The 57,671-nt window shown below is 39.4% G+C and carries 45 protein-coding genes (2 of these 45 only partly in view); 17 read left to right on the top strand and 28 right to left on the bottom strand.

The window, feature by feature from the left end; all coding sequences use genetic code 11:
- From DVR12_RS14890 to DVR12_RS14840, 11 genes are all read right to left on the bottom strand, one after another.
- Positions 1-277, bottom strand: partial view of a hypothetical protein gene (locus DVR12_RS14890; RefSeq protein WP_116976586.1) — the beginning only. The gene continues 353 nt to the left of window position 1, outside the view; the window shows 277 of its 630 coding nt (coding positions 1-277); the start codon lies at positions 275-277; its stop codon lies off the left edge, out of view.
- Between the two features lie 100 nt (positions 278-377).
- Positions 378-563, bottom strand: coding sequence for a hypothetical protein (locus tag DVR12_RS14885; protein ID WP_116976585.1), 186 nt, complete (start codon positions 561-563; stop codon positions 378-380).
- A gap of 117 nt (positions 564-680) precedes the next feature.
- Positions 681-2,813: a ligand-binding sensor domain-containing protein gene (locus DVR12_RS14880; RefSeq protein WP_116976584.1), complete on the bottom strand. Its 2,133-nt coding sequence runs from the start codon at positions 2,811-2,813 to the stop codon at positions 681-683.
- A gap of 10 nt (positions 2,814-2,823) precedes the next feature.
- Positions 2,824-5,058, bottom strand: a complete 2,235-nt coding sequence (locus tag DVR12_RS14875; protein WP_116976583.1) for a beta-N-acetylhexosaminidase family protein — start codon at positions 5,056-5,058, stop codon at positions 2,824-2,826.
- Positions 5,059-5,100: 42 nt separating this feature from the next.
- A complete protein-coding gene (locus tag DVR12_RS14870) occupies positions 5,101-6,321 on the bottom strand; it encodes a purple acid phosphatase family protein (RefSeq protein WP_116976582.1) in 1,221 nt (406 codons plus the stop codon).
- A 7-nt stretch (positions 6,322-6,328) separates the two neighbouring features.
- Entirely contained in the window at positions 6,329-7,813 is a 1,485-nt protein-coding gene (locus tag DVR12_RS14865) for a SusD/RagB family nutrient-binding outer membrane lipoprotein (protein ID WP_116976581.1), read from the bottom strand.
- A 20-nt stretch (positions 7,814-7,833) separates the two neighbouring features.
- Positions 7,834-11,292 (bottom strand): SusC/RagA family TonB-linked outer membrane protein, encoded by a 3,459-nt coding sequence (locus DVR12_RS14860; protein WP_116976580.1) that lies wholly within the window; start codon positions 11,290-11,292, stop codon positions 7,834-7,836.
- Between the two features lie 20 nt (positions 11,293-11,312).
- Positions 11,313-12,302, bottom strand: coding sequence for a FecR family protein (locus DVR12_RS14855; protein WP_116976579.1), 990 nt, complete (start codon positions 12,300-12,302; stop codon positions 11,313-11,315).
- Between the two features lie 77 nt (positions 12,303-12,379).
- Entirely contained in the window at positions 12,380-12,976 is a 597-nt protein-coding gene (locus DVR12_RS14850; RefSeq protein ID WP_116976578.1) for an RNA polymerase sigma factor, read from the bottom strand.
- 89 nt (positions 12,977-13,065) lie between these two features.
- Entirely contained in the window at positions 13,066-14,010 is a 945-nt protein-coding gene (locus DVR12_RS14845) for a dihydrodipicolinate synthase family protein (RefSeq protein ID WP_116976577.1), read from the bottom strand.
- Positions 14,011-14,027: 17 nt separating this feature from the next.
- Positions 14,028-15,554: a sodium:solute symporter gene (locus tag DVR12_RS14840; protein WP_116976576.1), complete on the bottom strand. Its 1,527-nt coding sequence runs from the start codon at positions 15,552-15,554 to the stop codon at positions 14,028-14,030.
- Between the two features lie 142 nt (positions 15,555-15,696).
- Here DVR12_RS14840 and DVR12_RS14835 point away from each other — a divergent pair, with 142 nt between their 5' ends.
- Positions 15,697-16,569 (top strand): AraC family transcriptional regulator, encoded by an 873-nt coding sequence (locus DVR12_RS14835; RefSeq protein ID WP_116976575.1) that lies wholly within the window; start codon positions 15,697-15,699, stop codon positions 16,567-16,569.
- A gap of 50 nt (positions 16,570-16,619) precedes the next feature.
- Positions 16,620-17,417 (top strand): glycerophosphodiester phosphodiesterase family protein, encoded by a 798-nt coding sequence (locus DVR12_RS14830; protein ID WP_116976574.1) that lies wholly within the window; start codon positions 16,620-16,622, stop codon positions 17,415-17,417.
- Between the two features lie 19 nt (positions 17,418-17,436).
- Here DVR12_RS14830 and DVR12_RS14825 read toward each other — a convergent pair whose 3' ends face one another.
- Positions 17,437-18,330 carry a hypothetical protein gene (locus DVR12_RS14825; RefSeq protein WP_116976573.1) on the bottom strand — a complete coding sequence of 298 codons (894 nt, stop codon included), beginning with the start codon at positions 18,328-18,330 and terminating at the stop codon, positions 17,437-17,439.
- A gap of 195 nt (positions 18,331-18,525) precedes the next feature.
- Here DVR12_RS14825 and DVR12_RS14820 point away from each other — a divergent pair, with 195 nt between their 5' ends.
- Positions 18,526-19,125, top strand: coding sequence for a TetR/AcrR family transcriptional regulator (locus tag DVR12_RS14820; RefSeq protein WP_116976572.1), 600 nt, complete (start codon positions 18,526-18,528; stop codon positions 19,123-19,125).
- Positions 19,126-19,127: 2 nt separating this feature from the next.
- Entirely contained in the window at positions 19,128-20,267 is a 1,140-nt protein-coding gene (locus DVR12_RS14815; RefSeq protein ID WP_116976571.1) for an FAD-dependent oxidoreductase, read from the top strand.
- A gap of 53 nt (positions 20,268-20,320) precedes the next feature.
- Here DVR12_RS14815 and DVR12_RS14810 read toward each other — a convergent pair whose 3' ends face one another.
- Positions 20,321-21,229, bottom strand: coding sequence for an NAD(P)/FAD-dependent oxidoreductase (locus DVR12_RS14810; protein WP_116976570.1), 909 nt, complete (start codon positions 21,227-21,229; stop codon positions 20,321-20,323).
- 175 nt (positions 21,230-21,404) lie between these two features.
- Here DVR12_RS14810 and DVR12_RS14805 point away from each other — a divergent pair, with 175 nt between their 5' ends.
- The gene (locus DVR12_RS14805) at positions 21,405-22,379 is read left to right on the top strand and encodes a YjgN family protein (RefSeq protein ID WP_116976714.1); all 975 of its coding nucleotides are present in this window, start codon (positions 21,405-21,407) and stop codon (positions 22,377-22,379) included.
- A gap of 11 nt (positions 22,380-22,390) precedes the next feature.
- Complete coding sequence (locus DVR12_RS14800; RefSeq protein WP_116976569.1) at positions 22,391-23,455, top strand: M48 family metallopeptidase; 1,065 nt, start codon at positions 22,391-22,393, stop codon at positions 23,453-23,455.
- Here DVR12_RS14800 and DVR12_RS14795 read toward each other — a convergent pair.
- Positions 23,452-24,726 carry a cation:dicarboxylate symporter family transporter gene (locus DVR12_RS14795; protein WP_116976568.1) on the bottom strand — a complete coding sequence of 425 codons (1,275 nt, stop codon included), beginning with the start codon at positions 24,724-24,726 and terminating at the stop codon, positions 23,452-23,454. The two genes, DVR12_RS14800 and DVR12_RS14795, sit on opposite strands and share 4 nt — an antisense overlap.
- A gap of 132 nt (positions 24,727-24,858) precedes the next feature.
- On the opposite strand from DVR12_RS14795, the gene DVR12_RS14790 reads away from it, so the two are divergent.
- Positions 24,859-25,416, top strand: coding sequence for a GNAT family N-acetyltransferase (locus DVR12_RS14790; protein WP_116976567.1), 558 nt, complete (start codon positions 24,859-24,861; stop codon positions 25,414-25,416).
- An 83-nt stretch (positions 25,417-25,499) separates the two neighbouring features.
- Positions 25,500-25,943, top strand: a complete 444-nt coding sequence (locus DVR12_RS14785) for a DUF1569 domain-containing protein (RefSeq protein ID WP_116976566.1) — start codon at positions 25,500-25,502, stop codon at positions 25,941-25,943.
- Between the two features lie 135 nt (positions 25,944-26,078).
- Here the strand turns inward: DVR12_RS14785 and DVR12_RS14780 are convergent, their stop codons facing one another.
- Both DVR12_RS14780 and DVR12_RS14775 read right to left on the bottom strand, forming a co-directional pair.
- On the bottom strand, positions 26,079-27,848 hold the full coding sequence (locus tag DVR12_RS14780; protein ID WP_116976565.1) for an oleate hydratase: 1,770 nt from the start codon (positions 27,846-27,848) through the stop codon (positions 26,079-26,081).
- A gap of 141 nt (positions 27,849-27,989) precedes the next feature.
- Positions 27,990-28,643 carry a hypothetical protein gene (locus DVR12_RS14775; protein WP_233522393.1) on the bottom strand — a complete coding sequence of 218 codons (654 nt, stop codon included), beginning with the start codon at positions 28,641-28,643 and terminating at the stop codon, positions 27,990-27,992.
- 357 nt (positions 28,644-29,000) lie between these two features.
- On the opposite strand from DVR12_RS14775, the gene DVR12_RS14770 reads away from it, so the two are divergent.
- On the top strand, positions 29,001-30,614 hold the full coding sequence (locus DVR12_RS14770) for an SHOCT domain-containing protein (RefSeq protein WP_116976564.1): 1,614 nt from the start codon (positions 29,001-29,003) through the stop codon (positions 30,612-30,614).
- A gap of 30 nt (positions 30,615-30,644) precedes the next feature.
- On the opposite strand, the gene DVR12_RS14765 is transcribed toward DVR12_RS14770, so the two are convergent.
- The 7 genes from DVR12_RS14765 to DVR12_RS14735 form a co-directional block, all read right to left on the bottom strand.
- Positions 30,645-31,199 (bottom strand): GNAT family N-acetyltransferase, encoded by a 555-nt coding sequence (locus DVR12_RS14765; protein ID WP_116976563.1) that lies wholly within the window; start codon positions 31,197-31,199, stop codon positions 30,645-30,647.
- 15 nt (positions 31,200-31,214) lie between these two features.
- Positions 31,215-32,204 (bottom strand): class 1 isoprenoid biosynthesis enzyme, encoded by a 990-nt coding sequence (locus DVR12_RS14760; protein WP_116976562.1) that lies wholly within the window; start codon positions 32,202-32,204, stop codon positions 31,215-31,217.
- Between the two features lie 4 nt (positions 32,205-32,208).
- On the bottom strand, positions 32,209-33,165 hold the full coding sequence (locus tag DVR12_RS14755; protein WP_116976561.1) for a geranylgeranylglycerol-phosphate geranylgeranyltransferase: 957 nt from the start codon (positions 33,163-33,165) through the stop codon (positions 32,209-32,211).
- 239 nt (positions 33,166-33,404) lie between these two features.
- Positions 33,405-34,652 carry an MFS transporter gene (locus tag DVR12_RS14750; protein ID WP_116976560.1) on the bottom strand — a complete coding sequence of 416 codons (1,248 nt, stop codon included), beginning with the start codon at positions 34,650-34,652 and terminating at the stop codon, positions 33,405-33,407.
- A 160-nt stretch (positions 34,653-34,812) separates the two neighbouring features.
- A complete protein-coding gene (locus DVR12_RS14745; RefSeq protein ID WP_116976559.1) occupies positions 34,813-35,481 on the bottom strand; it encodes an ArsR/SmtB family transcription factor in 669 nt (222 codons plus the stop codon).
- A gap of 2 nt (positions 35,482-35,483) precedes the next feature.
- On the bottom strand, positions 35,484-35,990 hold the full coding sequence (locus tag DVR12_RS14740) for a TlpA family protein disulfide reductase (protein ID WP_116976558.1): 507 nt from the start codon (positions 35,988-35,990) through the stop codon (positions 35,484-35,486).
- Position 35,991: 1 nt separating this feature from the next.
- Positions 35,992-36,426, bottom strand: coding sequence for a rhodanese-like domain-containing protein (locus DVR12_RS14735; protein ID WP_116976557.1), 435 nt, complete (start codon positions 36,424-36,426; stop codon positions 35,992-35,994).
- A 261-nt stretch (positions 36,427-36,687) separates the two neighbouring features.
- Between DVR12_RS14735 and DVR12_RS14730 the strand changes: the two genes are divergently transcribed.
- From DVR12_RS14730 to DVR12_RS14710, 5 genes are all read left to right on the top strand, one after another.
- Positions 36,688-37,278, top strand: a complete 591-nt coding sequence (locus DVR12_RS14730) for an RNA polymerase sigma-70 factor (protein ID WP_116976556.1) — start codon at positions 36,688-36,690, stop codon at positions 37,276-37,278.
- A gap of 97 nt (positions 37,279-37,375) precedes the next feature.
- Positions 37,376-38,533: a FecR family protein gene (locus tag DVR12_RS14725; RefSeq protein WP_116976555.1), complete on the top strand. Its 1,158-nt coding sequence runs from the start codon at positions 37,376-37,378 to the stop codon at positions 38,531-38,533.
- A gap of 78 nt (positions 38,534-38,611) precedes the next feature.
- Positions 38,612-42,022 carry a SusC/RagA family TonB-linked outer membrane protein gene (locus DVR12_RS14720; protein WP_158563279.1) on the top strand — a complete coding sequence of 1,137 codons (3,411 nt, stop codon included), beginning with the start codon at positions 38,612-38,614 and terminating at the stop codon, positions 42,020-42,022.
- Between the two features lie 11 nt (positions 42,023-42,033).
- A complete protein-coding gene (locus DVR12_RS14715) occupies positions 42,034-43,425 on the top strand; it encodes a RagB/SusD family nutrient uptake outer membrane protein (RefSeq protein WP_116976553.1) in 1,392 nt (463 codons plus the stop codon).
- Between the two features lie 70 nt (positions 43,426-43,495).
- Positions 43,496-44,896: a TlpA family protein disulfide reductase gene (locus DVR12_RS14710; RefSeq protein ID WP_158563278.1), complete on the top strand. Its 1,401-nt coding sequence runs from the start codon at positions 43,496-43,498 to the stop codon at positions 44,894-44,896.
- A gap of 41 nt (positions 44,897-44,937) precedes the next feature.
- On the opposite strand, the gene DVR12_RS14705 is transcribed toward DVR12_RS14710, so the two are convergent.
- Positions 44,938-45,357 (bottom strand): DoxX family protein, encoded by a 420-nt coding sequence (locus DVR12_RS14705; RefSeq protein ID WP_116976551.1) that lies wholly within the window; start codon positions 45,355-45,357, stop codon positions 44,938-44,940.
- A 104-nt stretch (positions 45,358-45,461) separates the two neighbouring features.
- Between DVR12_RS14705 and DVR12_RS14700 the strand changes: the two genes are divergently transcribed.
- The gene (locus tag DVR12_RS14700; RefSeq protein ID WP_147323464.1) at positions 45,462-46,319 is read left to right on the top strand and encodes a winged helix-turn-helix domain-containing protein; all 858 of its coding nucleotides are present in this window, start codon (positions 45,462-45,464) and stop codon (positions 46,317-46,319) included.
- A 2-nt stretch (positions 46,320-46,321) separates the two neighbouring features.
- Here DVR12_RS14700 and DVR12_RS14695 read toward each other — a convergent pair whose 3' ends face one another.
- Both DVR12_RS14695 and DVR12_RS14690 read right to left on the bottom strand, forming a co-directional pair.
- Positions 46,322-46,720: a hypothetical protein gene (locus tag DVR12_RS14695; RefSeq protein WP_116976547.1), complete on the bottom strand. Its 399-nt coding sequence runs from the start codon at positions 46,718-46,720 to the stop codon at positions 46,322-46,324.
- Between the two features lie 114 nt (positions 46,721-46,834).
- Positions 46,835-47,959 carry a hypothetical protein gene (locus DVR12_RS14690; protein ID WP_116976546.1) on the bottom strand — a complete coding sequence of 375 codons (1,125 nt, stop codon included), beginning with the start codon at positions 47,957-47,959 and terminating at the stop codon, positions 46,835-46,837.
- A 450-nt stretch (positions 47,960-48,409) separates the two neighbouring features.
- On the opposite strand from DVR12_RS14690, the gene DVR12_RS14685 reads away from it, so the two are divergent.
- Positions 48,410-55,438, top strand: coding sequence for an MBG domain-containing protein (locus tag DVR12_RS14685; RefSeq protein WP_116976544.1), 7,029 nt, complete (start codon positions 48,410-48,412; stop codon positions 55,436-55,438).
- Positions 55,439-55,526: 88 nt separating this feature from the next.
- Here DVR12_RS14685 and DVR12_RS14680 read toward each other — a convergent pair whose 3' ends face one another.
- Entirely contained in the window at positions 55,527-56,078 is a 552-nt protein-coding gene (locus DVR12_RS14680) for a hypothetical protein (RefSeq protein ID WP_147323463.1), read from the bottom strand.
- 261 nt (positions 56,079-56,339) lie between these two features.
- On the opposite strand from DVR12_RS14680, the gene DVR12_RS14670 reads away from it, so the two are divergent.
- On the top strand, positions 56,340-57,479 hold the full coding sequence (locus DVR12_RS14670) for a glycoside hydrolase family 43 protein (protein WP_116976538.1): 1,140 nt from the start codon (positions 56,340-56,342) through the stop codon (positions 57,477-57,479).
- 132 nt (positions 57,480-57,611) lie between these two features.
- Here DVR12_RS14670 and DVR12_RS14665 read toward each other — a convergent pair whose 3' ends face one another.
- Positions 57,612-57,671, bottom strand: the 3' portion of a protein-coding gene (locus tag DVR12_RS14665) for an aminotransferase class V-fold PLP-dependent enzyme (protein WP_116976536.1). The gene runs 975 nt beyond the window's last position; only the last 60 of its 1,035 coding nucleotides appear in the window; the start codon falls outside the window, past its right edge — the gene reads right to left on this strand; its stop codon occupies positions 57,612-57,614.

Genomic DNA, 57,671 nt, shown 5'->3' with positions numbered 1-57,671 from the left:
CTGCCAATTCATATCTAAATACACTGGTTCCGGTAAAATCCTTTATGAGATCTGTTCTCACATTATTATCATCCATCAGATATACACGCTCATCGGTAACCGTGGTTAGATTGAATTGGATAGAGCTTTCACCGCTGGTAAGGTCAGAGAAAAACATTCTATCGGCATATGCACCTTCAAGAGTTGATTCATCCAAAGAATAAGTAAGCTCCTCAGTCTGCAGTTGCCTGTTGATAACATTCTTATTTAAAAATGTAAGTACATCCTGTAAAAGCATAAAATAGTTTATGCAGAGATAACAGCACTTTTTATGAATTGTTGTTGGAAAAGTGAGGGGAAAAATCAACAATCAGAAAGATGGGATAAACTACATTTATCTAGGGCGTGTCGCTTGTTGTTTTCAGCAATGCGATTCCTGATCCAAAAAATACAATAGAAATAGAAGCTACTACCAGCAATTCTCTCCACTCCAGCGTTTGCTTTACAAATCCGTATCCGGCATAAATAAGCCCAACAGTACCAAGCAAAGTGAGCAGTATTCCAAAGAATTTCTTTGCATCCATACTTAAGCGTTTACTAAGGATGGCTCCAATATTTGTGCCGGTACAGGGATGGCATAAAATGACAAAGTTTTTCGAAGATTGCTCTCCAAAAAACTCTGTCTGCCTGTCTCAAAAATGTTAGTCAATAATTTTCAGGTATCTGGCCATCCAGTATGGCAACAGAAACTCATCTCCTGCTAACTCAGATTCTCCGCTTCTGCCACCATCCAGTGTAAATGCATTGGCATTGTGACGGTGTACCGGTTGCTCATCTAATGGTAACAGTACTTCAGTAGTCTGATGTCGGAAATTGGCCGGTAATAAAGTGATATCATGACGATTAGAGTTCTTAATCTGCCAGGTAATCAGATCCATAGGGAAAGTTTTCAGCCACCACATAGTTGCATCGGCATCATAATCTCCGGCCGTTGCAAGAGTAATCAGGTTCCAAACAGCATTCTTTTCAGGACGTTCTATTTCCCAGTGATTACTGATAGCTTCCTTATACTTTGCTTTTAACTCATCATTGAAAGCATATCTGTATAATACCCAGTAAGTCAGGAAAGCCATTTCATCATCTGAGTGGTTCCAGCTATCACTACCCATATCAATCCCTTCATGTAAATAACCTGGAGTAGATTTGATAGTGCGGTAGTCGATTGTGATATTTTTCAGATAACCATGCTTGTTAATGAGTTTGAATGCTTCTGTTTTATATTTTTCCTTACCGGTGAGTTTATAAGCCAGCTGCAAGCCAGCCATGATGGTAGTACTACCTAAACGGCGATCTCCAATGGTGGTCGGATACCAGTTGATATACTCAGGATTCCATCTGGCCCAGAGAGTAGGTTTATTGTCTATATCCACCATAGTGTACTTATGATCGATAATATGTGTCATAATTTTATCTACCCAATCGGCTACTCTTTTCTTTTCTTCCGGTGTTTCAGCAACCATTTCGTAAGTAACAGCTGCGCTCCAGATATGTCCTACAAACTCGTCGCTGCTTGTATGTCCTTTCCACTCCCATTCAGAATCCGGGGAATCTCTCCATCTTTCAGGGTCGGAGTTTTTATATCCTTTTCTTTCGAAGGTTCTTGAAGGGAATCCTTTAATTTGATTAATAGACAGAATTCTTTCGAATGCTTCCCAGGTTTCCCAGGCATATCTTTTAGCAATAGGATCGTGAGTGGTAGCATAACGGAAAGCCTGGCTACCCAAGTAAAAGCTGCTCCATAATCCATCGTTATCTGTATCCGCCATTTCTGAAGAACCAACGTCTCCAGAGGGATCTAATTGGAGATTAGCGATGAATCCATAACGAATATGTCTTTCTCTGATTTTACGATCGAAGAAGGCAGCTTTATCAGCCAATGTTTGTTTTGGAAATGCAATTTTGTTAAGTCCGGTAGGCGTAAGAATATATACATCACCATTACTTACGGTAGCCATACTGGTTACCTCATCCTGGTTAAGCCATCTTTTGGAAGCGTAGTAGCGGTAGCCTTTATCTGCTTCAGCAAAGGCACCCTGAGTGGTACCAGCCCAGATGTGGTTATTTACAACCAACAGATTTCGTATATCCTGCACAGGAACTCTCGATTGAAGGGATAAGCTGGTATCTCCTGAATTACCTATGGCATAATAACCACCGGGAGTACTCAGTACAATATCATTTCCTTTAAAAGCAAAATCCGTAACACCTTTAGTCTGATGCACAGCAACAAACTGAGAACCGTTATAGCGGTATAATGCTTTATTTGAGAGAATGTAAAAAGTGCCTTTATTAACTTCCATCCTGATGATACCATCAATAGGAGTAAGTTCCTGTATTTGTTTATCTGTTGCAATTGCAAGCGCATTATTACCAGCCAGTAACATACGGCCTTTTGCATCAACTACTACTTTATTATATTTCCCTGTTGGTAGGTTAATATACGGAATACCGGCGTAACCATTGGTAAGGCATTTATCAGGATACAGATAATACAAATGACCACTTTCTTCCTGAGTGGTTACATCAACCGGAATTTTTTGTGCCAGAGGTCTGAATCTGAGATCTCGAACCAATTCGGTACCACTTACACGATAGAAACCCTGAGCGGTAAGCACATGCACATTATCGTTGTAATCAGTAATTACCTTTATCATTTTCAGCCCCGCGGGAACGGTATACTTTACCGAAACCGCTTGTGTAAAAGGTAAATCTGGTGTGGCATAGGCAGCACACGAGAGCAGCAGACCTGCTGCCAAAAAACTAAATTTTCTCATGCCAGTAAGTTTATAGTTTAATAAGCCACACTTCGGTGACTCTTGAATGTTGTCGCCAGTTTAAATGTTCTTCATCTATAGCATCCCAGGTAAGTACTAATGAACCAGTTTGAGATAATGAAACAGGAACCGGAAATTCTTTGAGTTCGCCTATTCCTTTATTGTATAAGGTTGGTTGCAGCCTAACCCCGTTTGCTCTTAAAAGTGATTCTCCGTTTCCGGTAACTCTGATAACATATTTCGCTTTAGGATCGAGATGTTCGTATTTCATGGCAGGAGGCCAGCGCATACTTACCATCCAGGATAAGCGTCGGCGGCTCATTCCTCCATCCCACCAGTCGAACCCGGGGATATCACCGTGTTGCATCAGCGGATCGGTATGCCAGTCTTCAGGTCTTAATACGTGGTTAGATTTTGAAACGTTACCTACATCATCATAAAAGCTGCCCGGGCCCGGATTTTCCCAGTAAGCAATAGTATCTAATGATTTACGCTGTTCTGATACTGGCAGGGTTCTGATGTATTTAAACTTATCTTCCATCCACCAGCGGTTATTGAGTGGTCTGTCGAGAAAGTCCAGTACCGCACCTCTTTCGGGGCCGGAGGCCTGGTATTTTTTAACGCTGGTTTGTAATGCCACTGAGCGGAACAGGCTATCACATAATTCAATAATACGATCTCTCCATTGCGGCTGAACAGGGATATCTGCCTGTTTCAAAATCCTTTCGGCTTCATTCATCGGATCATTAGCAGTGAGCAAAGCCTTGTTTGCAGCAATTTCGAGATCGGCCTCTCTGATTGCACGTTCACGGGTATACGCATCATAATAGGCACGCAACAGCATCATTTGCCAGCGCCAGTTTGAGGCGAGGCCGGGATGGGTTTGTTCTAACTGTTGCCACAATTGCAGGGTTGCTCTGATACCACCATTTGCAGCGATAGCCCCTTCCCAATTTCTTTCAAGAGCCAATATTCCATCGCCTGCTGTTTCCTTAGCATCTGAAGCAAAGAAGTAATTGGCATATTGTTGCACCATAGTACGCTCATTCATCTGACTATCCCAACCGAGGAGACTCCACACAACTTTATTAAGATCGTCGTGTGCCCCGTCGGAATAACTGATAAATCCGTCCATATATGGAGCAATGTATCGATAGATATTAGAGTAGTAGACAGGTTGAGGATTTACTGCTTCTCTTCCCAGTGTGAAGGCAAAAGCAGGATCAAACCAGATGACAGGATAGTCGCAACGGACAGAGTGGGTAATATCCGGATAATGCCTGATCTTATACTTAGCAGGCAAATCACTTCTTGTACTTTCCAGCGATGGGCTGGAAGGGCCGACTACAATGCCCCCCAGCCATGCTGGTGTTGATTGACGTATATAGGAATAAACGAACGCACACTTGGCAGAATCGTAACCTTGTAAAGACAGCCAGATCTTCGCATTTGGATGATAGCGTTTTAAAGGTTTGGAAAGTTCTTCCAGCAAAGGAATCACCAGCTGAGGTGCATTATCGCCGGGATCACCACCCGGGAAGAATACAGCATCCAAACGAACGGACGACCTGAATAAAGTATCGAATTGCCTTAGGAAATAGCTACGTTTAGCAGTATCACCCAGGTCGAAGGAGGCTGGAGTCCATACAGAAAAATCCAGATCATACTTTTTACAGAAGCTACTGATCTTTGCCGTCATTTCGTTAGATGATATTTTGAAATGCGGAGAAGCTGGCATAAAAGGAATAGCTTCAATGCTATTGGTACCAAAAACAGCCAGATCTCTGATATATTGTTCGTATTGTTCTGCCGACCAGCCATCGTAGGAATTAGCGAGGTTACGATACCCGATTTGGTGACCTCTTACAGCTTTTTCAGGAACTGAGGTAATATCGAGGTTGTCTGGTAGCCCTACTTCCTGATTTCTGTATTCCATGATGCGTAGCAGGTAGCCTGCACCAAATAACTGGCCGCGGGGGTCAGCTGCTTCGATGGTTGTTATCCCATTCTTAGTGAAAACATGATAGGATTCGGGCTGGCCTTTTACAGTATTAAAAACTATTGTATTTCCGGCGGAAGGAGGACGGGAGGTGATAGTCCATTTCAGACCAGTACGTTTAAAGACCTCCTCTTTTAATACTTGTGCAGCAACATTATTTTCCTTTGCAACGATAGTTACCTGCTTTACCTGGAAGGCAAAGCTGTAAACGGGTATGCAGAGTAATAGTAAGAGGAATCTTTTCATGTCATACTGAAATTTTGGTTAATCCGGCTACATCCGGCACAATTACATTTTGCTTTTCAGGAGGTTTTCGCCACCTGCTTTCTTTTCCAGGTCGAAGGCATCGAACAATTCGCCGGTGGCTGTATAGGAGCGGTAGGCGATTTTCTGCGGATGCACGGTAATGATTTGGAAAAGTTGATTATAGGAGCCAGTTTTCACCATCCAGGGTTGAGGATCGATGTCCGACATTTTAGGGCCGCTTACAGATACAACGTAAACGGGGCCCTTATTTCCGTCTCTCCCTCTTGCATAGGTATGATCGTGGCCCTGGAGGATAAGATCTACTTTATACTTTTCGAACAGCGGTTTAAAATCTTCGCGCAGGCGTTGATTATCGCGTGTCTTTTTAGTAGAGAGAACGGGATGATGGAAGGTGATACAGGTCCATTTATTTGGATTATGCTTTAGCACATTTTCGAGCCAGGCTTTCTGGCTTGCAAATGCAGCATCAGAGATTTCTATTTCATTTGAATTAAGAGAGATGAAACGCATGCCCTGTACATCGGAATAGTAGCAGGTTTCTTCAAGTCCTTCCGGACCATTTTCCGGTAAAGTGAACTGAGGTCGCCAAAAGGCAGAAACCACATCCACACCTTGTGCATTTTCATAAAACTCGTGATTACCGGTGGTCATTAATCCGGGAATCACGCTATGAATAAAGCCACCGGCTTCAAACCATTGTTGCCATTCATTATTGTTATTACCTCTGTTTACGAGGTCGCCCGCATGAATGATTAAACGGGCATCGGGAGCCATAGTATAAGCTTTGCGGATGGTTTGAGACCAGCTGCTTAAAATATTGGCCTGAGCATCACCTAAATAAATAAATGAAAACGGATCGTTGGTGGCAGCAGCGGTTCTGAACTGAAACCACTCGCTCCATTGGTTATCCTGCCCAACACGATAGGCGTACAACGTATTAGGTTGTAGGTCTTTAAAAATATAGCTATGATATCTTATTGGCAGAGAATCGGCGAAAGGTTCGGTAGTTGCGGCCGTAAAGCGTGTAGCCTTTACAGTGGTTCTCGGATCGGCAGATGCAGGCATCAGTTCCGCATAGCTAACAGTAACAGTTTTTTCGGTACGCCAGGTAATAGCAGTAGAATGAGAAGGATCAGCAGTAACGTTCATTACGATTCTGTCGGGTCTCAGACTTTGAGCATGGCTAAGTTGGAAGGTAAAGCAGGTGGCGATTAGCCACCCGCTTATTAAGGATTGATTCATTAGACACTTATTTCAGGTACCACATGAGGGTGAACTGGTCGTCTTTTCCGAATACAGATACCGCTTTATTATATTGGTCAGCATTATTCGACAGCTCAGATAGTGGATACATATATCTTTTAGGAATTACTTTGAAAGCTGAAACTGGTCCTAATACAAATGCAGGGTAGCCTGTACGACGATGGTCGAACCAACCTTCTGAACCTTTAAGGAAGTTGGATATCCATTTTTGTCCGATCAATTGCTCCAGAGTACCATTGTATATTACAGAAGCCTGTTTGAAGTAATCAGCATTAATAGCAGCCTGTTCTACACCATAGAATCTCATACTTGACTTAATACCTTCTAAGTACAGATCTTCAGCTGTTTTATTAGGAACAGTGACTTTACCAGCCTGTACTACTTCAGCGAGAATAAAGCATACTTCAGAGTAAGTCATCATAGATGCTTTCACAAGAGGACTCTTATCTAGGCTGTATGTGGGATTCAGACGGCTCATAAAACCATTGCCACCATTATAAAGATAAGGCTCCGTAACTGCATTCGGCACTCCTACATAAAGTTTATTATCAACAGTTCTACCATTAAAAGCTGGTTGAGCACTATCTCTTGGAGCAATCCAAACTTGTAAACGTGGGTCGTTACGTTGTAATAAGAAATCTACCACCTCTTTACTTGGCTTACGTTTATCAAATTCAGAATAAGCACCATTTAATGGTCCACCAGGCCAGGAGTTATCTTTAATTGCTCCATAGTAAGGTAATTCTGCATTATCATTATTAGAAATAAAGATTGGATACTTTTGAGGATCATTGATAATCTCCTGCATTTCAGTAAATGCATTGGGATAGTTTTTGGAGATACGTAACAACATCCTCAGTCGCAGAGAGTTTGCAAACTTACGCCATTGAGTATAGTTACCGTTATACATTGGATCATAACTCTTAACCATTTCAATTTTTGTATTGGCTAATTCATCGTTGGCATCTTTCAACTCTTTTAAGAGGGCAGGATATATATCTTTCTGCTGATCATATTTAGGATGCGAATTTCTAGTTTCCTTTAGCTGTAAGGCCTCAGTGTAAGGAATATCGCCATACAGATCTGTAAGGTAAGCGAAATTAAATGCATCAAAAATTTTACCAATAGTTACATATTGAAGCTGCCCCTGCTTGGTAGCCACTTTCATCATTTCATGGTTGGTAGAAAGTCTGGAGAATGTACTACCCCAATCTACTCCTCCCCAGTTGAATTTATCATTCCCTTCATTGAGCACCATTGTAATATATCTGCCGGCAGATGCAGGTTTATCGAAATAGGCATCCTGTTGATAGCCATATGCCGTACCGCTCATGACAGTTGACAGTAAATACTCAGGTTGGGTATTTGTTGATTCGTTCGGGTTAACGTTCATCTGCTCCATCCCCTTGGTACAAGAAGCGAGAACAGCGCCGAACAAAAATAATTTATATAAAATAGGCCTGCGTTGCATAACCGTATAATTAATTTAGTTTAGAAATTGAACCCTAGCTTAAAACCGTAGGAACGTGTATAAGGTAATCCCCAACTCGTAACACCCTGGCTGAGCGCACCATTTGCGACGGAAAATGAGGTTTCCGGATCATATCCAGCATCAGCTGCAGTCCAAGAGAAAAGGTTACGCGCTATAAAAGAAACCGATAAGTTACTTACAGGGAGCTTACCTAATGTTTTCTTTGAGAAGTTATAGGTTAATGATACCTCTCGTAACTTCACATAAGTAGCATCAAAGGTTGAACGTTCTAGAAAATCCCAATAATAATTACCATAGTAGGCTTCTGGGTCTATAACTTCTGTATTCTTTACATATTTTCCAGGACTTTCTTCAACATAACCAGGCATAATTAAACCATCATTGCGACCATTTCCCCAAGGAAGGCCACCGGTTTGAGCATCACGACCAGGAAGAGTTATGGTAGTACGACCATCGCTCAATAAGTTTTTAGCTACATAAGAGAAGAACTGACCGCCCTGGCGCCAGTCTATCAGCATGTTCAGTGCAAAATTCTTATATGTAAACGTATTGCTGAAACCTACCATGAAATCTGGGTTATAGTTACCTATTTTCTTCAAGGCATTCACTTTATTATATTCTCCATTTCCATTTACAATGGCTTCTCCTTTATGTTCTCCTTCTGCAATAGTTTCCCAGGTTTGGGCGTACATATCTCCCATTTGGCCACCTTCCTCTACTCTCATAGAAACACCTTCAACCTTACTAAATTCGAGAGATGGTATTCCTTCAGCCAATTTCAGTACTTTATTACGGTTACGTGTATAGTTTACTGTAGCGTCCCAACGAAATTTGCCCATAACAGGCGTAGCATTCAAGGCGATTTCAAAACCTTTATTCTGAATTTTACCAGCATTCATAACCATATCGCTATAACCAGATGCCATTGTTGTTTTAACATTGATAATCTGGTTTTTATTGATGGTATTATAATAGGTAACATCAAAACCTAAACGGTTCTGGAAGAATCTCACGTCTGCACCAAATTCATAAGAAGTACCTATCAATGGTTTCAGTACATTATTCTTCAGAGTACCACTTATTATTCCACGTTTTATAGTATTCCAATCTTGTCCAAATCCGAAAGTGTTTTCCAATGAATATGGATCAGTATCACCTCCAACCTGAGCGAAATTTCCACGTACTTTAGCAAAAGATAAAGTATTAGACTTCACATTAAACATATCTGATAGAATCAGACTAAGAGAAGCTGAAGGATAGAAATATGAATTACTTCCTATTGGCAAAGTGCTTGACCAATCATTTCTGGCTGTCAGATCCAGGAATGCATAATTACGATAAGCAATCTGTCCCATTCCATAAACACTATTAATACGTTTCTGGAAAATGCTTGATGCGTTTTGGATTGTTCCAGGTACAGCGTTAACGATATTATACAATCCTCTGGTCACAAGATTATCTGATGCTTGTGAAGTACTTCTTCCATATTGATTCATTCTGTTTGCACCAGCTGAAACTGAAACAAACCAATCAGGATCTACATTCTTCTTGTAGCTGATGAGGAAGTCGGTGTTTTGTTCACGGAACATTTCTGTTTCAATACTATATCCGCCAGTTTTATAATTAATTGCACCAAACGGACGTTTACCTTCTCTTAATTCTGAATAATAATCCATACCGGTACGTCCCATGATCGAGAGATCTTTGGTAATCTGATAATCGAGCATTACATTACCGTTCAGACGATCACGATTGTAAGCGTTGGTAAATTCATAAGCTACGAAATATGGGTTATCAGTTTTACTGTTTTGCTGATATTGTTTAATTCCTTCATAACCCGGCATCCAATAGTTTCTCAGCTTTCTCACATCCACATTTGGTGTAATCGTGTAAATGATATTGCTGGCACTGTTTCTGTTGAAAGTAGGTCTGTTATCACTTGAGTTTTTAGCATAACCAACATTGGTACTCACTTTCACCTGAGGATGTAATTGATAGCTCGCAGATAAATTCAGCGTATTTCTTTTCAGGTTTGTATTTGGTACAATACCTTCATTACCGAGATTAGTATAAGAAAGTCTGAAGCTTCCATCTTTATTATTTCCGGTAACAGCTACGTTATTGATGAGTGTAGAACCAGTACGATAAAAATCTTTATATCTGTTTGGATAGGCTACCCAATCAGTAGCAATTTTGTTTCCATTTGCATCAACAGGACTATCCCATTGAACCAGTTTTCTTCCCGTGTTTAAACGAGGTCCCCAAGATGCCTGAGAATCTGTATCATCAGAGCCTTCACTGTCACCAGAACCAAAATCATTCTGGAATTGAGGGAACAAAGCAGCCTTATCAAACATTGCACTACTGTTAACACTTACGCCTAAACCTTTTTTAGCACCAGAACCAGATTTAGTAGTAATGAGAATTACACCATTTAATGCGCGGCTACCATATAAGGCAGATGCACTTGCACCTTTTAATACAGAAACGCTGGCAATATCATCTGGATTAATATCACTGAGTGTACTACCATAATCAACAATAGCATCCTTCTTACCAATGTTTTGTTTAGGCGAACGGTTACCTGAAGAAATAGGCACTCCATCTACTACATAGAGTGGCTGATTCTGAGAAGAAAGAGAGCTTTGGCCTCGGATCGTAACTAAAATACTACCTCCAGGGTCTGAGCTGGCGCTTCTTACGTTTACACCAGCAACCTTACCAGATAAAGCACTTACAACGTTTACTTCTTTAACAGTACTTACTGCATCACCTTTCAGTGTAGCAATAGAATAACCTAAAGCTTTTTCTGAACGTTTGATACCTAATGCAGTTACAACCACCCCATCCAGACTACGAACATCGGAAGTAAGTTTTATCTGCAGGCTACTGCTATTAGCAGTTACTTCCTTAGATTGATATCCTACAGAACGGAATACCAGAACAGATTTGTTAGTGGCAACGTTGATAGAAAAATGTCCATCAGCATCAGTGGCAGTACCGTTTGTAGTACCTTTTTCGTTAACGCTTACACCTGGTAGAGGGGCGTTATTTTCATCAGTGACAATACCTTTTACAATAACAGCAACTGTAGTTGCTTCTTTTACAATAGTGGTAACAGGGCGAATAGCGAAATCGTGATCACTGAGTTTAACAGCAGATAAACCCAGAGGAGATAATATTTTGTTTAGTTGTGGCTCGAGTTTTCCTTCTGCAACTCGTAATGATTTAGCGGATACTAATTTGTCGGCGATCTGTGAAGAGGCATAGTTGAAGCTGACATGGTAGTTAGCTTCCAGATCGGAAAGCAATTGTTGAAGTGGAATACTGCCGGTTTCGCGAGGAGCCTCTCCCCCTCTTACCATTGCTTGCTGTGCCGAGAGTTGGTTGGTGGACAGCAACAGCAATAACAGCGCAGCTCTCCATGGAGCGTAAAGCTTCGTAAAGCTCATTTGCATAACTGTAAATTTTAAAAAATTTATTCAAACAGGATCATTAAGTCATTCTTTTTCATCTTCAGCTGATGTACTGTAGCAATGGCCGATAATAACAGCATTGGATCGTCAGTTGAACAAGAGCCGGTAAACAGCAGACCTTCTAATTTTTTGTTTCCGAACTTAATCTGATAACCGTATATATCTTTTAAGTCTTGTGCGATCTTACTCAGCGCAAGATCTGTATATACTAATCGATGTTCTTTCCAGGCAGTTAGTTGCATAGGATTTTCGTGTATGCGTTGGTGTTGCCCGTTTGCTATTCTCATCATATCGCCTGGTTGCATATCCAGGCTATCATTCAATACAATTTTCCCTTCTTCCAATAATACTTTTACTTCTTCATGCCTGTTATAGACATTGAATGCTGTGCCTTTTACTTCTATAGTCGCCTGTGGCATTTGAACGCGGAATTTAGGATGCAATTGAGCGGGTGATTTGGTTACATTAAAGTAGGCCTCTCCATCCAGCATTACTGTTCTTACATTTTCCCTTGTCCATTTTTTAGGATAGGATAATGAAGAATTAGCATTTAATTGCACCGTAGAGCCATCAGGCAGTTTTACGATTTTGGTTTCTCCGAATTTTGTTTGAACTATTGCTATCTCTATGGCCTGAGTGGATTGTTTTCGGAAATACCATCCACCTGCCAGTATTAATAATGCAGTTGAAGCTGCAGCGGCATAGAACCATCTGCTCCTTAAATATCCACTATTTTTTTTAGCGACATTCTCGTTGAGCAGCTGATCAATTTGAAATTTTATAATGGCCATTTCTTCTACAGTGGCCTCATTGGTTTGAAATTGCAATGCTTGCACCAATGCTCTGGCTTCCATCACTATTCCTTCTTTATCAGGATTAGCAGCGAGCCAGTTCTCCCAAAACCTTGCTACAACCGATCTATCTTCCAGAACCCAGGCACGAAAGGAGGCATCCGCAGCAAAATCTGCTGCGTCGTAATCACCATAGTTCATAATTAGTTCTTATACCTATAAGAGACTAACGACTATACAAATGCCCTCAGGAAATTGAAACTTTTTTTAACTTTTTTTTAGCGAAACAATAAAACTGCTTCATCCTGCATTAATAACTCTTTAAGTTCGGCCAGCGCTCTATATATTAAAGTACGTGCATACTTTACTTCTTTCATTTCCATAATACCCGCAATATCATCATAGGTAAGATTTTCATAAAACCTGAGATAAATTGCTTCTTTCTGTCTTGGTGTTAAGGAATCGATTCGTTGCTGCAACAATTTCGATGTTTGTTCGGCATGTTGGCGATTGATTAATGCATGCTCGGGAGATAATTCCAGCGTAAATAAAGAAGCGGCACTTTCATCTATTTTAGTGGGTAATAGTGCCGCTTTATCTAAATATCGGAATAGTTTTCTCCTTGCGGAAACTATCAGGTAGCTTTTAAGATTTGAGGGGAGCGACAATCCTTCACGTTGCAGAAATAATTGTGAAAAGAAATCCTGCAGCATATCCTTCACCAGACCACGATCAGCTGTAAAGCGAATACAGTAACGAAACAACATTGGAAAATAACGCCTGTAGATTTCTCCAAAGGCTTCCCTGTCCCCCTGACAAAGTTTTGTCCAGAGTTCCTGATCATTCTGTCCTGCATAATATAGGCTGGTCGTCATCTATAATGTGAATTAGGAATAAGGATTGTTCTCTAAACTACACATTGCCGGGCTCCCAACATCACGTCTTTCTAAAAAATAACAGCGAATTAATGTTGCGGCAAAGCAGCTCCTTGTACAGGCTGTATTTGCAACTTATCACACCAACCCAGGAAATCGCGATGGATTTGCTGTAAAGTTTGTTTCTGCTCGGGCGTCAATTCCAGTGCGTGCGCACGGCTAATAGTGCGTACGGGGAAGCCTCTTAATTGAAGAAAATACTTTGCACTCATAGGGTATGCCACGTGAATAAGTGGATCAACTCTTCTGAGTTCTGATTGAATCCAATTAACTTCCTCTTGTTTATTTACATCTAATACATTTTTACATAGCCATACAAGTATTTCAGGATAAAAATTTCCTGAAATAGAGGACATACCTGCCGCTCCCATTTGCATAGAAGGAACTGCATTAGGCGTATGAGCATCATAAAACTCCAGTCGGCTTCCGGCTACTACATCCAATTTTGCTTTTACCTGATCTACATTGCAGGAAGTGTCTTTATGGTAGATAAGACGATTGGTTGATAATAACGTTTTTAAGATTGCTGGTGTAATTACACGCTTATAAGGCGCAGGACATTCATAAAGTCCTAAAGGGATATTTCCCGTCTGCGAAAATAACTGATCAAATCTTTCTAACAAAATATCATCTGACTCATCAACATTTGCAAAATGTCCTGTAATCATAATTACACTGTCAACACCTGTATCATATATCTTTTTTGTAAAAATGGATTTATCATTAATAGTAAGACCAAATGAACCAGTAGCTACAACAGGAACCCGGCCGTTTACATAGCGTACTACATGTTGTGTTAGTTCCAGACGTTCATCTTCGCTGATGCTATACATTTCAGATGATAAACAATTAGCAAAGAATCCCTCTACTCCAGCTTCCAGGTAAAAATCCACCAACGCCTCCACCGCGCCAAGATCTATCTGCGCTTTCAGATTAAAAGGGGTGATCATCACCGGAACAAATTTCTTTTGCATAAACAACGGGTTTAATTTCAAGAAGTTTTTAGACGTTGCATGCGTGCAAGCAGCATACCCGTCAGAAATATAGATAGTGTACCAATTACAATAATCATGTTCACGTGCAACGGATTTCTGAGTCGCTCTAAATTTGCTGGTAAATATTTCGATAATGACATCCACAAAATCACCAGCATCCCAATCATTGTTGCCCCTACAGCCGCCGCATTTCGGGTTTTAGACAGAATTCCCAGCAAGAATAATCCCAGCATCCCTCCTGCAAAAATCCCTGACAATTCCCACCAGATATCCAGGATACTCTTTACGCCGATCATGGCAATACCAAAACCTATTGCTAGTAATCCCACGACCGTTGTACTTATATATAATACCCTCATCTCTTTTTTAGGAGTAACAGCCGGATCTATATATCGTTGATAAATATCTTTCAGAAATACGGTTGCCGCACTATTCATACCACTGCTCACAGTGCTCATGGCGGCCGATAATATTGCGGCCACAATTAAGCCCAGTATTCCTTTCGGCACTTTCATCACCATAAACCAGGGCAATACTTTATCGCCATAATCTGCCGGCAACAGTGTATCGATAGCTACTCCCCGTTCTGTGGCAACCTGTTGTTTTACAGCCATAATTACATCAGGATGCTGTTGCACATAGGCAAATAAAGAAGTACCTATAAAGAAGAAAAGCAAACTAACAGGCACATACCAGTATACACATAACCAGATACTTCTTTTTGCTTCCTTCTCGGATCGGGCGGTATGGTATCTTTGTACATAGTTCTGATCCATCCCGAAATTATTCAGGTTGATAAAGAAACCATATAATAACACCACCCAGAAGGTTGACGAGCCAAAATCAGACAGGCTATAGCTCCCCAAAGAAAACTTTCCTTCCTGCATACCGATTTTGAATATATCAGATACACCATTATCCATCCCCGCTATTACTAACCATAAAATGATGGCAGCACCAATTGTTTTAATAATTCCCTGTAATACTTCCGTCCAAATCACAGCTTCCATTCCACCTAATACAGTATATACTATAATACATATACCTGTTATGAGCATTATAGTACGCATATCGATTCCTGTTAATGCCTCCAGCGCCAATGCTACACCAAAAAACACACTACCCATACGCGCTAACTGAGTCAGGATAAAGCACACCATAGCATAGGTTCTGGCCCAGGGGCCGAATCTGTGTTCGAGATGTGTATAGGCACTTACTTCTCCGCTACTCCTATAAAATGGCACAAAATACTTAGCTGCAAAGAAGGCAGCGGCTGGCATAGACAAACTAAAAACGAAGGAATTCCAGTTAGTACCAAAGGCTTTTCCGGGTACTCCTAAAAAAGTATTACTGCTTAAAAATGTAGCATACAACGAAAGTCCTAACGCCCAACCAGGAATATTTCCAGAAGCTGTTGTAAATTGTGACGCATTCCTTTTCTTCCTTGAAAACCACACACCTACCAGGATCATACAAATCAGGTAAGTGGCAATCACTGCCAGGTCAATTAATGGCAACTGCATATCCGGTTACTATTGGTTGATAAATGATTTCAAAACGTGGGCAGAAATATAAATCTCTGCTACTCTAGTGCGAAGATGGATAAATTCGCCGAGTTAAAAAATGTTGAATGTTATGAAAAGAATGGCATAAATTACTGTAACCATGAGCCAACAAATTAATGCAACAGCTGCCTGGATTCTTCCGGAACATTTAAAACGCAGGCTGGAAAAGCATCCACTAGGGAAAAACTTATTCATTACTGCAATGGGCCTGTATCCGGAACAGGCGCCGCAATCCTTAAATGAGCCAACAGGAATTGCATCCTATACATTATTATATGTAGCACATGGAAAAGGATGGCTCGAATCTGGTAAAAATAAATTAGCCATAAAAGCCAATCAATATGTATTGCTGCCTAATTATATATCCTTTCATGCATGGCCTTCAGTTGAAACACCATGGAGAATTTACGTAGTACAGTTTTCCGGCCTGCTGGCATCAGAGATTTACAATTATCTCGATACCTCACTGAAGCCACATACAATTCCTCCACTGGTAGGCAGAAACGCTCAATTTGATGATATACTTCATCATCTCGATCTGATGAATAACATTGAAAATCTTTTATACGCTAATTTCCGTTTCTATAGCTTTCTTGGAACGTTCAGGCTTACCGTTTTCAATTACATGAAAAAAGGAGCAGATAATATAATAGAACAGTGTATTCAGATCATGAAACAAAAACTTGATCAACATTTAACATTGGCCGATTTATCACAAGCTACCTGCTTATCTGCCTCCTACCTGTCTGCTATTTTTAAAGAGAAAACGAAGTACTCTCCCATCCAGCTATTTACTTCTTTACGTATGCAAAAAGCAAGTCAGTTGCTAAAAAGCACCCGATTATCCGTCAAAGAAATCGGAAGCGAAATGGGGTATCCGGATCAATATACCTTTAGTAGATCTTTTAAACTAGTTATGGGGGTATCTCCTAAAACATTCAGAGAAAAATTAGAGCAAACAGGAAAGCGCTAGTAATTTTATATATCTTTATCGCTCACGCCTATTCCAAAAACTTTATAGCAATGAAGAGAATTGCAATTTCCTGTACCCTTGTATTATTAAGTCTTTCTACTCTTAAAGCACAGCAATTACCAGCAACTAAAAATAAGCTTGTTGTAATTGCACATAGGGGTAATCATGTTACGGTACCAGAAAACACTACTGCAGCAATAGAAGCTACTATTGCCTGCGGTGCAGACTATGCAGAAATTGATTTACGTACAACCAAAGACGGTGAACTTATATTGATGCATGATGCTACAGTTAACAGAACAACAGATGGACAAGGAAAAGTTTCTGATCTTACTTTTGAAGAAATTAAAAAGTTGAATATTAAAAGTAAGGATGGTAAACAATATACAGTACCTACCTTTAAGGAAGTCCTGGCTGCCTGTAAAGGGAGACTGAATATTTATCTTGATTTCAAAGATGCAGATGTAGCCACCACCTGGCAGCAGATCAAAGCTGCAGGTATGGAAAAAAGAGTAGTTGTATATCTTAATGCGCCTGAACAATATGGTGCCTGGAAAAGTGTAGCGCCAAAGGTTCCTCTGATGAGTAGTTTGCCAGATGAAGTTAAAACCGCAGCAGAACTTCAGGATTTTCTTGGTAAATTCCAATTAGCCGTTATCGATAATATTTCAGATCAATCACTGCTGGAAGTAACAAAGAAAAACAAAGTATCTGTTTGGTTAGATGTTCAATCTTCCAAAGAAGGACCTGAATGGTGGGATACAGCATTAAAAACAAAGATTCAGGGATTACAAAGCGATCATCCCGCCCAATTAGTAGAGTACCTTAAACTGAAGCAACGGCGATAAAATGTATTACCAGAGTGGATTACTCTGGCTGATATACTTCCGCAATTATTTTCCAGCCTTCGGGTTCATTTCTCCAGATCTGAACAAAATATCCTTCTTCCGCAGGAACCGCAGAGCGATGATGTACTTTTATTCTACCATAATAGAAGTACATCTCGCCCGAAGGAGCTTTTTTTCCTCCAAGTATTTTATAGTTTACTGAACTGATATCTTCCTTCATAAGATATTTATAAACGCTCTCTTTTTCCCGTAAAAATGGATAGTTAGGCCTTACCAGCAAAACAGTGGCCGATAAATTTAATTGATAGGCAGTCAATGGTACATTATTGATCTTTTTATTAAATAATTCAAATGCCGTTTGTGGTGAAGTATTATTGATGGCAGGTGGATTATTATTTATACTTCTAAACAGATTGGTATCTGCCATTGGCATTCTTAACAACGATGCTGTATCTTTTGTATGCCTTACTCCCCCATCCAGCTGTAGCCTGAATTCTCCTTTCAGGTCTCTCATCCAGATACTGAAGAAATAACCCGTACTTTTTGTGTGGTCTTTTCTCGTGTATTCGTACCAATAAGGCCCACAGGTAAACCCAAGATCTCCGGCAGCAGTAACCCTTGCATATGAAGGATACCAGCTAAGATGCTGTGCGGTATCGACACCCATTTGACGGTATAAGTCAACTCCCTTAACCGGTTGGCCAGCGGAGAAAAGAATAGCTCCTGTATCCATTACACTTAAAAATGCCTGCTTAATATTCGTTTCAGCAGCTTGCCTTGCAAACTGATTTTCTGTTGCAATCAGTTGCTGCAGATGTGAAGACTGTGGATTTTGAAGAACGAAGCATAAGGTCAAAGATGTGATAAAGAGAATTCCGGTATAGGAGATTACCCTAACTAAAGTGGGCTTCATTTTTTTAATATCAATTTGCCTTATAAAAATGAATTCTTCAAACTATAAAGACGAACAACATAGTAATGGCGACAGAAGGCATCCCGCGCTTATTCTTCAAAAGAAATATTCAAAATAAATTAATAATCAATCAATTATAAAAATATTTTGTAAGTAAATAAACATTTACTTACTTTGTATCTATAATATAAATGCATGAGACCTAAGAATCTGGAAAAAGAACAGGCGATTAAGTCGGTGGCCTTACAATTAATTGCGGAAGAAGGATTGGAAAACCTCAGTATGCAAAAGTTGGCAAAAGCGGCTAACATATCTCCCCGCACTATTTATCTGAAATATGCAGATAAAGATGATTTGCTGATTAAGCTTTATATAGAAGAAGTATTAGGAGCATATGAAGCGGCAATTACTGAAGGTTTGCATGATAACATGACTTTTGAAGAAGGTGTAAAACATATTTGGATGAAGAGTTTTGAATATTATAAGACCAATCAGCCTGCCTTTGCACTGATGCTATATGGAAAGTCTTCTCCCCTGCTAAACAAAGCCTTTCAGGAAATGAATATTAAAGAAGGGCAATACTTTGCACCAATACACCAATTCCTGGAACTGCAAGTAAAGAAAGGAAAGATTAAAGACTTCCCATTTACGGTTCAGAGAGCTTTATTATTTGCGCCACTTACTGATTTAATAAACGAATATTTCGAACACATAAACCGATCCGGTCAACCTGTTACCCCACAGATACTGATGGCAGCCTGCGAAACGGTGATTGACGGACTTTTAAAAAAATAACTATGAAACTTATAACAGATAAAACTATCGCCATTGTTGGCGGAGGACCGGGAGGTCTTACACTTGCCCGATTATTACAAATGAAAGGTGCTAAAGTAAAAGTATTTGAGCGGGATGAGTATAGGCATGTAAGAGTGCAGGGAGCAACGTTAGACCTGCATGAAGAGTCGGGCCTGGCAGCTCTTGAAGCAGCCGGATTAATGAATGCTTTCAAGGAAAACTACAGGCCAGGTGCCGATTACATCAGAATTGCGGATCAGAATGCGACTATAATTTACGATGAGCATCAAACTATAAAAGAAACAGACAGACCGGAAATAGACAGAGGTCCATTAAGAACAATATTGCTGGATTCACTTTCATCGGATTCTGTTGTATGGGATAGTTATCTTATCAATCTGCAACCGCATGGCGAAAGCTGGGAACTTCAGTTTAAAAATGGGAACAAAGAAATTGCGGATATAGTAATTGCGGCAGATGGAGCCAATTCAAAGATCAGACCGGCGATTACTTCCATTACTCCGGTTTATTCGGGTGTTACCATTATAGAAGGAAGCGTTTACAATGCAGCAGATACCATTCCTGAAATTAATGACCTCGTGAAAGGAGGTAAAGTATTTGCGATGGGCAACGAGCAAACACTTATCATTAGCAGTAAAGGAGATGGAAGCCTCACCTACTATATTGGCTTTAATGCCAGGGCCGACTGGCATCTGAAAAGCTGTCCAGATTTATCTGATAATCAGGCTGTAAGTACATGGTTTAAAACACATTTCCCAACCTGGTCTGAATTCTGGCTTCCATTATTTGAACATGCAGCTACACCATTTGTTGTACGGCCATTAATGGGTATGCCAACGGATCAGACATGGGAAACTGCAAATAACCTGACTATGCTGGGCGATGCGGCACATCTCATGCCACCTTATGCAGGAGAGGGAGTGAATATGGCCATGCAGGATGCACTGGAGCTAAGTAACTGCTTAACAAATGATCAGTTTACCAGCGTACATGCTGCATTAAAATATTATGAGGAAAAGATGCTTGAAAGAACAAGAGAAATTGCTCAGATTTCAGTGGATCAAACTATTGCATTGCATTCAAAAGGAGCAATAGAACATATGATGGGTATTATCAGCTAAATTATATTATATGGTTGCCGGGTTCCCTTGCCGGCAACCAAGAAGTATATTACTTAAAAATCCTCCAGCAATAAATCTCTGTTGATGCTTGCTCCGGCTTTAGTTCCTGCACCTACAGCGATGGAAACGGCTCTGAACATATTACTGTTATCCCCTGCCGCATAAATTCCTGGTACCGATGTATGATTGAGTTCATCTACTACTATCAACCCATTCTTACCTATTTCACACCCCAGCGCTTCCGGGATTGAAGAATGTTGTGAAGGCTCAGCTCTGATAAACACAGCGTTTAATGGAATAGTATCTCCGTCTGCCAGTGTTACAGCATTCATGTAACCATCTTTGTGTAAAATCTCTTTAACTGGTGTTTCGAGTACCTTTACCTGATGTCTGGCAATCGCCTTTAATTGTTCTTCAGTTAGCATTGATGGTCCATTAGTTAGCAAAATCAGGTCTTTACTCCAACCCAGGAGCAGCTCTACAAAATGCATAGCCATATCGCCATTTGCTATAATTCCTAAGGGAATATCCCTTACTTCGTAACCGTGGCAATAAGGACAATGGATCAATGAAATACCCCAACATTCCTTAAAACCTGGCAGATCCGGTAATGTATCTTTTATTCCGGTTGTAAACAGTACTTTCCTGGTAGTAATGGTTCCATTGTTTTGAGTTTGAACGTCAAAACGTTTATCTGAAGGAATTACATCAATAGCTAAATCTTCCAATAGTTTCACCGTTTCATATTGCAAAACCTGTTGCAAGGCCTTCTCCTTAATAACTGCCGGTTTTTCACCGTCCTGTGTAATAAAATTGTGCGAATGAGGGGTTTGTTTATTACAAGGCTGATTACTATCTATGATTAATACCCGTTTTCGCGCTCTTCCCAATGCCATGGCGGCAGATAAACCAGCAAAACTTCCACCAACTATAATTGCATCATAAGACTCCTGTACACTCATTGATTACTAATTTAAGAATTACATAAATGATCGGAGCAAATATAGAACTAAAATGCAACAATGTTGCATTTTAAAGTCATTTTTTAAACATTCAATAATAAGGGGCGAATAAAATATTGAGAAAAAATCAATATTATTGTTTTTTGTAACCAAAAAATTAACCTATAACAAACCTATGCAACAAGTCTATTCGGCTACCCCGCCAAAAGATCTGATCAATCAGCCAAAACTGAATTTTATTGGAAGCGGTGGTACTTATTTCGGAATTTTAATTGTGAATGCGCTTTTATGTATGGTCACTCTAGGGCTATACTATCCATGGGCTAAAGCTAAAAAACTGGATTATCTGTACTCTTCCACTGAACTGGAAAAGTCGGGCTTTACCTGGAGCGGTACCGGAAATGAAATGTTTAAAGGCTTTATTAAAGCGATTGGATTAATCATTGCCCTGGTAGTACTCAACATTACACTGGCCAGCCTTGTGCATAAGGCAGTTGGAGCTATCGTTTACTTTGTTGGAATAATGGTAATCATTCCTCTGGCTATTCATGGATCATTGCGTTACCGCTTTTCAAGAACTTCCTGGAGAGGAATCAGATTCGGATACCGTGGTGACAGAAATGTATTCTTCAAAATGTTTTTGAAAGAAATGTTTCTGACCATTATTACTGCTGGAATCTATGGCTCCTGGATGATAATGAAAATTCGTAACTACGTAATTGGCAATCTTAAATTTGGCAGTGCCGAATTTTCATATAAGGGAGATGGATGGGAGTTTTTTGTTTTAAACATTAAAGGATATTTCCTTACTCTCATTACTTTAGGTATCTATGGTTTCTGGTGGCAAGCAGATCTTTTCAAATATTATATCGATAACCTGAAAATGGTACATGGCGATAAAAGCTACAATTTCCGCTCTACTGCCACAGGTGGTAAATTTGCCGGTGTACTCATTCTGAACTTAATCATTATCATTTTTACACTGGGCTTTGGTTTTGCATGGGCGCAGATAAACCTCTTTAAATTCATAGCAGAGAATATAGCAATTGATGGTGATATTCAGCTTGAAGAACTTTCTCAAACTGAAGAAGAGTATAGCAACGCTATGGGTGAGGATTTGGTTGATTTTCTTGACATTAGCATCATCTAAGTAAATTTCAAATGTATCCGGGCAACTACTTCGATAACCAAACTGCTGCACTAACCGCCGTTGATATTCAAATCCATTCTGAACATCTTGATTTTCACTTTCTGGAAGACAATACTCGCAAAATCTCCTGGCTTTATAGTGAAATTAATGCCGAGACGTTTAACAAACGGGTTTTGAAAATTAAGCATCCAACAGAAGGTGGTTTAGAAATAACTGATCCAGAGTGCATTCAGGCATTTACTTCATACTATCCCTTCCGCCAAAAGAAGTCTTTGTACGGCTGGGTAATAAGAAATGGAAATAAAGCTGCCATTAGCCTGGCAGCTTTATTATTAGGCATTTTCCTGATCATTTACTTTTTAGTTCTGCCTTTCCTTGGTGATGTGATTGCCAAACAACTTCCAAAATCTTTTGATCGGGAATTAGGCGATTTGGCCAGATCAACCATCCATGAAAAAATTGATACTACTGGTAGTGATCTGTTAACGCGCTTTGCAAAGCAGATAAACTGGAATTCTAAGGATACTTTTACGTTTGAAGTGGCTAAAAGCTCTGTTATCAATGCTTATGCACTGCCAGGTGGACATATCGTTGTGTATGAAGAGCTACTAAAGAAAATTAATACAAAAGAGGAACTGGCTGCGCTATTGTCGCATGAAGTATCGCATGTCGAGTATCGTCACTCTGTTCGGAAGCTCTGTAAAGACATGAGCACCTCTATAATAGTCTCGGCGTTCTTCAGCAATATAGGCAGTGTAACTTCAACCTTATCATCGCAAGCCAATACATTAAGCTCCCTTACTTATTCCAGGGAATATGAGAAGGAGGCAGATATAGAGGGCCTTGCCATTCTAAGAAAAAATAAGATTGATCAGCAGGGAATGGTTAAACTCCTGGATATACTATCGTCTATCGATCAAAAGATTAAAATACCTACCTTTTTAAGCACTCACCCGTTAACCAAAGACAGGATTAATTACGTAAAGGAGCGGATCAAAGAATCTCCGGCTCCGTACGAGGAGAATCCCGAACTAACGAAAATTTTCAAACAGTTAAAGGAGCTATATCATTCTTAATTAGCCACTGCTGTTTTCCCTATTTCAATAGAGGGCCCAACTGGCTGAAATTCTTTTTCACTCTTAGCTATGACAATAGTAGCTACTCCGTTTCCAATAATATTGGTAATAGCCCTGGCTTCACTCATAAATTTGTCTACGCCCAATAAGAAAGCCAGTCCTTCAACCGGAATTCTGTGCAAGGCTGCCAAAGTAGAAGCCAGAACAATAAATCCGCTACCCGTAACTCCAGCTGCTCCTTTAGAGGTGAGCATAAGAATCCCTATTACTGTAAGCATCTCAAAAATGCTCAGTTTTACATCGTACAACTGGGCAATAAACATTACGGCCATAGATAAATATATAGAAGTACCATCCAGGTTAAATGAGTATCCGGTAGGTACTACTAATCCCACTACCGACTTACTGCAGCCAAGCTTCTCCAGTTTCATCATAATGGAAGGAAGAGCAGATTCTGAGGAAGATGTACCTAAAACTAGCAGAAGTTCTTCTCTGATGTACTTGAGGAATTTCCAGATACTCATTTTGTAATACCTCAAAATTCCACCTAATAACAGAACAATAAACAAAAACATGGTCAAATACATGGTAAGCATCAACTTAGCTAATGGTACCAAAGTATGCAATCCAAATTTCCCAACAGTAAATGCCATTCCCCCGAACGCTCCCAACGGCGCCAGATACATCACATATTTCAAAGCTGTAAATACCCATTTAGAAACCTGACCCAAACGTAGTACGACCGTTTTCCGGTGCCTGGAGAAACTCAGTAAAATGCCTATTACTATGGCTGCTACCAGCACCTGCAAAGTCAGATTACTGGCGAAAAAAGCACCCCAATCAAAGCTCTTACCGGCATTGGAGGTATATTTAGAAGCATTCTGCAAATCGAGCTGCGTCTTATCTATTCTACCGGGTTGTAAAACAAGAGCCATTAATATTCCTATCGCCAGTGATAAGGTAGAAACCACTTCAAAATACAAAAGCGATTTAATACCTATCCGTCCAACCTTTCTGAGGCTATCCATTCCGCTGATTCCCAGTACTATTGTTAAAAAGATGATGGGTGCAATAAATAGCTTTATAATATCTATAAACGTTTTTCCAATCACCTCCATTTTCACAGCAGTAGCTGGTGCATAATACCCAAGCAACACACCTGCTATGATGGCAATAAGTACCCAGAATGTAAGGTTCGTTAATATTTGGCTGGTCCACCTCCGGGTTACTTTGGTTTCCAGTGAAATGGTTGATAATTCTTCTTTTAGCATAGGTTGCTTGTTGTATTAATCCTTTAAATAACAAATTCTTTTGAATTTTATAGTAACCCAAAAGTCAATATTCCGATAAACAGGTTGAAAAACACTAATTTAGTTATGCAAAATGATGAAAAGTAAGAAACTATGCAAGGAACAATCGTTGGTAATGAATCGGAACTTCTACAAATAGCTGCATTATCATCCGCCAATAATATCAAAACCCTGACAGCAGAAGAAAAGGCAAAGGATGGTTTTGTAACCTGGTCGTATGACTTTGAAGTATTACAGCAACTACATCAGATTACACCCAGTATTATAGTAAAAGATGGTGACCTTGTTGTGGGTTATGCCCTTGTGCTACCTCCGGATGCAGCTACAGTATACCCCCCATTAGCCACGATGTTGAATCATGTTGGGTCGTTGGAATATAATAACCGACCTGTGAGCAGTTACAACTATTATGTTATGGGGCAGGTTTGTGTACACCCGGACTACAGGGGAAAAGGAGTTTTTCAATTGTTATATCAACAACATAAAAACATATATTCTCAACAGTATGAGTTATTGGTAACGGAAATTTCCACCTCCAATCACAGATCCCAGCGCGCCCACAGTAAGGTAGGATTTAAATCTATCCATACCTATAAAGACGAGCTTGGGGAATGGGATGTAGTAATCTGGAACTGGGAATTACCGAAATAACCCGTATTTTGTCTGTTTACCCCCCTAAAAATTGCACCATTTTCTGATATCTTTGGTAGATATCTCCGTTAAACAAAACTTCTATGAAAACGATTTTTGATAAAAACACCAGAGATGAAATAATAAGGAGGGTTGTCTTTTTACATGAAAACAGCACTCCTGTTTGGGGTAAAATGACACCCTATCAGATGTTAAAACATTGTTCCTTATGGGAAGAAATGGCCCAGGGGAAAACAACCTACAAACAGGTGCTGATTGGAAAACTGGTTGGCCGATTTGTATTAAAGAGTATTTTAAAAAATGAGGCCCCTCTGAGGCGTAATGCCCCCTCAACTCCCGACCTGGTAATTACCTATGACGGTAATGTAGAATTGCAGAAGAAGATTTGGATCGGATTATTGGAAGAATATGAAAATTTTGTAGAGTTCGATTTTATCCATCCATTTTTTGGTAGAGTAACTACCAGTCAGATTGGTATGTTGGCTTATAAACATGCCGATCACCATCTAAGACAGTTTAACTGCTAATTTTACAAGAGATAGCTTTCATGAATTCCTGATATCAGATTGTTGGATTTATTTCCTTTACCTTAGACCGGGCAGGGGTAAACCCTGCCCCTACAGGATTTCATCGAAATTGGGCTTTCTCCTATCCATTTTTAATTATATTAAGCCAGAATCTTTCAGCATATCATAGATAATAGTGCCTTTACTTTTATCGATAGCTTTCTTTTCTATATATTTCAGGAAGAAAGGTATTTTCATATCCAACAACTTCTTACCATCCATCATTTTTGCAGACGCACTTAATAATGCTCTTATATCATAGGCTGAAGCAAAAACCTCTGGTACTCCCCTATCAATATTCAATAGCCTGTACACCGCTTCCATGGCAGTACGCACCGAATACTCGGTTGTAAACACGGTATCTCTTTCCGTTTCTGCAAAATTACCAATGAAAGCCAGATTAATAGAACCCTGCGGAACAACATGAGGCCTGTCGCCCGCTTTACGTGGCATAAAATAAGACATCACATATGGCATCATACAAGGAATAGTATTAGCCGAATTTTCAGCCATTTCATTAATCTCATTAATAGGCACCCCCATATGGTAGAGCCATTCCTGGGTAATTTCTACCCCGCTACAATCCTTCATGGTTTTCTTTACATAATTTCCCGGTTTATCGGAAAACAGACCATAAATCCATCCAACCAACTGAGTGTCTGGTTGCGCCTTAAAATGTGGTTGGCGGTTAAATGTCCAGCTCAATAACCAATTCGAATCCTTAACGGTCACAATACCTCCGGTTACCACTTTACCGGCGAAGGGATCCCGCTGGCAGATTTTCTCTATATATGGAGGAATTCTTTTGTCGAGGGTTGTTACTGTTGCTGAAACAAAATTTGTTTGGTCGATATGGCCACAAAATTTCTGTGGGTGTCCGAATGCTTTATCCTGGGCAGCCAGATTCATCCAGAGGTTCCAACTACCACCTGGAGAGGAATTCATTACAGCAGCAGTATGTTGGTCTCCATATGTTGAGCTTTCAGTAATACTACCATTAGTAATAAATACCAGATCATTTTCTGTAAGCTCTATTTCCTTTGATTTGCCGCCCTGTTCATAAATCAACTTCCTGGCTACTTTCCTGCCATCCTTAATATCAATTAATACATTCTTTACTTCGGCTTCATATTCGAATTGTACTCCATTATCTTTCAGAAAAGAAATGAGCGGAAGCACCAGTGATTCGTATTGATTATACTTGGTAAATTTCAATGCCGATAAATCTGGTAATCCTCCAATATGATGAATGAATCTCAAAATATACCTGCGCATTTCCATGGCGCTGTGCCAATCTTCAAACGCAAACATAGACCTCCAATATAGCCAGAAGTTTGACTGAAAGAAGTCATCCGAAAAAACATCAGTGATGCGTTTATCAGCTAACTCATTTTCTGAAGTCAGGAATAGCTTGATGATTTCTTCTGTTGCTTTATCTGTAAGTGTAAATTTACCGTCTGTGTGCGCACTCTGCCCTTGATTCATGGTAGCGCGCATATGTGAGAAGTTAGGATCTCTTTTATTCAACCAATAAAATTCATCCAAAACGGAAGCATCCTTAATTTCCAGGGAAGGTACTGAGCGATAGAGATCCCATAGACATTCAAAGTGATTTTCCATTTCTCTGCCACCACGGATAATAAATCCATCTTTAGGTTGAAAGATTCCATCCAGGCTACCCCCAGGAAGTTTCAGTTCTTCGAAGATGTGAATATTTGAGCCTTTCATCTGGGCATCGCGGATCAAAAAAACAGCGGCGGCCATGGATGCCAAACCAGAACCAACAAGGTAGGCCGATTTCTTGTCCACGTTCTCAGGCTTAACAGGTCTGGCAAATGCTTCGTAATTCCCGTTGCTATAATACATAATTTGGGTTTTTAAACAGACTGCATAAAAAGCAGTCGGGTAGAACAAATAAAATGTATAGCAACAACAATGGTTGAGGGGGAAATGTTTGAATCCGGGAAATTACTGCAATGGAATTGTAAGTCTACCACACATCATACATCAATTTACTACTAAAGACTTATCGTACTCATAATAGATCTTCTCAAGTATACCATTTTTAAAATAAAGTGTAAATGTGGATCGTTCTCCATTATTTTCAGAATAAGAAAAATGCCATCTTTCGAAATTATCCATTGCTGTGTCATATGGCTGGTTCAGGGCTTTGGAACCTAATCTGAAAATGTACCCATCCAGCTGATGGTTATTGTGTATTGCCATTAACTTGTCGTAAAAGTTATTGAGATCATCTCCCTTATTAATTACTTCTGCCCCGCTTGCAGGCCATTTTGCAATATCCTCAGGTAGTGCGCTGCCGGCACTGATATCACTCACCTTATTATCACTAAACATTACGATTACACGGGAAGGATAGACCACATCCTTAAGTTCAAATGTAATGGCTGTATAGAGGGTCATTCTTTTACCTATTTCAAGAGGAGTATTATAGGTTGGCTGATCAACAACTGAAAGATCATAAAATCCTTTACTTTCTGCCAGGCGCTGAATACTTGCATATACGCTTGCCGCATTATCGCCGATCTTAATCCCGAACTTCTCTCCTTTTGTAATTGATTCTGTTCTGTGATTTGCATCTTCTTTTCTACAGGCAAAAAGAGTGACTAATGAAATAGCTAACAGTAAGATTTTTTTCATAAATGTGGGTTTTGGCATTACTTGAACGGCTGTGAAGGACAAATTGTTACAATGAATCCAGGGAAGTTTATCATCCTTAATAGCTTTTTCATCGAGTGATATGAAGTTATTTCCTTTAAAAGCATCATATGCTTTACGATCATTAGGATTCTCGCCGCGGCAAGAAATCGATCAGTACATATTTGCCACGCAGGCTAGATAAGGCAACTTCACTACCGTTAACATCGGTTTGCTTAAAATCCGGAGCTACTTTTTCAAATAATTATGCAGACTACTTATCTAGTAATCTTCTCTTCACATAGAAAAATATTATTTTATATATATATTTGTTGGCGAATTCTATGCAAAACCTATCCAATGAATATTAAAAATATTAAGCCCACCTTTTTTCTTTCATTATTCCTGATTGCGTCCTTTTTTCTACCGTGGTTTATTTTTCCGGGAGCCCCCAGCTATACCAGTGGATGGACATTACCTGTGAGAATAGGAAACGGAGGATGGGTAGCTTCCTCTGTAGTAAAGGATTTGAATCTAATCTGGTTTAAGGTATTATATCTTGTTTACCTGGTTCCGATTTTTGCTGCATATAATATTTTTCTGCGCCTCACTAGAAAAAAACCTGCTATCAATGAGTATTTCATAGGATTACTTGGTACCATTCTGATATTTGTAATGATCCGGCTAATAGAGATGAAGTTTAGTAATGCAATGGTAAATCTTACCAACCAGGAATATGATCTGAAGCTGTATACTATGCTGTCTGTAGGTTTTTTTGCCTGTATTTTTATTTGTATTGTTGGTATGTATTTTACTCTTGTCAGAGAGGTTGATGATTATATGAGTTTTGATGAAGAGATGGAACAGGAGTATCCTACAGCCTATGGATCAGCCAATCCGGCAGCCTCAGTGAAAGGAGTTCCTATCGCAAACGGACCAAACAGAACGGAAGTTTATAGTCGGCTGGAACAACTGCATGGCTTATACGAAAAAGGTATCCTGGGTAAAGAACAATACGAACAGGAAAAACAGGAACTTTTACAATTATTACCAAAATCCAACCAGCAGCAGGATACGGCACCAGGTATGACTAAAGCATCAGAACCACTGGTTGAATATAATAATGGTATACCTTCTATCCCGGTTGAGCATTCGGCATACATTCCAATGCCCGAAGAAGCTAAAAGCAATAAAAATAGTATCCTCACAATATTGTTATTGGTATTGGCAGGAGCTGGTATTGGAAGCTATTTTATGTTTTTTAAATCTCCTGCACATGCAGGTATAAAACCAATAAGCGACTTAACAAATGATGATCTTAAGGGTAATGTGAGTGCATATAGTATTTACTCGTACAATGTTTACCTCAGCGATGGAGGCGAGCCAATAAAAGGGGATGTGCAGGATAGTGAAACATTTCCTGCACTCATGCAATTTGAGGCCGATAAGGATGGTTTTTATACCTTATGTGAGAAAGGGTATGCCAACCGAACTTATGATGAGAGCAACAATTTAATGGTAACCCAATGGTTTAAGGATAAAGAGAAAAAACAACTTCAATACACTTACTATTCGAGATATAATAAGAAGGGTAGACCGGAAAAAGATAGTATAGTACTTGGCAATTCTAAATCCATTGTTCGAAAGTCGGAATATACGGCAGATGGACTTTCATGCTCCATGACTGAGACAAATGGAGGAATACTTAATGGAAAAGCTGAATTCAGGTACAACGAAAAAGGGCAATTGATCTGGATGAAAAGCAATAATGAAGAAACTTCTTATGAGTACAATTCGAATGATGAAGTAAGTACTAAAAAGTATTGGGTACTTGATGCAGAGGAAGATGGCTTAACGGAATATGTTTTTCAATATAAATATGACAAGACGGGCAACTGGATTTCCAGAATTGTTTATGTAGATAAAATTCCTAGTGCTTACCAGGAAAGGAAAATAATATATCGCGAACAATAAACTTTTGCATTCAAATATCAAACTATTTTTTTAAGCAGTTTGATATTTGAATTCAGCCTCCAGTATCCCATAAATGTAGGCATCATGCCACCCATCTTCCAAAGGCAGTACTTTGCGTTTAACCCCTTCTCTGGTCATTCCCACCTTTTCCATTATTTTGTAAGATGCAATATTATGAACACTGCAACCACATTCTACCCTATGCAGGTTTAATTGGTAAAAGCCAAAGCTAAGCATATGTATCATTGCCTCGGTAGCAAATCCTTTTCCCCAGAAACCAGGTAATAACTTATACCAGATTTCTCCTTTAGCGTATTTGGAATCTCCTAAGTCGAGAGATATTATCCCAATGAAGCTGTTGCTGGCTCTCTCAATAATAGCAGCAGTATACGCTTCTCTTGTTGCAGAATAACGTTGTTCCGACCAAGTTTTTACCAATTTCCGGGTAGCTTCTTCATTTTCGGGATAGCCGCTGGGGTTATATCTTACAGTTTCCGGCATTAAATAAAGTGAATGCAGAGTGGCCCAGTCTTCATTTAAAAAATCCCGTAGAATCAGGCGGGGGGGTTCGATGTACAATTTCATGGGTTAAAAATTAGTCTATTTACGGCAACGCTGATAGGTAAAACGCATACAATGCCAGATATTCCCGATTTTCTCCATATCAATAATCAATGCCTTACGGGGAAGAGTATTTAATTCCGGCATCTTTCCATGTTCTTGCTGGATGGCTCTGAGTTGCTGAATTGCCATATCGCTGAAAGAGCAGATCGACATCATATTCATCCTAAACTTCCACTTGCGCGAATCAGGTACTGGCAAATTATCAATCAATCCCTCGAGTTTATCTACCATTTCCGTAAATGTAAGATATAATTGGTCTGCATCTTTAGTTCTTACAGGCAAAGTTTGAAATCCATCTCTGACATCTTTCCAAATATCAAACAAATCGTTTGTCAGCTGAATGATTGCACCTAGTTGAAACCAGCACTCCTGCCAGCGATCAGACAACATACCATCTTCCATATAAAAGCTGCACAGCAGAACGGAATATGCCCCTTTCTCAATGGTTATTCTAAATAATTCATCATCTGGTATAGTAGGATCGGTTTGTTTACCAGAATCTACCTGTGCTTGAAATAAAGCATGAGTTGCATGCGAATAACCAGTTTGATCTTTTACAAACTGTTTTAGCTTTACATGGCAATAGAGAAATAACCGTTCCTGAACAGTTTGAGGCTGATAAGCCGAATAACCAAAGGAGATCTCATTTAATTGTTCCTGGGTTAATTCATTATTGTCGGTAAAGTCGTCGAAGGTGGTACTACAAACGAAGTATTGAAGTATTCTTTTTTTCTCGTCCAACGAGGTATGGCGTCCGTCTACCTGCGTAAATGCATCGATAACCATAGGAAGATAGATGCTATAGGCATTCACTATCTTCTTAGCGGTGTCAGTTGGTAAATTGGCATCTGCTTCAGATTCCAGGTTTGCAAGATAAGTTTCTGCCCATCTCTTTTCCTTCTTCCGACTAATCAAAATCCGGCAAACCCTTAGCACCAGACTTGTTCCAAACTTTAACAACTGCATGAACCTAGGCGAATAAATATTGAATCAATGGCATAGATAAGATGCCTGTAAGCATTACTCCTTTAATATAAGTACTTAGCCGATGATAATCTTCCGGAGAATCTGAGCTAAAAACTTTATAAATAATCCATAACAATGGTGAAATGATCAGTAAAACTGAATAGACAATCAATATAATACTCACTGGTTTATCATTCATCCAAAGTTCCGGCAGTATTACAAATAGCATTCCAATAACCCCTAGAAGGCTTACTGAAGCTATTGTATGGGCAACCTTAGTACCAAGTACAATGGGAATTGTGCGTCCACCATACATTATATCTCCCTTTACATCCTCAAGATCCTTTATTAGTTCTCTTGCAAATGAGATTACCACAGCAAAGCAGGTATAGGCAAGCGTTGCATTTACAATAAATTTGAATATTGGAATACTTTGATTACTCAACATCTGTTCAAATGCCGGTTCGGCAAGAATGAGAATGGGTATTGCACTGGCAGTAATAACAGCTACCAATAAATTACCAATCAGAAAACGCTTCTTAAAAATAGCTGAATAACAAAATAATAGTAAGGCGCTTAGTGCGACACAAACGATCAGAGCGGGGCTATGCTGCCGGATACCTGTTACCACAGCCAAAGCTATTGCCATCAGGTTCATTCCCACATAGAGAGATAAAGCACCTTTTTTACTAATTCCATTTCCAATAAATACCTTATCAGGTTTATTAATAACATCTATCGACAAATCGAAATAATCATTAATAATATAGCCTGCAGCAGCTAATAAGAGATAAGTGCAGGTTATCATGGAAAAATCAATAACTCCAAGCTGCGGAGTAATACCTGTTCCCCTTAATGCGGGCAGAATCACGCAATATTCAAAAAGCAGCTGTGTCAGAAAAATAAACAGTAGATTGGGCCATCGTATTATCCTTACGAATGTTAGCCAGTATTGTAGCATAGGTTCAGGATTGCATTCTTGAGGGATCAAGATACAAATTCGGAATTAAATAATAAATCGATTTTTAAGACTGTAACCTGATCTGTAATTTTTAAAGCTCCAACTTATCTACTGTGGATGTTTTTATTCTTTTATTGTATAGCAGGAATATAGATTGATAGTTTAGTTTTTAGTTTAAAATTGCCTTAACATAAACCGCTATCATGAAAAAATATAGTTCAACGGATTTGCATTTTGTTTTATTCATAAGGTTTCTTTTCCTTCATTCGAATCAGTACCAGTAATCCGGATAAAAAGGTGATGATGCCGGCAATATGCACAGCCCAGATAAGTCCGAAGAAGCTAGCTACAATTCCTGCCATCAAAGCACCTACTGAATAACCAATGTCGCGCCAAAACCTGTAAACACCGAGGGAAGAGGCTCTCCAGGAAGGGTGAGCTGTATCGCTGACAGCCGCCAGCAATGCAGGGTAAACCATAGCCGTTCCGATTCCAAGCAATATGGAGCCAATTAATCCGCTCATGAAAGGAGAAAGAAACTCAAGTCCAATCACCACATGGCCTATAGCCTGAACAAACATTCCCCATACGATCAATGGCTTTCTTCCGATTTTGTCGGCCAGCGGACCAGTAATTACCTGGCCAATTCCCCACACAAACGGATATACGGCTTTAATCCAGCCAACACCTTCCAGACTTACACCTGCCGATATAAACAGCAATGGGAATACACCCCATGACATGCCATCATTCAGATTATTTATTAAGCCTGCTTGTGATACGGCAAACAGGTTCTTATTCTTAAACGAGGTTTCTCTGAACACCCATAATAAATCGGGTTTATGAAATTTTTCTTCTGTTATTTGCTGTTGTGCTACCTGTGCCGACTCGAGCCGGGCATAATCGCGGGTATCTCTAATCACCAGTATGGAGAGTATTAATCCGGCAACTGTATAAAAAATACCAATATAGAAAGGTGCTGGCCTCAGGCCATATCTGGAAGCCAGGTAGCCAGTCAGTAAAGCAGTGAACCCCACTGCACCATATCCTGCTGCCTCATTCAATCCCATTGCTAAACCGCGTTTCTTCGGACCAACAAGGTCTATTTTCATGTTCACCGTCATAGACCAGGCAAGACCCTGGCTTATTCCCAGCAGAATATTAGCAATAATAATCCAGTTCCAGCTATTGCCCCATGCAAGCAGGAAAGGTACTGGCAGACCTACCAGCCATCCAAGAATGAGGACCCGTTTTCGGGTGTATTTATCCGCCAGTACACCTGAAACCAGGTTTGTGAATGCTTTAACTACCCCAAAAGCTATGATAAAGGAAAATACAACAATGTCTGATCCAATCTTAAATTCTTCAGTACCAACTAAAGGAACAACTGTTCTTTCAAGCCCCACCATTCCGCCCACCAGCATATTTACCAATACCAACAGGGTGAATTGTTTCCAGTTTTCCTTTAACCCTAATTTTATTTCCATGACCTGATTTATTAAAGGGCACTTCCCTATCTATAATTTTCTATGCGGCAAAGTTAATCATAATTTATCTATTCAATAGAATTATTGAATAGATAAATTATGATTAAATAAAAAAAGAGTGGTAGACCTGCTACCACTCTTTAACCTGATTAAAAACATTTTATTCTGAAACCTCTATCGGAAGGCCTTTCTGCATCCATTCGGGATATCCTTCATCCATTCTCTTTGCGTTGTAGCCTTTATTTTTGAGGAAAGCTACTGCTTCATCTGCGTACACACAAAAAGGTCCGCGGCAATAGGCTACAACCATTTTTTTCTTGGGGAGTTTTTTTAAATATGCATCAAGGTTTTCTATGGGAGCCGAAATTGCTTTATGAATATGCCCACGATTGTATTCTTCTTCTGGCCTTACATCCAGCAATACTATTTCATCTTTCTTGAGCAGCTTTGCCAGTGTTTCTGTATCAATTGCATCCATTCCTCCCCCCTGTCCGTTTCTGAAATCCCGGATTACTTTCTCGACCTGTGCATTGTAGGCAAATCCAAGTTCCCGCAGGCCTGTCCATGCATTAAACACATTTTCTCCGGCCAGCGAATAATTAATAAAATTACCGTCTCTGGAAATCTTCACCAATTTTGCATTCTTAAGCGTTTGTAAATGTTGAGATGCATTGGCGATAGACATACCTGTATAGTTAGCGATCTGCTCTACAGAAAATGGCCCCTGCGCCAGCAAATCAATGATTTCTAACCGGTGGGGATTAGCCATTGCCTTGGCAATTTTCGCCAGCTCCGTATATACATTATCTTTAAATTCCCGCTTGTTCATTTTCACATTTTCTTTAAATAATTGCTGATAAAGGTTTCTAATGCCTTACCATGCAGGTTTATGGCAACAATTTTACCTTTTTCATTTATGATTACATTAAATGGAAGTCCTTCTATGCCATAATCCTTAGCTACCGGGCTTTTCCAGAATTTAAGATCACTGATCTGCGGCCAGGTAATCTGTAATTGATCAATACCTTTCTGCCAGTTATCCTTACTTTTATCGAGCGATACTCCCAATATTTCGAACTTCCCTTCCTTTACTTTATTTCCAAATTTTTCATAAATAGATTTCAATACTGGTTGCTCCTCTACACAGGGTGAACACCAGGTAGCCCAGAAATCAATAAGCACCAGTTTCCCTTTCAATGAAGAAAGAGAAAGCGTGTCACCATTTACAGCAGGTAAAGCAATTGCAGGCGCAGATTCACCAATCTTCAACGGCTTATTCTGTGCTCCGCCTTTCTGTATAGAAAAAACTATAAGCAATATGGAAAACAGTATTCTCATATTAGTCGTTTGACGGATAATTTTTATCTAACCAGTCTACTTTAATATTTTTAGGCAGATCCAGCAACCTTGCATTTCTAAATCCCATTTCATTAAGCACAGTAAAAGCAGGACGCACATTCGGACATTTAGCGAAAGGACAACATCCACAATAAATAACTACTTCTTTATCTTTAGGTACATCTTTAAGATAATCCTTTAGTTTTACCAGATTTTCTGCATCATGTGCAGCCCCAAGATCCACCGACCCTTTAATGACAGCATCTGGTCCAACACATAATATCAGTACATCAGCCGTCTGATTCTTAGTTATTTTATCAGCCAATACCTTTGGAGCCAATAACTGGCTATTTTTCCAGGGTTCCTGCTTCTCCTGAGCACTCAGGCTACCAGAAAAGATAACAAAAGCAGATAGCAATACTATAAGATGCTTCATGGGTCTTATGTTTTTACAAATATATTGAAAGAAAACAACTATTCAATAGATTCATTGAATTCTATCAAAAACAATCATCTTATTAGATTTTTATAATATTCCAATCGATAGTAATTCCACATCACATATTTGTACTAATGTTACAGGTAATAATTTATTAAAATAAAAGAGCTTAATTTGTGGACGAGAATGCTTACAATTTACACCTTCAAATATTAGTGGTTTTATAAACCAAATAAACAACCAGGGTTTCAGGGAATAATGACCAATAAACCATCCATACATGAAATTATAACAGATGTATCCAATGGGGATGTTATGGCATTTCGTGCCCTATTTGATGCATACAGAGATAAACTTTATTTTTTCCTCTTAAGGATAGTAGAAACAAAAGAATCAGCTGAAGATATCGTACAGGACACTTTTTTAAAGGTATGGTTAAACAGAAATGATCTTCAGAATGTGAAAAATTTCAATGCATATCTATATCAGATTGCAAAAAATGCCGCTATAAACGGATTACGCCGCAAAGCCCTGGAAGCTGTAATCCTGGAAAGCAACCAGTTTACTTTAGAAGCAACAGATAATGAGGAACAAATACTCCTAAAAGATCTGCGTATTCAGATTCAAAAAGCTGTAGAAGCACTTCCTGCACAACAAAGGAAAGTATTTACCCTACGCCGCAACGATCATTATAAAATAGAGGAAATAGCCGAACAACTGCAAATTTCTCACCTTACCGTTAAAAGGCATCTGACAGAAGCACTTAAATCTATTCGCCACGCCTTGAAAATCTCCTATAAAGAAGATATAATTATTATTCTTGTTATTCTCCGATTGATAGACCCATAATTTTTTTTATTCCCAACTGCTACCATTGTCTTTTTCATTTGTCTTATATACAGACCAATGTTTTATTTAGATCAAAAGCAGTGGAAAATACCAGAATATGCCAACGGAGAAAATAAATCTGCTGTTGGAAAAATACTATGCCCAAACCGCTACAGCAGCGGAAGAAGCAGAGCTTTTCCAACTGATTGCACTCGAGAAGAAATTGGAAAATATAGATAAAGGACTTGAAAAAGTATGGGAGAATTATTCTCCGGAATCTACTATGCCTGAAGTGCAAAGCAGAAAAATATTTGAGGCTGTTCTTGAACAAGCAGAATACCTAAACAATAGCAAGCAACCAAAAATATTTAGTAGAACTACCATGCTCAAATGGGCAGCAGCAATAGCTTTACTCATAACTACAGGAACGTATATATGGCATAATTATCATATTCCGAAGGTAGATAATAAAGTCGCTACCCTGATGCCGAAAGACATACAACCTGGCAGTAATAAAGCATTCCTTACATTGGAAGATGGCACTATAATTCCTCTGGACAGCAGTAATAAGACTATACATGCAGGGAATACAGCTATTCAGCAACGAAACGGACAGTTACAATATGAGGCTACAGGACAAAAACAAGTGAGTCAAAACATCCTTACATCTCCTCGTGGTGGCCAATTTCAGGTAACTTTATCTGATGGCACAAAAGTATGGTTAAATGCGGACTCCCGACTAACTTACCCTACTGTTTTTGCTGGCAAGGAAAGAGTCGTGAAACTACAGGGAGAAGCTTACTTTGAAGTAGAACAGGACCCTGGAAAACCATTTCGTGTGACCGTTGATGATGTAAATGTAACTGTATTAGGCACGCATTTTAATGTAAATGCCTATCCGGAAGAAAAAGTGATACGCGCCTCCCTTTTGGAAGGAGCCATTGCCGTTAGTAAAGGAATTCTTTCGAAACACTTGAAAATTGGAGAAGAAGCAACAATTAATGAACATTCAATTACTATATCAACAACCAGCCAGGATGCTGCTATTTCCTGGAAAAACGGCTATTTCCATTTCGAGAAAGCCGATATCGCATCTGTAATGCGTCAGATTGCAAGATGGTATAATATTACTATTGTTTACAAAGATGGAATACCAACAAGATTTTTTCAGGGAGAAATACAAAGAGACTTACCACTCTCCAGCGTGATTAAGATACTTGAAAAGAACCAAATTCATTGTCAGCTTACCGGAAATCAGCTGATCGTTTTACAATAATATTTATCCAATATCAGATATATGTCTTTCTGTTTTAATCAAAACAGCCAGACCATACATGCCAACCAAAAAACGTTTATGACTAGAATGATTAAAGTATCTGCACTGGTTTTACTGGCACTTCAGGGTAGTGTCGCTGCATTTGCTCAGAAAATCACTTTCTCAGGCAAACAAGTACCAATGCAAAATGTATTTACAGCTATTAAGCAACAAACTGGGTTTGTCGTGTTTTCCGACTATGCCATAATTCAGTCTGCCCAGCCAGTTACAGTAGCTGTCAAAGAAGCTTCTGTATCTGAATTTTTAAGTGAATGCCTGAAGGGCCAGGAACTCACTTTTTCAATAGAAGATAAAACTATAACTATTGTCAAAAAAGCTACTGCCAGCCAGCAGGAACAAGCTACGATCAGCGGACGAATTACTGATCAACAGGGTAATGCCTTACCAGGTGTAACCATTTTAGTTAAAGGAACCAGCAAGGGTATACAATCCACTGCTGATGGGTCATATACAATTTCCAATATAAACATTCCTGCCACCCTGGTATTCTCTTTCATCGGTTTTGAAACGCAGGAAATAAAAGTTAACAAAAGCACCGTAGAAAATATCAAACTACAAATTTCTACTAATAACCTAAACGCAATTTCTGTAGTTTCCACTGGTTACCAGGAACTACCCAAAGAAAGAGCTACTGGTGCTTTTGCATCGGTTGATGAGAGTAAATTGAAAATTACCAATTTAGGAGCCCTAAATTTTGCCAAAGGTCTGGAAGGAATGGTGCCCGGAGTACTTGTTGGTCCTTCTGGCGCACTACAGGTACGAGGTAAATCTACCATCAACGCCTCCGCTGAAGCATTGATTGTTGTGGATGGTTTTCCTATTGAAGGTGGAAATCTTACCATTAACCCAAATGACATTGAAAGCGTTACCGTCTTGAAAGACGCCGCTGCTGCCTCTATTTGGGGTATCCGTGCTTCTAATGGAGTAATCGTTATCAAAACAAAAAATGGTAAATCTGGTAAAACTAATTTCAACCTAACCACCAATTTGAATATTGATAGTAAACCCGATTTTTCTTATCAACAACTAGCCAGCACCGAAGAGTATATCGATTTTGAAAATGAAATGATGAACAAAGGTATTAGTTGGTTTAATCCGGCTAAAGCCGATGATGGCTACTCCAGGGTTGCAGAGTTATACTATAAAAAATATAAAGGGTTATTAACTGCCGATGAAGTAACAGCAGGACTTTCTGCATTAAAAAAAGCTAATAACCTGTCACAGCAGGACCTATTCTACAGAAATGCCATACAACGCCAGGTAAATCTCTCCCTTAGTGGCGGTGGGAATACCAACAAATATTATGCTTCTGCACTTTATAGCAAAGGACTCGCAACTGCCCGAGGGAATGATAATGAAAACCTGGTCCTTAATCTTAAAAATACCTTACAGGTGCACCCCCGGTTAACTTTAGCACTGGGAGTAAACTCTACTTTTATCAGATCAAATACTCCTAACAACTACGATATTACCAGTGCAAGACCTTATGAGCTGTATAAAAATCCTGATGGTAGCTATGTATCCCAGTATACCAGTATAGCAGAACATCTTAAAGCTGGTTACTACGCCAATGGATATAGTAACTGGGATTTCAATCCGCTTCAAAATATCGAAAACACAAGCAATGTAAATAGCAATTTCGTTGGAAGATTTAATCTGGGAGCCGATTACAAAATAGCGAAGGGTATTGTATTCAGTTCAAAATATTTATATGAATTAGGCTTCTCAAACATTGATGTACTACAAAACCCAAACACCTGGTATGTTAAAAATCTGACTAATAGCTGGAGAGTATTTGATGCCAATAAAAATGCTTATGTAAATAAAATCCCATTCGGATCGATCTTCGACAAAACAAAAAATCGTTTTAACAGCTATACATTCCGTAATACCGTGACATTGGATAAAACGATTTCCCTACACGCTATCAACGCCGTAGCAGGAACTGAGATAAGAAGGATCAGCAATGTGGGTAATGGCGAAAGGTATTATAATTACAATGAGCAAGCCGGCACCTCAGATATCTACGATGCATTAGCCTTGTCGACCTATACTCCAAACTACAAAGGAAGTTATAATTCCTACTCCTGGAGCCCGAACTTCAGTAACAGAGATAACCGCTTCTTTTCGTTGTTTGCAAATGCAGCTTATACTTATGATAACCGCTATACAGTTAGTGGAAGTATGCGTATAGATCAATCAGATCTATTTGGTACCGATCCAAAGTATCGTTATCGTCCTATCTGGAGCAGTGGTTTTAGCTGGAGAATTTCCAGAGAACAATTTATGTCGGAGCTGACATTTATTGATGATCTGAAGCTAAGAGCTACCTATGGTATTACCGGTAATATTGCTGGTTCGAGTCCGTTCCCAATAGCCAGTACAGGTAAGAATTCTTCAACACAGGAAAATCTGCTAACCTTTACCAATCCCGAAAATCAGGCACTTCGCCCTGAAAAAACGGCTACAATTAATTTAGGAACCGATTTCTCATTCTGGCATAATCGGTTTACCGGTTCCATTGATGTATACAGAAAACGAAGCTACGATTTGCTGGGTAGCAGCATCCTCGACCCAACCACTGGTTTTACAAGAGCTCAGGTAAATACAGCTGCGCTGCTCAATAAAGGGATTGATATTAACCTGTCTACCATCGCGATTGACCGTAAAGTACGTTTAGATATTACCGTGAATTTTGGTTGGAATAAAAATGAAGTGACCGCTGTAAATATGCCGAGTAACACGGCTAATGCATATATAACGGGTACATCTCCCGTTTTAGGCAAGCCCCTATCCTATTTGTATAGCTACCAATGGGCCGGACTATCTTCCACCGGAACACCACAGGTTTATGATGCTTCAGGAAAAGTAGTAAAGTATTCTGATGCAGAAATGACCGACCCAAAAGCATTGAAGTATGTAGGTACACTTACTCCACCTGTTTATGGGGGGGTTATGTTCAACCTCAGTTATAAAGGATTCTCTCTGGCACCTCAGTTCACCTTCAAAGCAGGATATGTAATGCGTAAGCCTGCTCCAGGTACTACATTAGGTACTCGCCCGATTACCAATACCATTGCAGACAGATGGCAGAAACCAGGTGATGAGCAGTTTACCGATATACCAAGACTCTTTGATAATAGCACAGTTCCGGCAAAATGGAATAACTACTTCTGGTATTCCAGCGTCTGGGACGACAATGCTTCTTTTGTTCGATTGAGATCATTAACACTTTCTTATAATCTGCCTAAACAATTTCTATCTAAAATATTTACAGGCGCCACTATCATGGCCCAGGGAAACAATTTAGGGTTATGGACAGCCAACAGAGAAAAGATAGATCCGGACTATTACAACCTTGCCAGTGGAGTATTTCCTGCAATGCCTCCGGTAAAAAGTTACGTATTGTCGCTGAACCTTAATTTTTAAATGATATTTACATGAAGTTCTATTCTAAATATAAATTTTATCTGGCTTTTACTGCTATACTACTTGGTTCCTGTAACAAATTTCTGGATGTAAAGCCCAAAGGCCAGGTAATCCCGGAAACATTAAACGATTATTTAGCGCTGATGTCTGACCCATTGAGGGTTACAGCTACAAGTGCTAACCAGTTATATTCCACAGACGAAATATTTCTGCCGGAAGAATTCAGAGCTTCTGCCAATTCCTATCTCGGAAAAGCGGCAGTAAGAGCTTATGATTTCGACATACTTTATGATACCGGAGAAGACGATCCCGATTGGAATAACGCATACAGAACGTTATATGTTTGCAACTCAGTATTAGCCGGTTTATCAACGAATACCGAGAGTGATGTAACTAAACGGCACCAGGTGGAGGGAGAAGCCCGCGTACATCGTGCATATACCTACCTAATGTTGGTGAATGAATATGCAACACATTATAACTCTGCCACTGCAGCCACCGATGCCGGTGTACCATTGCCTGTAAAACCAGATATCAATGCGCTACCTGCCAGAGCTTCAGTAAAGGATGTATATACCCTTATTGAAGAAGATCTTACTCAGGCTACTAATTTGTTGGCAGATAAATCCACCTATACTTATCGCCCCAGTAAAGCTGCTGCCTTTGGAATGCTGGCAAGGATGTATTTATATATGGGAAATTGGCAAAAAGCTTTCGAAGCAGCAGATAAGGCACTACAACTAAACAGCTTTAGTTACGACTATAATACCTTTAGCTGGAGTGTACCCGCTACTAAAAAAGGATTATTAGGTTTTCCAAGTTCATCTGTTGACATAAAAGATATTGTATACCTAAAGTATGGAAGGAATGCCGGCGGTGCGTATCAGTTTAATTTCCTGATAGCCCAATCCCAGGCGGCTCTTTATACAACGGGAGATTTACGTAATGAATTCGGTACTACCACATTAGGTTACTATGGAGAAACTTTACCAATGCCAGGAGTATTGGAAACCGGTGCAATTTATAACTACAACCGTATTGGTATTACAAATGGAGAGCTGCTCCTTACACGTGCAGAAGCACAAGCAAGATTAGGCAATACTCCTGAGGCATTAAATGACCTGAACGCTTTAAGAAAAATGCGGTTTAGAACCGCCGATTATAAAGCATTAACCGCTGAAACTCCGGCACAAGCGCTTGATCTGGTATTGAATGACCGCCGCATAGAACTGGCATTCATTGGCCTGCGCCTGTTCGATATTAAGCGTTTAAATCTCGAAGGACGTAATATCAGTGTACAGCATGGAGATAAGATATTGAAACCAGGAGATCCACGTTTCATATTACCGATTTCACAGAAGGTACTTGATTTAAACCCGAATATCAAACAGAATCCAAGATAATTACCAGCCATTTTAATATTTCATGAAGCCCTGTCGGATTATTGACAGGGCTTCTTTTTAAATGATTTTTATGAAAAGATTTATTTTGTTTTGTTGCCTGTTGGGTTCTTTCTTACAGGTTAATGCTCTTACCACCATAGAAGGTGTCTTTAGAGAAAAAGATAGTACAAAAACAACTATTTTTCTTAAAGAAATGACGATAGCAGGCTTACGGCGAGAACCTGTTTCAATTACAGAAACTATTACCGGGCAATCGACATTCCGGCTAAGTCTGGATCTTAAACGGGCGGCTTTCTTTCAGCTATATATTGTCAGGGGTACCGGAAATGAGAAGTTCTCATTTAGTATTCCATTATATGTATTACCAGATGGCAAAATTCAACTTTCTATTATTTCTAATGGTCCGAGGCGGCTGCGTTGTGATGCTCAATCCGGATTAGACATCAATAATCTTGCGATAATAACGCAACAGGAAAGGTATAATAAACTAATGCTCGATAAATGGGAACACCCACCAACCGATCAGGCATCTGCAATGGCATATTTGCAACAGTTTGATCAGATTGCTGACTCTATCTCCCAATTCCCTGGCCTGGATCCTTTAGTACATAAATTTATCCGTTTCTGGTCTGTAGATGCCTATTCAAGCAGTTTATTCCAATTTTATCCGAGCAAACAAAACTTCCCCGATTCATTTTTCAGTCTTCCGCCGGCTAAAATAAAATATAGCAAAGATCCTTTCATGACCATATTCCCGGGCAATGTTCAGAACATAGTAAACCAACTTAATGTGGCTACAGGACTACATCCCTTCTCGGGTAGAAAAACGCTGGAACAAATAGATAAGCAAATTCATTTATTGAAAAAGCAAATAAAAAGTGTTCAGATTACAGATCCGGTCATCGAGCTGTTACTTAACGCCTACATATCCAGATATAAAGTAGGTGACTCCTTTAACAGCGATCGCATCACCTTTAATAAGCTTACCAGTACTTTAGTTGATAAAGCAAAGCGCAGAATGCTAATGAGTACTTTTAATAATCTCGAGTATACAATTAAAGGAGCCGGACTACCACCAGTCTCCTTTCAGGATGCTACCGGAAGTAAATCATCGCTTGAACAGTTTAAAGGGAAGTATTTACTGCTCGACATCTGGGCATCCTGGTGTGTGCCATGTTGTAAAATGATGCCGGTTTTTCAACAACTGGAACGGGAGTACGAAGGTAAACCAATAACCTTTGTTGGACTATCGGTAGATGGAGATAGCAGTAAATGGGTTACACGAATGAGCGAATTAAATATGCATGGCTACCAACTGTGGGATAATTCGGGCACTTTTATGAAGTATCTAAACATTAATGCAATACCACACTATTTACTGTATAGCCCTGACGGTAAGTTACTCAATTATAATATGGGTTCTCCTGAGTCGCCGGAATTCAAACGAATACTTGATCAGGCGATTCAATAATATCCAATAAGAGCCCACCTTTGATGGGCTCTTAATATTTTTTATTTCGAGGATTTATCCAGTAAAATCTTATCCAGACTGTAATTCCCTCCACCCATAATCAGCAAATAAACAAACAGTATAAGTAACAGGAACGGAGGTTGATCCTCTGTGAATATTTTTCCTGAACCCATGATAAACGTTATAACCGACATATTGATCACCAGTACGGTAGCCGCGAACCTTGTCAATAATCCTAAAATCAGGAGTATTCCTCCAATAAACTCTGACCCTTTTCCTAAATAAGCCATGAAAGTCGGAGCCGGAAAATGCAAGTCGGTAAGCCAGTCAATATTTCCTTTCATATGAATAGGATTAAAAGTTCCCATTCCATGAACCATAATCAGTAATCCGGCAATTATGCGGATAAGTATTAACCAATTTTCTGCATTAACCTTTGCTGTCAGCATTTTTCTAATCATAAAAATTAAGTTTAATAAATTTTCAACCGAAGGTAAAGGAGCAAGTATGCAGGGGTAGGTAAACGAGTGTAAAAAAGTGTAAATTGAAACGTAAAATTTTTAGTGTGAGGCATTTATATACACGATTCACAATTCTGTTTCTTCTTGTAACATTCAGTTTAAACAGTGTAGCACAGGAGGTTTCAGAACAGGAAAACCGCAAACTTATCCTGTTCAGGCGTCTGGGCCACCGCTTATTATTAACTGCCGGTGATAGTACATCAAGAGTAACCGTACATCAGTCTTCAAATCATTCTTACCAGATTTCAGGCGAGCGCCCGTTTAAATTAGTTCCAGACTCGCTGGTCAATATTGCTGAAATATTACTTAAAGACCAACAAATCATTGGTTCCTATACCTTAACAGTAAGCCAGGCAAATTCTGGTGAAATCGTTTATGGTTTTACCAGTGAAGATATAATTAAGGGAAATGTGGCTTGTGTAGGCAGATCAATGCACGAAGGACAGTATATTATTAATATTCAGCTTCCTTCAGATTCTGGTAGTGGCTATGTTACTCCAATTCTTTCCGGTTTGCTGGTTATTGTTTCAGCAACAGCGGGAATACAGTTTTATAAAAAACGAAAACAACCTAAACAACAAGCTGTACCAACTAAGTCAGCAGCGAGGGGAATTGCAATTGGCAGTTACACTTTTTGTCCGGATACCGGAGTTTTGATTCATGATGCCGAAACTACAGCGCTTACAGCAAAAGAACTAACACTGCTCAACATCTTTGTAAGACAGATGAATCAGGTTATAGACAGAAACCTCCTCCTGAAGGAAGGCTGGGAAGATGAAGGGGTTATTACCGGCCGTAGTCTGGATATGTATGTTTCAAAACTCAGGAAAAAGTTCCAAAAGGATGCATCAATCAGTATTAAAAATATTCATGGCAAAGGATATAGTTTGAATATTAGCTAAATTTATTTTTTAGACAATAAAACTATACCAGTAAGTAATGCAAAAATAAGTGTTATTACCGCGAAGCATTTTTCGAATATGGTGGCCGCAAAAATGTTCCCTAATGTATTGAGTAAATAAAGAACAACGAATACCCACAGGAGTATATTAATGAGTTTATTTGAAACTTTTATATTGATGTAACCTCCTTTGATCATTACAAGAAAGCTGAAAAGCAAATTAGCTGCTATGGAGATCGTTTCAAGGAAATACATATCTCCATCATTCTTTAACCTTCCACCCCAGACAATATCGTACGGGATGAATTTCAATATAATAGCCAGATGAAGTAGTAATACCAGTGTGTTTAGCAGCAATAATAAACGAATAGAAATTCTTTCTATAGCAACAGATGTAGGCATAATGGTAAAGGATATGGGGGTAAAGATATTGATTCTGAATGATAGAGAAAAGTGCGAGGTTAGTTAATAAACTATAAGGCCTGCAAGTTACACAAGCCTTATAGTTTGATTTGACTATTTTTGATTAGATGCTTGCTCTGCAGGCTTATGATATAACATTTTGGTTATATTAATGGTACCTGAAACAAATACCTGTAATTTTTTTGCACCAATTGCATAATCAGAGCCAATTCCCAACCCTGAAATGATTGATGAATTATTTGCAAAGATATCCTGGCCTTCCGCTACATTGAGATATCCACCTATTCGGTTTTCAGTTTTCCCATTCATTGTTTTCTCAATAACGTAATAGGGAACGTATGTCAATTGCAGAGTGGTTTGAGTAACTTTTTTGTATTTTATTTCTACCGGCCTAGGCATCATTGGAAAGGCAATACTACCTCTTAAAGTAGCTACATTTTCCGGGGTTCCAAGTTTTCCGGTTTTACCTGTAATACTAATCAGAGATTCAGTAATCAGTTTAGATTCATACAATTCATAATCGCCCAGATTCTTAGCTGATTTCCCATAATCAAGCGCTCCTGTTAGGACTACTCCCCAAAAGAGCTTTGGTCTGGGTTTAAAGTAAATATTCCATTCAACATTGATACCTACCTGATAAAGTCCTTGTTTATAGCTTTTTGCATTTGCAGTATCAAGAAGAGTAATCGGTTGCCTTTCATAATGAGCACCAACATGCCAGCTTTGCAAAGTTTTACCTTTCAAAGAAAAAATGTTTGCCATATTGTTGAAGGCATCAATATTTTTCCCATAACCTAATCCAACACCCCAACTTAAATCTGAACTTGAGATATCTAAAAGATTCGATGCAACATTCCCTATATTTCCAGTAATAGAGATACTTTGCCCTTCTGAAACTGTAAAATGCCTGGAATTATTAAGACTATCATCTTTGTCTTCTATACTGATAATTGAGTCGCCTATTAACTTAAATTTTCCCGCTTTAAACGAAACAGTATCCTGCATACGGGGTACAAAGTATTGTATTGGGCTGAAAATTCTTTGCTCATAATTTAATTCCAATGCCTTGCTGGCAGATTTTACAGTTGCAGATCTTTTCCCAGTTTGACGAAAAGTAAATATATCCTTTCCCTGACTGTCAGATGCAATTGTCTGAGCGTCAGCAGTAAAAGTATGTAAAGAAACCAGTGTACCGATTCCTAAAAGTTGCCATTTCATGGTAATGAATGATTACAGTGATTATTGTGTTTAATTGAAAGCGGGATGTATACCATTTCAGATATCTATCTGATAGAATACCGGGGTAGTATTAATATTAAAGTGTAATAATTGAGGTTCGTGACATAAAATTACCAGTTTAATAATGATAAATACGGCCTTAAGGGATTGGTTAGAATTATAAACTACACTTTTCGGAGAACAGGTTAAAATTACAGACTTGCTTTACGTATATACGACAACGTTAATCACTAAAAAGTGTGCCAATTTTTAGCTAATTATTGTTTTCCTCTTCTCAAATAATAAAAACGCATTATATTTACACCCGGTTTCGAATAATATAGGCAGTACACTAACCAAATGCACCTGAGTTACCTATGAAATATCTGATGTAACTCACTGAGTGAGTGTATGCATTTTATCCCCCTATTCTCATATTATCGACAGTAAATGAAACAGTACTACTTATTTCTCCTGCTATTACTTTGTTATTTTCCATCTTTTAGTAACACAAATGATTTTACTACGTCTGGTAGCAACTGGGTTAAAGCAAAAGGAAGTTTACCAACCTTCAATTACACTCCAGATGTCAATGGTATTCTATATGTTAAAAAGGGAGCTACCGGCACCGGAGATAGCTGGAATAATGCTGTTGGTGAATTGGCGGATGCCTTACTGGCTGCAGCAACTCAAAGTACTATTCATGAAATTTGGGTGGCCGGGGGTATCTATTTTCCAAAGTATCCTGTTGATGGGATATCAACTAATCCACGTGATTGCTCCTTTAAACTGGTTGCCGGTCTTAAGATTTATGGCAATTTTGCCGGTACTGAAGCTACGCCGGGAGACAGAAACCTGAATAATACTGCCAATAAAACAATCTTAGATGGCAACATTGGCGACCCATCCCTGGAAAACGATAATACTTATCATGTGGTATTGGGAGTAAATGATCTTCAAAATGCGATATTGGATGGAGTAACAATCAGAAACGGAATTGCAAATTTTGCATCTTCAGTCCCAGTTGATAATATGCTTATCTCCCGCCACTACGGCGCTGGCCTTTTTTTGACAGGTGCTGGCGATTGTATTTTAAGAAACCTTGAAATAATAAATAACAAATCTATAGCCCTTGGAGGCGGAATCTTTTGCTTACAAAATAATAGCCTTGTAATCGAAAATTCAATTATAAAAGGAAACAGCGGAGATCTTTGTGGAGGTGGTATTAGTATCAATAGTTCTCCTACTATAATAATTAACAATACAGAACTTTCAAGCAATTCGAGTACCATCGGTGGTGGAATTTATGCCGTTCTCGCCACTACAGTTTCTCTCAATAACGTTACCATTAACTACAACATTGCAACATCTCAGGGCGCAGGATTTTATGGCTCATCTATAAACCAACTGGATGCTTATAATATAAAAGTTCGGGGAAACAGTGCTACAACAGCTGGCGGAGCCTTCTCCTGTAATGGAGGAAAATATTCATTTGTTAATGCGCTTATAACCGGCAATTTTGCGACTAATAGGGCTTCTGCTTTTAACTTTCTTAATTGTGACTACATGCTGATAAACAATACAATTACTGGAAACAGTAACTCCATTGCAGGTTATACTATCAGTACTGTTGGTCCGGTTACCGGAAAGATTTATAATACCGTTCTTAGTGGAAATACAAATGGAATAACACCCATTCCCACTCCGGATATACAATATTCACTAATCCAGGAAATGGGTGCTGATAATGCAACTCACCGACTCAATGGACTCACAGCCCCTCAGTTTACCATTCCTGTAAACTACCAGGATGCTCCTACTGCGGTTGGTGAATTAACCTTAATGTCTGCAAGTCCGCTTAAAAATGCAGGAAGCAATGACTTATATCCCGGATTAAATGCCGGAACGCTCGATTTAAATGGCCAACCACGTGTTGCAAATATGGTTAATGGGGGGAAAATCGATATCGGGGCTTATGAAATTTCAGCCTTTCCACAAACCATTGCAGTAAATCCCATAACTAAAAATTATGGAGATGCAGACTTCAACCCGGGAGCCACTGCTTCTTCAGGTTTGGCTGTACAATACAGCTCTGCAGATAAGACTATCGCAGACGCCTATATCGATCCATCAGATAACACCTGGAAAATCAAAATAATTAAAGCCGGAACAGTTCAGATTACAGCCTCCCAACCCGGAGATGGTACTTATGCTGATGCCTCCAATGTATTTACGCTTACCATAAAAAAAGCTGAATTAACAATTACTGCAAACGATGATTCTAAAACTTATGATGGTATTGCCTATACCGGAGGTAATGGTGTTACCTACACCGGGCTTGTAAAAAATGAGACCCCAGGTGTATTGACAGGTACACTATCGTACACTGGGTCATCACAAAATGCAATAAATGCAAATTATTATTCAATAACACCAACTGGCTTTACCTCCGATAATTATTCCATCACTTATTCATCAGGCCAGTTAACAATCAGCAAGGCTACACTTACTGTTACTGCAAAAGATGCCTCTAAAACATATAATGCAATGACTTATAATGGTGGTAATGGTGTCGACTACACTGGATTTGTAACTGGTGAAACATCTACCATTGTTACAGGCACCGTAACATACGGTGGCAATGCTCAAAATGCCATCAATTCCGGAACCTACACTATTATCCCCGCGGGATTAAGTGCACCTAATTATAATATTCAGTATGTAAATGGTACCCTTACAGTAAATAAAGCCCCTCTTATAGTTACGGCAGTAAACGATACCAAAACATATGACGGTCTTGCGTATCATGATGGCAACAATATTACATTTTCCGGATTTGTGAACAATGAACCTCCGGGAGTTGTAACCGGAGTTTTAACCTATGGAGGTACTGCCCAAAATGCCGTAAACGCCGGTACCTACAGCATTACACCATCCGGACTTAGTGCATACAATTATTCCATTACCTATGTAGATGGAACGCTGACTATAGACCCGGCAACACTTACCATTACCGCCAGAAATGATTCCAAAACTTACGATGGTTTAGGATATACCGATGGTAACGATGTAGACTTCTCTGGTTTTGTAAATGGCGAAAATCAATTATTAGTTACTGGTAATTTAACTTACAACGGAGACGCTCAAAATGCTATCAATACCGGCACTTACCATATTACCCCTGCCGGGCTTAACGCTCCTAATTACACTATTGATTATGTAGATGGTACGCTGACTATAAACCCGGCAGCGCTTACCATTACTGCAAGAAATGATTCCAAAACTTACGATGGGTTAAGTTATAGCGGAGGGAACGATGTGGACTACGCTGGATTTGTAAATGGCGAAAATCAATCGTTAGTCATTGGCAATTTAACTTATAACGGAGACGCCCAAAATGCCATCAATACAGGTACCTACCATATTACACCAGCCGGACTTAACGCGCCTAATTATACTATTACTTATGTAGATGGAACGCTGACGATAGACCCCGCAACGCTTACCGTTACTGCAAGAAATGATAGCAAAACTTACGATGGGCTAAGCTATAGCGGCGGTAATGACGTCGACTACACGGGATTTGTAAATGGCGAAAATCAATCTTTAGTCACTGGTAATTTAACTTATAATGGGGATGCCCAAAATGCTACCAATACAGGCACCTATTATATTACGCCTGCCGGACTTAACGCGCCTAATTATAATATTGACTATATAGATGGTACGCTGACGATAGATCCGGCAACACTTACCGTTACTGCAAGAAATGATTCCAAAATCTATGATGGATTAAGCTATAGCGGGGGGAAGGATGTCGACTACGCTGGTTTTGTGAATGGTGAGTCTCAATCTTTAGTTACTGGTAATTTAACTTATAACGGAGATGCTCAAAATGCTATCAATACAGGCACCTACCATATTACGCCTGCCGGGCTTAACGCACCTAATTATACTATTGATTATGTAGATGGTACCCTGACTATAAACCCGGCAGCGCTTACCATTACTGCAAGAAATGACAGCAAAACTTACGATGGGTTAAGTTATAGCGGGGGTAACGATGTCGACTACGCTGGATTTGTAAATGGCGAAAATCAATCGTTAGTCATTGGCAATTTAACTTATAACGGAGACGCCCAAAATGCCATCAATACAGGTACCTACCATATTACCCCTGCCGGGCTTAATGCTCCTAATTACACTATTGATTATGTAGATGGTACGCTGACTATAAACCCGGCAACACTTACCGTTACTGCAAGAAATGATAGCAAAACCTATGATGGATTAAGCTATATCGGCGGTAACGATGTCGACTACGCCGGATTTGTAAATGGCGAAAATCAATCTTTAGTTACTGGTAATCTAATTTATAACGGAGACGCCCAAAATGCGATTAATACCGGCACATACCATATTGCACCTACCGGGCTTAACGCGCCGAATTATACTATTGATTATGTAGATGGTACCCTGACTATAGATCCGGCAATACTTACCGTTACTGCAAGAAATGATTCCAAAATCTATGATGGATTAAGCTATAGCGGGGGTAACAATGTAGACTACTCAGGTTTTGTGAATGGTGAATCACAATCTTTTGTTACTGGATATTTAACTTACAACGGAGACGCTCAAAATGCTATCAATTCCGGTACTTACCATATTACACCTGCCGGGCTTAACGCGCCTAATTATACTATTAATTATGTAGATGGTACGCTGATTATAGCCCCGAAAACACTTACCGTTACCGCAAGAAATGATTCCAAAACCTATGATGGATTAGGCTATAACGGGGGTAACGATGTGGACTACGCTGGATTTGTAAATGGCGAAAATCAATCTTTAGTTACTGGTAATCTAATTTATAACGGAGACGCCCAGAATGCCATTAATACCGGCACTTACCATATTACGCCAGCCGGGCTTAATGCTCCCAACTATACTATTGATTATGTAGATGGTACGTTGACTATAGATCCGGCAACACTTACCGTTACCGCAAGAAATGATTCTAAAACCTATGATGGATTAAGCTATAGCGGGGGTAACGATGTCGACTACGCTGGATTTGTAAATGGCGAAAATCAATCTTTAGTTACTGGTAATCTAATTTATAACGGAGACGCCCAAAATGCCATTAATACCGGCACTTACCAAATTATACCAAATGGGCTTAACGCTCCTAATTATTCAATTAATTACGCGAATGGCTCCTTAACCATTAGCACAGCTACCCTTACTGTTACTGCGAAAAATGATACAAAAACTTATGATGGTATTAGCTATAATGGTGGAAACGATGTCGACTATTCAGGGTTTGTAAACAATGAAGGTATATCAGTAGTCACAGGCGTTCTAAGCTATACTGGTTCGGCGCAAAACGCTATTAATAGTGGTACCTATATAATAGTTCCTTCCGGACTTAGTGCATACAATTACACAATTAATTATGTAGTTGGCACACTCACCATAAATAAGGCACCACTTACAATTACAGCCAGGAATGATGATAAAACCTATGACGGCGTTGCCTATAGCGGTGGTAACTATGTAGATTATTCAGGATTTGTTAATAACGAATCTGAAACTGTAGTTACTGGTAATTTAACTTATGGAGGTACCTCGCAGGGAGCTGTAAATACTGGTACCTATGATATTCTTCCATCTGGCCAAAGTGCGGTTAACTATAGTATTACCTACCTTCCTGGTAATTTAACTATCAATAGAGCCAATCTAACTGTTATTGCAAATGATGCCACCAAAACCTATGACGGTCTTCCATATACCGGAAGTAATGGCATTACTGTTTATGGCCTGCTGAACGGAGAAACACAATCAGTTCTGGGCGGCAGTTTAACTTTCACAGGAACCTCTCAGGGAGCTATTCATGCCGGTTCTAATTATTTGATTACACCTTCAGGATTAATTTCCAATAATTACAATATTAGTTTCCAGGATGGTAATCTGACTATTCAAAAAGCCGGCTTAATCATTAAAGCATTAAATGTTCAGAAAACGTATGATGGACAACCCTATAACGGAGGCAATGGCGTAAGTTACTCTGGCCTGGTTAGTGGAGAAACGGCTGCTGTACTGGGTGGAAATCTTAGTTATAGCGGTAATTCCCAGGGTGCTATCAATACCGGTAGTAGCTATAAGATAATACCTGATGGCTTAACATCCATCGACTATCAGATTTCTTTCGAAGATGGTATCTTAACTATAAATCCTGCAACCCTTATTATTCAAGTTAATAATGTAAGCAAATGTTATGGAGATAATAATCCTACTCCCAATATCAATTACAGCGGTTTTGTAAACAATGAATCATTACAGGCGCTTACCAGTATTCCTATTGCTTCAATAACTGCCCAACAGTTTTCTCCGTCCGGGAACTATCCGATTCTTGTTACCGGAGCAACAGCCCCTAACTACAACATCATTTATCAAAATGGATTCCTGGTTGTAAATCCTTTACCAGTATTCGGGATTTCATCTTCTTCCAATATTTTATGTGACGCTAATTCAGTTGTCAACCTAACAGCAAGTGGAAACTTAAACCTGCAATGGATGTTGGATAATTCTGCATTACCTGGTAATAGTTCCCAACTGGCGGTCACCAAACCAGGTACCTATTCAGCAATTGGCACTGATATGAATGGATGCGTTGCGGCAGCTTCTAATAAAATTACCATCAATCAACAAGCTCCAATTCAGTCTGACTTTTCATTCATAAATTCTTGTATTAATGTTCCTGTTCAGTTTATAAATCACACGACTTCTGCAACAGGAAATTTAAGCTATACCTGGACTTCAGGCAATGGACAACAGAGCAATCAGACGGATGCTAACTTTACCTATATGGCTCCCGGTACTTATGATGTTACATTAACAGCTGCATCAGATGTTTGCCCACTTTCCGGTAGTCAAACTACCAAAAGCCTGACTATCGTCACAGCGGATCCCGGACTGCGGCTTCCAACTGTCACCACCTCTGTTGGTCGGCCTACCAGGCTGAAAGCCAGAACTATTCCTGGTGCTACCTATAACTGGACACCAACCTTTGGACTTTCTGCCTGGAGCGACCAGGAAGTAACTGTAACGCTCGACAACCCTCAGAAGTATCTTATCAAAATGGACCTTCCATCAGGATGTACCAGTACAGACACATTACTGGTTGTTGCAATACCTTATACTGATATCCTTGTAGCTAATGCATTTACGCCAAATGGAGACGGACAAAACGATATACTGCGGGTTAATCTTAGGGGCATGCGACAACTTAGCTATTTCAGATTATACAACCGTTCAGGATTTCTGGTGTTTGAAACCAATAACGAAAAAATTGGTTGGGATGGTAAATTGAAAGGAGTATTACAACCATTTGGTACCTATGTATGGATGGCTGAAGCCATAGACAACAATGGAAAGGTTGTTCAAAAAACAGGATCTGTAGTATTAATACAATAAGAAATAAAGAGGTATTAAAAGTAATTTTACCTGATGAAGAAAGTTTGTCATCAGTTTACTTTTAATACCTCTTCTTTTTGGTTGAAGACTATTTAGCCCACATGGCAGCAAAAATATTACCACCTGGTGTTTTGCAAAAGCTAAAGATTCTTCTTTTATATCCTTGCTTTAATAAATCCTTGTTCACAGTATTATAAGTTGCATAATCAAGACCATGTCTAGCCTGCCAAATCATTGGAGTAGGGTATTTATCATAGATTACGCAATAAATAACATGGCCTTCTACGCAGGCTACATTGATATCTGACGGTATAAACCCTTTGCTGGTCCAGGTATTAAATTCAGTTTGATATGCAGATGCACTTAGCCCATGCCTGGCAACCCAAGGTGACGAATTCGTTCTTTTTTCAAAAATTGCCCAATATCCGGGTCGGGGTACTTCGCCTGGATCATAATCAATTACTTGTAAGGTTTTTGACCATACCTTAATAGGCCTGTACCCTTGTGCCACTAGTTTATTAAACTCTTTTTGATACAGAGTTGAGGTAAGATTTTGAAGTTCTTTTTGTTGAGCATGGGCCAATACATGAAAAGTTAGCATTAATAAGGTCATGAAACTGAATCTGAAAATGTATTTCATTGCTGAAGTTTTGGGTGTTACAAAATTGAATCTCTCGCTTCTGTGGCAAGTAAGCCCGCAGGTATTATATAAAAATACAGGTTATAGGTATCTAAAGTTAATTATACCGTATGCATTCTTTTTGCACCTGTTTTTGTTGCGCTGCTATTAAATTACCAGAGCCTTTATTTAACCTTTGGAATCATAAATTGAAAATCAAATACTAAATCACTTTCATTTATAATTTCCTACAGTTATATTTGTCAACTTAGCAATTATACGATGAATAAAGCAATCAAAACCACAGTCGCATTCTTTCTGCTGGCATTTGCAAACAACTCCGGAACATTTGCACAATCCCAAAGTACTTTTAAGAATCCACTACCAGTAAGTTTTGGGGATCCTTATGTACTAAAGGTGAAGGGAAATAAATATTATATGTATGGCACAGGAGGTATGGCGAAAAATGGATTTGCCGCTTATTCATCAACCGACCTTGTGAACTGGAAAAATGAAGGGCAGGTATTTTATGCCGGTAACCGAAATGGGTGGAGCGACTCTACTGCCGCCTGGAATGGGGCTTATTGGGCGCCTGAAGTATACGAGTATAAGGGTAAGTTTTATATGTTTTATAGCGCCCAGTGGAAAGATAACCCAGGTAAAGACCTTGAAAACTTTCGTATAGGTGTGGCAGTAGCTGACAACCCAACCGGCCCATTCATCGATTTATCTACAAAGCCGGTATTTGACCCGGGATACCCCATTATAGATGCTAACGTATTATTCGACCCAAGCGGTAAAATCTATCTCTATTATTCCCGTTGCTGCTATAAGCACTCTGTTGAAAGTGACGTAGCTTCCTGGGCCAAGGAAAAGGGATGGTTCGAAAATATTGAAGAAAGCTGGGTATATGGAGTTGAACTCAAACCAGATTTCAGCGGGGTAATTGGAGAACCGGTATTGTTATTACGCCCACCAGTAAAAATGGATGATAAACAGGCAGAATGGGAAAGTCGCTCCGTTACTTCAAAAGAAGTTAACCGTCGCTGGACCGAAGGTTCTGTTATCTTCAAAAAAAGTGGCACTTACTATATGATGTACTCCGCCAATTATTTCGGTGGTAAGAATTATGCAGTAGGTTATGCTACTTCAAAAAGTCCGCTCGGCCCCTTTGTTAAAGCAGCTAATAACCCGGTATTGCAGAAAAATACTGATAAAGGCGGAGCAGTAACAGGAACTGGTCATAATAGCATTACCTACTCTCCCGATGGTAAAGAAATGCTCTGTGTATATCATGCCCGTACTTTAGCAACAGGTGATGAACGTGTAGTGTTTATTGACAGAATGAAGATCCTGAAAGATGGAAAACTAGTGGTAGAAGGGCCTACGACTACACCACAATTAGTTCCAAAAAGAAAATAAGTTAACATTCCTGGAAGGCCATATCAAAAAAGTGAGGTGCAGCCTCCTTTTATTCGGGTAACTGATGGAGCCAGGTATTCATTTAAGCAATCCTCAGGATGTTCGTACTTTTGATATATCCTCATTTATCTGCTAAAAAAGATGCTTCATACATTCTTCAAGAGTGTTAGCAGCATAATCTAATTGCTTTTC

Source organism: Chitinophaga silvatica, from assembly GCF_003419895.1.
In the GTDB taxonomy this organism is placed as follows: Bacteria; Bacteroidota; Bacteroidia; order Chitinophagales; family Chitinophagaceae; genus Chitinophaga; species Chitinophaga silvatica.
Note: the sequence above shows the minus strand (reverse complement) of the source record. Positions and strands in the feature narration are given on the sequence as shown.

Bases quoted from the DNA above. Each gene is read 5' to 3' on its own strand.
- DVR12_RS14780 (WP_116976565.1), bottom strand. From the start codon at position 27,848: ATGTATTATAGCAACGGGAATTACGAAGCATTTGCCAGACCTGTTAAG.
- DVR12_RS14785 (WP_116976566.1), top strand. From the start codon at position 25,500: ATGAAAACGATTTTTGATAAAAACACCAGAGATGAAATAATAAGGAGG.
- DVR12_RS14860 (WP_116976580.1), bottom strand. From the start codon at position 11,292: ATGCAAATGAGCTTTACGAAGCTTTACGCTCCATGGAGAGCTGCGCTG.
- DVR12_RS14795 (WP_116976568.1), bottom strand. From the start codon at position 24,726: ATGCTAAAAGAAGAATTATCAACCATTTCACTGGAAACCAAAGTAACC.
- DVR12_RS14670 (WP_116976538.1), top strand. From the start codon at position 56,340: ATGAATAAAGCAATCAAAACCACAGTCGCATTCTTTCTGCTGGCATTT.
- DVR12_RS14745 (WP_116976559.1), bottom strand. From the start codon at position 35,481: ATGAACAAGCGGGAATTTAAAGATAATGTATATACGGAGCTGGCGAAA.
- DVR12_RS14825 (WP_116976573.1), bottom strand. From the start codon at position 18,330: ATGAAGCCCACTTTAGTTAGGGTAATCTCCTATACCGGAATTCTCTTT.
- DVR12_RS14710 (WP_158563278.1), top strand. From the start codon at position 43,496: ATGAAAAGATTTATTTTGTTTTGTTGCCTGTTGGGTTCTTTCTTACAG.
- DVR12_RS14840 (WP_116976576.1), bottom strand. From the start codon at position 15,554: ATGCAGTTGCCATTAATTGACCTGGCAGTGATTGCCACTTACCTGATT.
- DVR12_RS14790 (WP_116976567.1), top strand. From the start codon at position 24,859: ATGCAAGGAACAATCGTTGGTAATGAATCGGAACTTCTACAAATAGCT.
- DVR12_RS14715 (WP_116976553.1), top strand. From the start codon at position 42,034: ATGAAGTTCTATTCTAAATATAAATTTTATCTGGCTTTTACTGCTATA.
- DVR12_RS14865 (WP_116976581.1), bottom strand. From the start codon at position 7,813: ATGCAACGCAGGCCTATTTTATATAAATTATTTTTGTTCGGCGCTGTT.
- DVR12_RS14765 (WP_116976563.1), bottom strand. From the start codon at position 31,199: ATGAAATTGTACATCGAACCCCCCCGCCTGATTCTACGGGATTTTTTA.
- DVR12_RS14720 (WP_158563279.1), top strand. From the start codon at position 38,612: ATGACTAGAATGATTAAAGTATCTGCACTGGTTTTACTGGCACTTCAG.
- DVR12_RS14735 (WP_116976557.1), bottom strand. From the start codon at position 36,426: ATGAAGCATCTTATAGTATTGCTATCTGCTTTTGTTATCTTTTCTGGT.
- DVR12_RS14875 (WP_116976583.1), bottom strand. From the start codon at position 5,058: ATGAAAAGATTCCTCTTACTATTACTCTGCATACCCGTTTACAGCTTT.
- DVR12_RS14755 (WP_116976561.1), bottom strand. From the start codon at position 33,165: ATGCTACAATACTGGCTAACATTCGTAAGGATAATACGATGGCCCAAT.
- DVR12_RS14725 (WP_116976555.1), top strand. From the start codon at position 37,376: ATGCCAACGGAGAAAATAAATCTGCTGTTGGAAAAATACTATGCCCAA.
- DVR12_RS14680 (WP_147323463.1), bottom strand. From the start codon at position 56,078: ATGAAATACATTTTCAGATTCAGTTTCATGACCTTATTAATGCTAACT.
- DVR12_RS14835 (WP_116976575.1), top strand. From the start codon at position 15,697: ATGAGCCAACAAATTAATGCAACAGCTGCCTGGATTCTTCCGGAACAT.
- DVR12_RS14740 (WP_116976558.1), bottom strand. From the start codon at position 35,990: ATGAGAATACTGTTTTCCATATTGCTTATAGTTTTTTCTATACAGAAA.
- DVR12_RS14805 (WP_116976714.1), top strand. From the start codon at position 21,405: ATGCAACAAGTCTATTCGGCTACCCCGCCAAAAGATCTGATCAATCAG.
- DVR12_RS14815 (WP_116976571.1), top strand. From the start codon at position 19,128: ATGAAACTTATAACAGATAAAACTATCGCCATTGTTGGCGGAGGACCG.
- DVR12_RS14855 (WP_116976579.1), bottom strand. From the start codon at position 12,302: ATGAACTATGGTGATTACGACGCAGCAGATTTTGCTGCGGATGCCTCC.
- DVR12_RS14750 (WP_116976560.1), bottom strand. From the start codon at position 34,652: ATGGAAATAAAATTAGGGTTAAAGGAAAACTGGAAACAATTCACCCTG.
- DVR12_RS14770 (WP_116976564.1), top strand. From the start codon at position 29,001: ATGAATATTAAAAATATTAAGCCCACCTTTTTTCTTTCATTATTCCTG.
- DVR12_RS14845 (WP_116976577.1), bottom strand. From the start codon at position 14,010: ATGCAAAAGAAATTTGTTCCGGTGATGATCACCCCTTTTAATCTGAAA.
- DVR12_RS14810 (WP_116976570.1), bottom strand. From the start codon at position 21,229: ATGAGTGTACAGGAGTCTTATGATGCAATTATAGTTGGTGGAAGTTTT.
- DVR12_RS14695 (WP_116976547.1), bottom strand. From the start codon at position 46,720: ATGCCTACATCTGTTGCTATAGAAAGAATTTCTATTCGTTTATTATTG.
- DVR12_RS14775 (WP_233522393.1), bottom strand. From the start codon at position 28,643: ATGAAAAAAATCTTACTGTTAGCTATTTCATTAGTCACTCTTTTTGCC.
- DVR12_RS14885 (WP_116976585.1), bottom strand. From the start codon at position 563: ATGGATGCAAAGAAATTCTTTGGAATACTGCTCACTTTGCTTGGTACT.
- DVR12_RS14870 (WP_116976582.1), bottom strand. From the start codon at position 6,321: ATGAATCAATCCTTAATAAGCGGGTGGCTAATCGCCACCTGCTTTACC.
- DVR12_RS14705 (WP_116976551.1), bottom strand. From the start codon at position 45,357: ATGATTAGAAAAATGCTGACAGCAAAGGTTAATGCAGAAAATTGGTTA.
- DVR12_RS14685 (WP_116976544.1), top strand. From the start codon at position 48,410: ATGAAACAGTACTACTTATTTCTCCTGCTATTACTTTGTTATTTTCCA.
- DVR12_RS14760 (WP_116976562.1), bottom strand. From the start codon at position 32,204: ATGCAGTTGTTAAAGTTTGGAACAAGTCTGGTGCTAAGGGTTTGCCGG.
- DVR12_RS14800 (WP_116976569.1), top strand. From the start codon at position 22,391: ATGTATCCGGGCAACTACTTCGATAACCAAACTGCTGCACTAACCGCC.
- DVR12_RS14830 (WP_116976574.1), top strand. From the start codon at position 16,620: ATGAAGAGAATTGCAATTTCCTGTACCCTTGTATTATTAAGTCTTTCT.
- DVR12_RS14690 (WP_116976546.1), bottom strand. From the start codon at position 47,959: ATGAAATGGCAACTTTTAGGAATCGGTACACTGGTTTCTTTACATACT.
- DVR12_RS14820 (WP_116976572.1), top strand. From the start codon at position 18,526: ATGAGACCTAAGAATCTGGAAAAAGAACAGGCGATTAAGTCGGTGGCC.
- DVR12_RS14880 (WP_116976584.1), bottom strand. From the start codon at position 2,813: ATGAGAAAATTTAGTTTTTTGGCAGCAGGTCTGCTGCTCTCGTGTGCT.
- DVR12_RS14850 (WP_116976578.1), bottom strand. From the start codon at position 12,976: ATGACGACCAGCCTATATTATGCAGGACAGAATGATCAGGAACTCTGG.
- DVR12_RS14730 (WP_116976556.1), top strand. From the start codon at position 36,688: ATGACCAATAAACCATCCATACATGAAATTATAACAGATGTATCCAAT.